Annotated in this window: 38 protein-coding genes and 3 tRNA genes (1 of these 41 running past the window's edge); 29 read left to right on the top strand and 12 right to left on the bottom strand. The window is 55.2% G+C overall.

The window, feature by feature from the left end:
- Window positions 1-211 precede the first annotated feature (211 nt).
- From DBY68_RS10885 to recD, 8 genes are all read left to right on the top strand, one after another.
- A complete protein-coding gene (locus tag DBY68_RS10885) occupies window positions 212-682 on the top strand; it encodes a prepilin peptidase-dependent protein (RefSeq protein ID WP_108477179.1) in 471 nt (156 codons plus the stop codon).
- Entirely contained in the window at window positions 673-1,233 is a 561-nt protein-coding gene (locus DBY68_RS10880; RefSeq protein WP_108477178.1) for a prepilin peptidase-dependent protein, read from the top strand. Before DBY68_RS10885 ends, DBY68_RS10880 begins: the two co-directional genes overlap by 10 nt.
- A complete protein-coding gene (locus DBY68_RS10875) occupies window positions 1,230-1,634 on the top strand; it encodes a DUF2509 family protein (RefSeq protein WP_108477177.1) in 405 nt (134 codons plus the stop codon). Before DBY68_RS10880 ends, DBY68_RS10875 begins: the two co-directional genes overlap by 4 nt.
- The gene (locus tag DBY68_RS10870; RefSeq protein WP_108477176.1) at window positions 1,619-1,942 is read left to right on the top strand and encodes a prepilin-type N-terminal cleavage/methylation domain-containing protein; all 324 of its coding nucleotides are present in this window, start codon (window positions 1,619-1,621) and stop codon (window positions 1,940-1,942) included. Before DBY68_RS10875 ends, DBY68_RS10870 begins: the two co-directional genes overlap by 16 nt.
- Window positions 1,943-1,954: 12 nt before the next feature.
- Entirely contained in the window at window positions 1,955-5,323 is a 3,369-nt protein-coding gene (recC, locus tag DBY68_RS10865; protein WP_108477175.1) for an exodeoxyribonuclease V subunit gamma, read from the top strand.
- Window positions 5,324-5,449: 126 nt separating this feature from the next.
- The gene (gene ptrA / locus DBY68_RS10860) at window positions 5,450-8,335 is read left to right on the top strand and encodes a pitrilysin (protein WP_108477174.1); all 2,886 of its coding nucleotides are present in this window, start codon (window positions 5,450-5,452) and stop codon (window positions 8,333-8,335) included.
- Entirely contained in the window at window positions 8,332-11,895 is a 3,564-nt protein-coding gene (gene recB, locus DBY68_RS10855) for an exodeoxyribonuclease V subunit beta (protein WP_108477173.1), read from the top strand. Before ptrA ends, recB begins: the two co-directional genes overlap by 4 nt.
- Window positions 11,892-13,727 carry an exodeoxyribonuclease V subunit alpha gene (recD, locus tag DBY68_RS10850; protein WP_108477172.1) on the top strand — a complete coding sequence of 612 codons (1,836 nt, stop codon included), beginning with the start codon at window positions 11,892-11,894 and terminating at the stop codon, window positions 13,725-13,727. Before recB ends, recD begins: the two co-directional genes overlap by 4 nt.
- A gap of 90 nt (window positions 13,728-13,817) precedes the next feature.
- Here the strand turns inward: recD and argA are convergent, their stop codons facing one another.
- Window positions 13,818-15,149, bottom strand: coding sequence for an amino-acid N-acetyltransferase (gene argA, locus DBY68_RS10845; protein WP_108477171.1), 1,332 nt, complete (start codon window positions 15,147-15,149; stop codon window positions 13,818-13,820).
- A gap of 230 nt (window positions 15,150-15,379) precedes the next feature.
- On the opposite strand from argA, the gene amiC reads away from it, so the two are divergent.
- The gene (gene amiC, locus DBY68_RS10840; protein WP_108477170.1) at window positions 15,380-16,627 is read left to right on the top strand and encodes an N-acetylmuramoyl-L-alanine amidase AmiC; all 1,248 of its coding nucleotides are present in this window, start codon (window positions 15,380-15,382) and stop codon (window positions 16,625-16,627) included.
- 90 nt (window positions 16,628-16,717) lie between these two features.
- Here amiC and DBY68_RS10835 read toward each other — a convergent pair.
- The 3 genes from DBY68_RS10835 to DBY68_RS10825 all read right to left on the bottom strand — a co-directional run bounded on the left by DBY68_RS10835 (window position 16,718) and on the right by DBY68_RS10825 (window position 17,043).
- Window positions 16,718-16,794 (bottom strand) — tRNA-Met (locus tag DBY68_RS10835).
- Window positions 16,795-16,845: 51 nt separating this feature from the next.
- A tRNA-Met gene (locus DBY68_RS10830) sits at window positions 16,846-16,922 on the bottom strand.
- A gap of 44 nt (window positions 16,923-16,966) precedes the next feature.
- Window positions 16,967-17,043 (bottom strand) — tRNA-Met (locus DBY68_RS10825).
- Between the two features lie 209 nt (window positions 17,044-17,252).
- Between DBY68_RS10825 and mltA the strand changes: the two genes are divergently transcribed.
- Together mltA and tcdA are read left to right on the top strand one after the other, a co-directional pair.
- On the top strand, window positions 17,253-18,350 hold the full coding sequence (gene mltA, locus DBY68_RS10820; RefSeq protein WP_108477169.1) for a murein transglycosylase A: 1,098 nt from the start codon (window positions 17,253-17,255) through the stop codon (window positions 18,348-18,350).
- A 141-nt stretch (window positions 18,351-18,491) separates the two neighbouring features.
- Entirely contained in the window at window positions 18,492-19,304 is an 813-nt protein-coding gene (tcdA, locus tag DBY68_RS10815; protein ID WP_108477168.1) for a tRNA cyclic N6-threonylcarbamoyladenosine(37) synthase TcdA, read from the top strand.
- On the opposite strand, the gene csdE is transcribed toward tcdA, so the two are convergent.
- Window positions 19,289-19,738 (bottom strand): cysteine desulfurase sulfur acceptor subunit CsdE, encoded by a 450-nt coding sequence (gene csdE / locus DBY68_RS10810; protein WP_108477167.1) that lies wholly within the window; start codon window positions 19,736-19,738, stop codon window positions 19,289-19,291. The genes tcdA and csdE overlap by 16 nt on opposite strands.
- Window positions 19,735-20,943, bottom strand: a complete 1,209-nt coding sequence (gene csdA, locus DBY68_RS10805) for a cysteine desulfurase CsdA (RefSeq protein ID WP_108477166.1) — start codon at window positions 20,941-20,943, stop codon at window positions 19,735-19,737. The genes csdE and csdA overlap by 4 nt, the downstream gene beginning before the upstream one ends.
- 192 nt (window positions 20,944-21,135) lie before the next feature.
- Here csdA and DBY68_RS10800 point away from each other — a divergent pair, with 192 nt between their 5' ends.
- The 4 genes from DBY68_RS10800 (at window position 21,136) to rlmM (ending at window position 24,139) form a co-directional block, all read left to right on the top strand.
- On the top strand, window positions 21,136-21,363 hold the full coding sequence (locus DBY68_RS10800; protein WP_015963218.1) for a YgdI/YgdR family lipoprotein: 228 nt from the start codon (window positions 21,136-21,138) through the stop codon (window positions 21,361-21,363).
- Window positions 21,364-21,713: 350 nt separating this feature from the next.
- The gene (gene gcvA / locus DBY68_RS10795; protein WP_015963219.1) at window positions 21,714-22,631 is read left to right on the top strand and encodes a glycine cleavage system transcriptional regulator GcvA; all 918 of its coding nucleotides are present in this window, start codon (window positions 21,714-21,716) and stop codon (window positions 22,629-22,631) included.
- Window positions 22,632-22,650: 19 nt separating this feature from the next.
- Entirely contained in the window at window positions 22,651-23,046 is a 396-nt protein-coding gene (locus tag DBY68_RS10790) for a DUF423 domain-containing protein (RefSeq protein ID WP_108477165.1), read from the top strand.
- A complete protein-coding gene (gene rlmM / locus DBY68_RS10785) occupies window positions 23,039-24,139 on the top strand; it encodes a 23S rRNA (cytidine(2498)-2'-O)-methyltransferase RlmM (RefSeq protein ID WP_108477164.1) in 1,101 nt (366 codons plus the stop codon). The genes DBY68_RS10790 and rlmM overlap by 8 nt, the downstream gene beginning before the upstream one ends.
- Before the next feature lie 302 nt (window positions 24,140-24,441).
- On the opposite strand, the gene xni is transcribed toward rlmM, so the two are convergent.
- The 4 genes from xni to ppnN all read right to left on the bottom strand — a co-directional run bounded on the left by xni (window position 24,442) and on the right by ppnN (window position 29,972).
- The gene (gene xni / locus DBY68_RS10780; protein WP_108476337.1) at window positions 24,442-25,197 is read right to left on the bottom strand and encodes a flap endonuclease Xni; all 756 of its coding nucleotides are present in this window, start codon (window positions 25,195-25,197) and stop codon (window positions 24,442-24,444) included.
- A gap of 131 nt (window positions 25,198-25,328) precedes the next feature.
- Complete coding sequence (locus DBY68_RS10775) at window positions 25,329-26,696, bottom strand: L-serine ammonia-lyase (RefSeq protein WP_108476338.1); 1,368 nt, start codon at window positions 26,694-26,696, stop codon at window positions 25,329-25,331.
- A gap of 58 nt (window positions 26,697-26,754) precedes the next feature.
- Entirely contained in the window at window positions 26,755-28,044 is a 1,290-nt protein-coding gene (locus tag DBY68_RS10770; protein WP_108476339.1) for an HAAAP family serine/threonine permease, read from the bottom strand.
- 563 nt (window positions 28,045-28,607) lie between these two features.
- Window positions 28,608-29,972, bottom strand: a complete 1,365-nt coding sequence (gene ppnN / locus DBY68_RS10765) for a nucleotide 5'-monophosphate nucleosidase PpnN (protein WP_108476340.1) — start codon at window positions 29,970-29,972, stop codon at window positions 28,608-28,610.
- Window positions 29,973-30,204: 232 nt separating this feature from the next.
- On the opposite strand from ppnN, the gene DBY68_RS22765 reads away from it, so the two are divergent.
- On the top strand, window positions 30,205-30,525 hold the full coding sequence (locus DBY68_RS22765) for a hypothetical protein (RefSeq protein WP_146745455.1): 321 nt from the start codon (window positions 30,205-30,207) through the stop codon (window positions 30,523-30,525).
- Here the strand turns inward: DBY68_RS22765 and queF are convergent.
- The gene (gene queF / locus DBY68_RS10755) at window positions 30,515-31,360 is read right to left on the bottom strand and encodes an NADPH-dependent 7-cyano-7-deazaguanine reductase QueF (protein ID WP_108476342.1); all 846 of its coding nucleotides are present in this window, start codon (window positions 31,358-31,360) and stop codon (window positions 30,515-30,517) included. The genes DBY68_RS22765 and queF overlap by 11 nt on opposite strands.
- A gap of 68 nt (window positions 31,361-31,428) precedes the next feature.
- Here queF and syd point away from each other — a divergent pair, with 68 nt between their 5' ends.
- The 8 genes from syd to DBY68_RS10710 all read left to right on the top strand — a co-directional run bounded on the left by syd (window position 31,429) and on the right by DBY68_RS10710 (window position 39,981).
- A complete protein-coding gene (gene syd / locus DBY68_RS10750) occupies window positions 31,429-31,974 on the top strand; it encodes a SecY-interacting protein (protein ID WP_108476343.1) in 546 nt (181 codons plus the stop codon).
- A gap of 681 nt (window positions 31,975-32,655) precedes the next feature.
- Window positions 32,656-32,985 (top strand): YqcC family protein, encoded by a 330-nt coding sequence (locus DBY68_RS10740; protein ID WP_108476344.1) that lies wholly within the window; start codon window positions 32,656-32,658, stop codon window positions 32,983-32,985.
- Window positions 32,985-33,761 (top strand): tRNA pseudouridine(65) synthase TruC, encoded by a 777-nt coding sequence (gene truC, locus DBY68_RS10735; RefSeq protein ID WP_108476345.1) that lies wholly within the window; start codon window positions 32,985-32,987, stop codon window positions 33,759-33,761. The genes DBY68_RS10740 and truC overlap by 1 nt, the downstream gene beginning before the upstream one ends.
- A 21-nt stretch (window positions 33,762-33,782) precedes the next feature.
- Complete coding sequence (locus tag DBY68_RS10730) at window positions 33,783-34,226, top strand: flavodoxin (RefSeq protein WP_108476346.1); 444 nt, start codon at window positions 33,783-33,785, stop codon at window positions 34,224-34,226.
- A gap of 479 nt (window positions 34,227-34,705) precedes the next feature.
- Window positions 34,706-36,064, top strand: coding sequence for a galactarate/glucarate/glycerate transporter GudP (gene gudP, locus DBY68_RS10725; protein ID WP_108476347.1), 1,359 nt, complete (start codon window positions 34,706-34,708; stop codon window positions 36,062-36,064).
- Complete coding sequence (locus tag DBY68_RS10720; protein WP_108476348.1) at window positions 36,061-37,416, top strand: enolase C-terminal domain-like protein; 1,356 nt, start codon at window positions 36,061-36,063, stop codon at window positions 37,414-37,416. Before gudP ends, DBY68_RS10720 begins: the two co-directional genes overlap by 4 nt.
- Entirely contained in the window at window positions 37,417-38,757 is a 1,341-nt protein-coding gene (gudD, locus tag DBY68_RS10715; RefSeq protein ID WP_108476349.1) for a glucarate dehydratase, read from the top strand.
- Window positions 38,758-38,841: 84 nt separating this feature from the next.
- Window positions 38,842-39,981, top strand: a complete 1,140-nt coding sequence (locus DBY68_RS10710) for a glycerate kinase (protein ID WP_108476350.1) — start codon at window positions 38,842-38,844, stop codon at window positions 39,979-39,981.
- Between the two features lie 129 nt (window positions 39,982-40,110).
- Here DBY68_RS10710 and barA read toward each other — a convergent pair whose 3' ends face one another.
- Complete coding sequence (barA, locus tag DBY68_RS10705; protein ID WP_108476351.1) at window positions 40,111-42,864, bottom strand: two-component sensor histidine kinase BarA; 2,754 nt, start codon at window positions 42,862-42,864, stop codon at window positions 40,111-40,113.
- A gap of 56 nt (window positions 42,865-42,920) precedes the next feature.
- On the opposite strand from barA, the gene rlmD reads away from it, so the two are divergent.
- The 5 genes from rlmD to eno all read left to right on the top strand — a co-directional run.
- Window positions 42,921-44,219, top strand: a complete 1,299-nt coding sequence (gene rlmD / locus DBY68_RS10700) for a 23S rRNA (uracil(1939)-C(5))-methyltransferase RlmD (protein WP_108476352.1) — start codon at window positions 42,921-42,923, stop codon at window positions 44,217-44,219.
- Between the two features lie 50 nt (window positions 44,220-44,269).
- Window positions 44,270-46,504: a GTP diphosphokinase gene (gene relA / locus DBY68_RS10695; protein WP_108476353.1), complete on the top strand. Its 2,235-nt coding sequence runs from the start codon at window positions 44,270-44,272 to the stop codon at window positions 46,502-46,504.
- Window positions 46,505-46,610: 106 nt separating this feature from the next.
- Window positions 46,611-47,402, top strand: a complete 792-nt coding sequence (gene mazG / locus DBY68_RS10690; protein ID WP_108476354.1) for a nucleoside triphosphate pyrophosphohydrolase — start codon at window positions 46,611-46,613, stop codon at window positions 47,400-47,402.
- A 349-nt stretch (window positions 47,403-47,751) separates the two neighbouring features.
- Window positions 47,752-49,389 (top strand): glutamine hydrolyzing CTP synthase, encoded by a 1,638-nt coding sequence (gene pyrG, locus DBY68_RS10685; protein WP_108476355.1) that lies wholly within the window; start codon window positions 47,752-47,754, stop codon window positions 49,387-49,389.
- An 82-nt stretch (window positions 49,390-49,471) separates the two neighbouring features.
- Window positions 49,472-50,548 carry the 5' portion of a phosphopyruvate hydratase gene (gene eno / locus DBY68_RS10680; RefSeq protein ID WP_108476356.1) on the top strand. The gene runs 222 nt beyond the window's last position, so the window shows 1,077 of its 1,299 coding nt (coding positions 1-1,077); the start codon lies at window positions 49,472-49,474; its stop codon lies off the right edge, out of view.

Below are 50,548 nucleotides of genomic sequence, written 5' to 3'. Positions count from 1 at the left end.
GCATTTCCGGATTCTTACACAACCACTGGATCGTTCAACCGATCCTTAACTGATCGGCATTACACCTTCAGCGTGCCGGTTTTTTTATGTCTGGAATTCGCCTTCCCACTTTTTTGCAAGCCGCTGCAACCCTGTAAATTCACTGGAAAGCGCCTCGTAGAAACGCAATCAGCCTCTCGCAACCTCTCTTCAGTTTTCCGATACTCCCGCCATGAACAGACAAACGGGTTACACCCTGATTGAAACATTGGTTGCGGTCTCGCTGGTTATCATCCTTAGCGCGGGTGGGCTATACGGCTGGCAAAGCTGGCAGCAGCAACAGCGGCTATGGCAAACCGCGACGCAGCTGCGGGATTACCTGCTATTTCTGCGTAATGACGCTAACTGGCATAACCGTGACCGAATGATTAAAGCCCACTACGCTGATACGCGCTGGTGTCTGGTGGCAGATGACACTGTGGTGGAGGGCTGCCCACCGGCAAACCCGCGGGTTTTTCTGCCGCCATGGGGCGAGGTGCAACTGGCGAGTATCACACCTTCTCTGGGCTTTTTCGGGCTACGTAATACAGCGTGGGCCGGGAGCATCTCCATTCAGAACGCGGGCGGACACTGGGCAGTGATTCTCTCAAGCTTTGGGCGAATAAGGTTGTGTGAGAGTGAAGGGGGTGATGAGTGCCAGTGATCATGCGCGGTTTTTCGCTGCCGGAAGTGCTGATTTCGATGGCTATCAGCAGCGTATTGCTGCTGGGAGCGTCACGTTTTCTACCCGCATTGCAGCGTGGAATTTTACATCAAACTCGCCAGCAGGCGCTGGAAGACGAGGTCTGGCAGCGGCTGTACACGGTGGCGAAGCATCTTCAACGCGCCGGATACTGCAACGGTGAGTGTCAGGGCGAGCCACTGGAACTTGCGCAGCAGGGGCGGTGCGTCATTATTCGCTGGGATGGTAATAGCGACGGTATCTGGCAGGCATCACCGATGACCGATGCCGACAGTATCGGGTTCCGCCTGCAAAAGGGCGTGCTGGAAACCTTACGCGGCGCGTCGGGCTGCGAGGGAAAAGGGTGGGACAAAATGACCGATCCGGCGACGGTCACCATCACGCAATTTCAGGTTACGCGTCATAACAGCGCGGGGTTTCCACCGGAGTTAACGGTCGCGCTAAGTGCATCTGGTATCAATGGCGCGGGTAACATCAATGCGCTGTATAGCGTGACGGGGTACAGCCTGTGAATCGCGAACGGGGGGCATCGTCACTGGCGCTGGTTCTGTTACTGCTGGTGTTAGGCAGCTTGATGTTACAGGGGCTTAATCAGACCCAGCGTCGGCAAGTCGCGATGGTGAATAATGAAACGCTGGCCCTGCGCGATACGGCGCGGGCGCACTCCGCACTGCAGTGGGGGAAAACCGTGCCGTGGAATAGGACGATGGCTGTGCAGTGCCGGGCAGGTAGCGACGCCAGCCGCGTGTGTCTGCGACGGCTTAATGATGACGCCATATTGCTGATGGCGGAGAGTAACGGCATTCAGCTTTGGCAGTCCGGCACGCTGCAGGATAACAGCGTTGTGTTTTCACCTCACGGCTGGAGCGATTTTTGCCCCTTACAGGAGAAGGCCCTGTGTCAGATACCTTAACCAAAATGCGCGGCTTTAGCCTGCCGGAAGTGCTCCTGGCGATGCTGCTGATGGTCAGCGTCATTACGGCGTTGGGCGGATATTATCGTAGTCTGGCGCTGGGCAACCATCAGCTTAACCAGTATCGCCAGCTTTGGCGCTATGCATGGCTGCAAACCCAGCGGCAGGTACAACCCATGCCGGAAGGCTGGAGTAGCCAGCGCGTGCAGACAACAAGCCAACGTTGTGTCAGCATCAATGTTACTATTACCACCCCGCTGGGTAAGCAAGGTCACATGACGCGGCTGCATTGCCCCGTCAATCTGTAGTCAGGAGCGAATATGTTACGGGTCTACCACTCCAACCGTCTGGACGTGCTGGAAGCATTAATGGAGTTCATTGTTGAGCAGCAGCGGCTCGATGACCCATTCGAGTCTGAAATGGTGCTGGTGCAAAGCACCGGGATGGCGCAATGGCTACAGATGACCCTGTCGCAACGCTTTGGTATTGCGGCGAATATCGACTTCCCGCTCCCAGCCAGCTTTATCTGGGATATGTTTACCCGCGTGCTGCCGGATATTCCCGGCGAAAGCGCCTTTAACAAGCAGAGCATGAGCTGGAAGCTGATGACTCTGCTGCCACAAATGCTGGATGACGACGCATTTACCCCGCTGCGTCACTATCTGCACGATGATGCCGACAAGCGCAAACTGTTCCAGCTTGCCTCACGGGTAGCGGATCTCTACGACCAGTATCTGGTGTATCGCCCGCAGTGGCTAACCAACTGGGAAAACGACACGCTGGTGGATGGACTCGGCGAGGCGCAACTGTGGCAGGCACCGTTGTGGAAAGCGCTGGTGGCGCACACCAAAGCGCTTGGCCAGCCGCTCTGGCACCGTGCCAATCTCTATCAACGTTTTATCGATATCCTTGAACAAAGCGAAACGCGCCCGGAAGGCCTGCCTTCGCGCGTGTTTATCTGCGGTATTTCGGCGTTGCCGCCGGTATATCTCCACGCTCTTCAGGCGCTGGGCAAGCACATTGATATCTACGTGCTGTTCACTAACCCTTGCCGTTACTACTGGGGCGATATTCAGGATCCGGCGTTTCTGGCGCGTTTGCAGGCGCGCCAGCGTCGTCACTTCCGTGAAGAACGCGAGTTGCCGCTGTTTCGTGACGCGGATGCCGCGCCGGGCTTGTTTAACGACGACGGCGAGCAGAATGTTACCAACCCGATGCTGGCCTCCTGGGGCAAGCTGGGGCGCGATTATATTTACCTGCTTGCTGGCCTTGAGCGTTATCAGGAGCTGGAAGCGTTTGTTGATATCGAACCGGATAACCTGCTGCACAATCTGCAGCATGACGTTCTGGAATTAAAAAATTCCGCCATCGCCGGGCGCACGGCGCAAGAGTTTGCCCACAGCGGCGCCAAACGCGTGTTGAAGCCCGACGATCGCAGCCTGACGGTACACGTCTGCCACAGCCCGCAGCGTGAAGTGGAAATATTGCACGATCGCCTGCTGGCGATGCTGGAAGCAGATCCGACGCTAACGCCGCGCGATATCATTGTGATGGTAGCGGACATCGACAGCTACAGCCCGTTTATTCAGGCGGTGTTTGGCAGCGCCACCGGCGAGCGCTATCTGCCGTATGCGATTTCCGACCGTCGCGCGCGTCAGGCTCACCCGGCGATGCAGGCCTTTATCACGCTACTCTCGCTGCCCGATAGCCGCTTTGTGAGCGAAGACGTGCTGGCGCTGCTGGACGTACCCGTGCTGGCCGCCCGCTTCAACATTGATGAAGAGGGGCTGCGTTACCTGCGTCAGTGGGTTAATGAGTCTGGTATTCGCTGGGGGCTTGATGACGATAACGTTCGAGAACTCGACCTTCCTGCTACCGGGCAACATACCTGGCGCTTTGGCCTGACGCGCATGCTGCTCGGCTACGCGATGGAAAGCCAGCAGGGCGAGTGGCAATCGGTCTTACCCTATGATGAGTCCAGCGGTCTGATTGCTGAGCTGGTGGGGCATCTGGCATCGCTATTAATGCAGCTTAACCACTGGCGACAGGGCTTATCCCAGGATCGTCCATTGGAAGAGTGGCTACCCGTATGCCGCGATATGCTCAACGACTTCTTCCTGCCGGATCAGGATACGGAAGCCGCGCTGGCGCTGATTGAGCAGCAGTGGCAGGCGATTATTGCCCAGGGTACGCAGTCTCAATACGAGGGTATGGTCCCGCTTTCACTGCTGCGCGACGAGCTGGCGTCCCGGCTCGATCAGGAGCGTATCAGCCAGCGTTTCCTTGCGGGGCCGGTGAACATCTGTACCCTGATGCCGATGCGTTCAATACCGTTCAAAGTGGTGTGCCTGCTGGGCATGAATGATGGTGTGTATCCACGCGCGCTACCGCCGCTGGGATTCGATTTGATGAGCCAGAAACCGGTACGAGGCGACCGCAGCCGTCGTGATGACGACCGCTATCTGTTCCTCGAAGCGCTGATGTCCGCTGGGCAGACGCTCTACATCAGCTATATTGGCCGCTCCATTCAGGATAACAGCGAACGTTACCCGTCCGTGCTGGTACAGGAACTGCTGGATTACATTGGCCAAAGCCATTGTCTGGAAGGCGATGAAGCGCTGAACTGCGACGAAAGCGATAAGCGCGTGAAAGCGCATATCATGCACCAGCACACGCGAATGCCGTTTGATCCGGAGAACTTCACCGCCAATGAGCGGCAAAGCTACGCCCGCGAATGGCTGGCAGCGGCGAGTCAGCAGGGCGAGGCCCATTCGCCTTTTATTCAGCCACTTGCGCCGCTCGATATCACGCATCTGCCGCTGGAGCAGCTTCAGCGTTTCTGGCAGCACCCGGTACGCGCCTTCTTCCAGATGCGCTTACAGGTGAATTTCCGTTCCGAAGAGAGTGAGATCCCGGATACCGAACCGTTTACCCTGGAAGGGTTAACCCGTTATCAGCTCAATCAACAGCTACTGAATACGCTGATTGAAGAGCAGGACGCCGGGCTGATGTACCGCCGTTATCGGGCGGCGGGTACGCTGCCTTATGGCCCTTACGGTGAAATCGCCTGGGAGGTGCAGCGTCAGGAAATGGAGGCGCTGGCCTCGCGCGTTATCGAGCTACGCGAGCCTGCGCAAAGCATGGAAATCGACCTTGAGTGTGCAGGCGTTAACATTACCGGCTGGCTGGCGCAAGTACAGTCGAACGGATTGTTGCGCTGGCGCCCATCTTTGCTCAGCGTTTCACAGGGAATGCAACTTTGGCTGGAACACCTTGTCTATTGTGCCAGTGGCGGAACCGGCGAGAGCCGTCTGCTGCTGCGCAAAGAGGGGGAGTGGCGCTTCCCGCCGCTGTCGACCACGGAAGCGCACGGTTATCTCGCGGAGCTGGTTGAAGGTTACCGACTTGGCATGATGCAACCGTTGTTGTTCTTGCCTGAAAGCGGCGGTGCCTGGCTTAAAGCCTGCTTCGACGCTGAAAGCAATGCCCTTCTGATGGACGATGAAACGCAGCAAAAAGCGCGAAGCAAGTTCCTTCAGGCGTATGAAGGGAATATGGTAGTGAGTGGTGAAGGGAGTGATATATGGTACCAACGCCTGTGGCGTACGCTCGAAAATGAGCAATATGAAGCCATTATCGAACAGACGCAGCGCTACCTGTTGCCCGTTTTTCGTTATCACCAGTCATAATGGCTGTATAAAAATTGCGCAATTAAAACCCTTCGTTTACTATGCGCAAGAAGTCACGGACTGATGCGCATACGATACACCGGCTGACACGTTCAGCCGCCGGTTTGTTAATGATGAGGTCCGTGAATGCCCCGTAGTATCTGGTTGAGTGTTGTTGTTTTGATTACCGCCCTTTGGGCACCTATTAGTCAGGCAGACACCGGATGGCAACCCATACAGGAAACCATCCGCAAAAGTGAAAAAGATCCTCGTCATTATCAGGCTATCAAGCTCGATAACGGCATGGTGGTGCTGCTGGTTTCCGATCCTCAGGCGGTGAAATCCTTGTCGGCGCTGGTTGTACCGGTGGGCTCATTGCAGGATCCCGATGTTCATCCTGGCCTCGCGCACTTCCTCGAACATATGACGCTGATGGGCTCGAAGATGTATCCGCAGCCTGACAGCCTCGCTGAATATCTGAAAATGCACGGTGGCAGCCACAACGCCAGTACCGCGCCTTACCGTACGGCTTTTTATCTGGAAGTTGAGAATGATGCGCTGCAGGGCGCGGTTGACCGCCTTGCCGACGCGATAGCATCACCCAAACTGGATAAAAAATACGTCGAGCGCGAACGTAATGCGGTGAACGCCGAGCTGACCATGGCCCGCTCGCGCGACGGTATGCGCATGGCGCAGGTGAGCGCCGAAACCATTAACCCGGCGCACCCCGGTTCGCGCTTCTCCGGCGGTAACCTTGAAACGCTGAGCGACAAGCCCGGCAGCCCGGTGCATCAGGCGCTGCTCGCCTTCCGCGATCAATACTACTCTGCCAATCTGATGAAAGCGGTTATCTACAGCAATAAACCGTTGCCGGAGCTGGCGCAGATGGCGGCGCAAACCTATGGTCGCGTGCCCAACAAATCCATTACCGTGCCGCAAATTGATGTGCCCGTGGTGACCGACGCGCAAAAGGGCGTATTGATTCACTACGTCCCGGCGCTGCCGCGTAAAGTGCTGCGCGTGGAATTTCGTATCGACAACAACACTGCCCAGTTCCGTAGCAAAACCGACGAGCTGGTGACCTACATGATTGGCAACCGTAGCCCGGGCACACTGTCCGACTGGCTGCAAAATCAGGGGCTGGTGGAAGGCATTCGCGCCGACTCTGACCCGGTGGTGAACGGCAACAGTGGCGTACTGGCGATTTCCGCGACCTTAACCGATAAGGGCCTCGCGCATCGCGATGAGGTTGTGGCGGCTATCTTTAGCTATCTCAATCTGTTACGGGAAAAAGGCATCGATAAGCGTTACTTCGATGAGCTGGCGCACGTGCTGGATCTCGACTTCCGTTATCCGTCAATCAACCGCGATATGGGCTATGTCGAATGGCTGGCGGACACCATGATCCGCGTGCCGGTCCAGCATACGCTGGATGCGGTGAATATCGCCGACCAGTTTGATGAACAAGCGGTAAAAGCACGGCTGGCGATGATGACCCCGCAGAATGCGCGCGTCTGGTATATCAGCGAGAAAGAGCCGCATAACAAAACGGCCTACTTCGTGAATGCGCCTTATCAGGTCGACAAAATCAGCGCGCAGACGTTTACCGAGTGGCAGCAAAAAGCCGAAACGATCTCGCTGAAGCTGCCGGAGCTGAACCCCTATATTCCGGATGATTTCACTCTGATTAAGCCGGAAAAAAGCTATACGCACCCTGAACTTATCATTGATGAGCCAACGCTGCGTCTGGTGTATATGCCGAGCCACTACTTTGCCAGCGAACCGAAGGCCGATGTCACGCTGATTCTGCGGAATCCGAAAGCGATGGACAGCGCCCGTAATCAGGTGATGTTCGCGCTCAATGATTATCTGGCGGGGATCTCGCTCGACCAGCTCAGCAATCAGGCGGCGGTGGGGGGCATCAGCTTCTCGACCGGCGCAAATAATGGCCTGATGCTGAACGCTAACGGGTATACCCAGCGTTTGCCGCAGCTGTTTGATGCGCTGTTGCAGGGCTATTTCAGCTATCAGACAACGGAAGAACAGCTGGCACAGGCGAAATCCTGGTACGCACAGATGATGGATTCCGCCGATAAAGGCAAAGCCTACGAACAGGCGATTATGCCGGTGCAGATGCTTTCTCAGGTGCCGTACTTCCAGCGTGAAGAGCGCCGGGCATTGCTGTCGTCCATTACTCTGCAAGAGGTAATGGCTTATCGCGATCGCCTGAAAACCAACGCCCGCCCGGAATTTATGGTGATTGGTAATCTGAGCAAAGAGGCCTCCAGCACGCTGGCGCACAATATCCAGGCGCAGCTTGGCGCAAAGGGCACCGAATGGTGTCGCAATAAAGACGTGCTGATTGATAAAAAACAGTCAGCCATGTTTGAAAAAGCCAGCCCCAGCACTGATTCTGCACTGGCGGCGGTATTTGCACCGATCAATGCCGATGAGGCCAGCACATCCGCGACCAGCGCTGTCCTGGCACAAATTGTCCAGCCGTGGTTCTACACACAACTGCGTACGGAAGAGCAACTGGGTTACGCGGTATTTGCCTTCTCGATGAATGTAGGCCGTCAGTGGGGTATGGGCTTCCTGCTGCAAAGCAGTGATAAACAGCCAGCCTTCCTGTGGGAGCGATTTAAGGCCTTCTTCCCGATGGCGGAAGCGAAGCTGCGCGCCATGAAACCGGAAGAGTTCGCGCAAATTCAGCAGGCGGTGATTGCGCAAATGGTGCAGGCCCCGCAAACCCTGAGCGAAGAAGCGTCACAGCTCAGTAAAGATTTCGACAGGGGTAATATGGCGTTCGATTCACGTGATAAAGTAGTGGCCCAGATTAAGTTACTGACGCCGCTTAAAGTTGCCGACTTTTTCCATCAAACGGTGGTTGAGCCGCAGGGCATGACCGTACTGTCGCAGGTTTCCGGTAGTGATAACGGAAAACAGGACTATGCGCATCCTGAAGGCTGGAAAGTATGGCAAAGCATCAGTGAATTGCAGCAAACCTTACCGTTGAGACGAGAGAACGAATGACCGATACCGCCGAGTCCCTTGATCCCCTGCGCTTGCCCCTGTATGGCGAGCGCCTGATTGAAGCCTCTGCGGGCACCGGAAAAACCTTCACCATCGCCGCACTCTATCTGCGGCTCTTATTAGGCCTGGGCGAAAGCGCTGCTTTCCCCCGGCCCGTCAACGTCGAAGAACTGCTGGTAGTGACCTTCACCGAAGCGGCGACAGAAGAGCTTCGCGGGCGTATCCGCAGCAACATTCACGAGCTGCGTATCGCTTGTCTGCGCTACAACCCCAATGAACCCGAAACCACCGTTGACCCGCTGTACGCTCGGTTGCTGGATGAAATCGCTGATAAACAGCAGGCCGCGGAAGTGCTGCTGCTGGCCGAGCGGCAGATGGACGATGCGGCGGTCTTTACCATTCACGGCTTCTGTCAACGCATGCTCAGCCTCAACGCTTTTGAGTCGGGCATGCTGTTTGAACAACAGCTCATTGAAGATGAATCTCAGCTTCGCTACCAGGCCTGTGCCGATTTCTGGCGACGTCACTGCTACCCATTGAAGCGCGAAATTGCGCAGGTGATTTTTGACACCTGGAAAGGGCCGCAGGATCTCCTGAAATCCATCGACCGCTACTTACAGGGCGAAGCGCCAACCATCAAACGTCCGCCGGATGGCAGCGAGACGCTGGCGTCGCGGCACGAAAAAATCGTCGCCCACATTGATGCGGTTAAACGCCAGTGGCTGGCGGCGGTGAGCGAACTGAATGATGTGCTGGAAAACTCCGGCATTGACCGGCGCAAATTTAATCGCGGCAACCAGGGCAAATGGATTGATAAAGTCAGCGCCTGGGCGAGCGAAGAAACACGCGGTTATCAGCTTCCGGATGCGCTGGAAAAATTCTCGCAGGCCTTTTTAGCCGAACGCACCAAAGCAGGCGGTGAGGTGCCGACGCACCCGCTGTTCAGCGCCATTGAGGCACTGCTTGCCGCACCGCTCAGCCTGAACGACCTGGTGATCACTCAGGCGATGGTGGAAATTCGCGAAGCGGTGGCGCAGGAGAAACGCCGCCGCGGCGAACTGGGTTTTGATGACATGCTCAGCCGCCTGGACACCGCGCTGCAAAGCGAAAGCGGCGACGCGCTGGCAGCGGCGATTCGTCAGCGTTTCCCGGTAGCAATGATTGATGAATTCCAGGATACCGACCCACAGCAATACCGCATTTTCCGCCGTATCTGGCGACAGCAACCGGACACCGCGCTGCTGCTGATTGGCGACCCGAAGCAGGCCATTTACGCGTTTCGCGGTGCGGATATTTTTACCTATATGCGCGCGCGCAGCGACGTGGCGGCGCACTATACGCTGGACACCAACTGGCGTTCTGCGCCGGGCGTGGTGGCAAGCGTCAACAAGCTTTTTTCCACGGTTGATAACCCGTTCATGTTCCGCGATATCCCTTTTTTGCCGGTAAAATCCGCCGCCAAAAACCAGTCGCTGAAATTTGAAATTAATGGCGAAACGCAACCCGCCATGAATTTCTGCCTGATGCCGGGGCAGGGCGTTGGCGCGGGCGATTATCAGGCCTTTATGGCGCGCCAGTGCGCGGCGCAAATTCGCGACTGGCTGACCGGGGGGCAACGGGGCACGGCGCTGTTGTGGCGCGGCGAAAAAGCCCGTCCGGTACAGGCATCTGACATCACGGTGCTGGTGCGTAATCGTCAGGAAGCATCATTGATTCGCGATGCGCTTAATGCGCTGGCGATCCCTTCGGTTTATCTCTCCAACCGTGACAGCGTGTTTGAAACACCAGAAGCGCAGGAGTTGCTTTGGGTACTGCAAGCGGCGTTAAGCCCCGAACGTGAAACCACGCTGCGCAGCGCGCTGGCGACGGCGATGTTTGGCCTGAACGCGCAGGACATTGAGCGCCTGAATCAGGATGAAAATGCCTGGGATGCGCTGGTGGAAGAGTTCAGCCAGTACCGCGATATCTGGCAAAAGCGCGGCGTGATGCCGATGCTCCGCGCCCTGATGAGCGCGCGAAACATCGCTGAAAACCTGCTGGCGACCCACGGCGGCGAGCGCCGTTTGACCGACATTCTGCATTTAAGCGAACTGTTACAGGAAGCGGCGACACAGCTTGAAAGTGAGCACGCGCTGGTGCGCTGGCTGAATCAACAAATCGCCGAGCCCAACACTAACGCCTCGAATCAACAGATGCGTCTGGAGAGCGACAAGCACCTGGTGCAAATCGTCACCATTCACAAATCGAAAGGGCTGGAGTATCCGCTGGTCTGGCTGCCGTTTATCGCCCGTTTCCGCAAACAGGATCAGGCGTTTTATCACGATCGCGAATCCTTCTCGGCTGTGCTGGATCTCCAGCAGGGCGAGGAAAGCCTGGAACTGGCGGAAGCGGAGCGGCTGGCGGAAGATTTACGCCTGCTCTATGTGGCGCTAACCCGCGCTGTCTGGCACTGTAGCCTGGGTATGGCGCCGCTGACTTCGCGTCGCAGCGACAAAGCGACCGAAACCGATATCCACCACAGTGCGCCGGGACGATTGCTGCAAAAAGGTGAGCAGCTTGACGCCGCCGGGCTGGAAGCCGCACTGCGCGCGCTGTGTGATGAACATATTGCGCTGACGATTGCCTGTGAACCCGACGACACCCGCTGGCAGGCGTTACAACCAGAGGTGCCAGAACTGACGGCGCGTCAGGTGATGCGGCGTATGGTTGATGACTGGCGCGTGACCAGTTATTCCGGCCTGCAGCAGCGCGGCCATAGCGTGGCACAGGATCTGCTGCCGCGTCTGGATATCGACGCTGCAGGCGTGGGGGAGGCGATGGAAGAGGAGGCGCTCACGCCGCATCACTTCCCGCGCGGCGCATCGCCAGGTACCTTCCTGCACAGCCTGTTTGAAGAGCTCGATTTTACGCAGCCGGTTGAAGCCGAATGGATGCGTGAAAAATTGCTACTTAACGGTTTTGAAGAGCACTGGGAACCGGTGCTGACGCGCTGGATTTCCCAGGTGCTGGCAACGCCGCTCACGCCGGAAGGCGTGGCGTTAAATCAGCTTGATGCACGGCAAAAACAGGTGGAGATGGAGTTCTATCTTCCTATCGAAAAACCGCTCGACCCGGTAGCGCTGGATGCCGTGGTGCGCCGTTATGACCCGCTTTCGGAAGGCTGCCCGCCCCTTGATTTCCGTCAGGTGCGCGGGATGCTGAAGGGCTTTATTGACCTGGTGTTCCGCCACAACGGGCGCTATTACCTGCTCGACTATAAATCGAACTGGCTGGGCGCAAACAGCGACGCTTATACCCAACAAGCGATGGCGCAGGCGATGCAGTCGCACCGCTACGATTTGCAGTATCAGCTCTATACGCTGGCGTTGCACCGCTATCTTCGACACCGCCTGGCCGATTACGACTATGAGCAACACTTTGGCGGCGTGATTTACCTGTTCCTGCGCGGCGTGGATGGCGAACCGGGCCAGCAGGGGATTTTCAGCACGCGTCCCCAATTCGAACTGGTTGATGCAATGGATGCCCTGTTTGCCGGGCAGACGCAGGAGATGGCATCGTGAGCCTGGAAAATTTATTGATTGAAGCCACCGAGTTGAAACTGCTGCGCCCGCTGGATGTGCAGTTTGCGCTGACTATCGCCCGTAATGAGAATCCCGCCGTCATGCTGGCGGCGGCGATTCTGAGTCGCGACGCTGGAGAGGGGCACGTTTGCCTGCCGCTCAGCCATTTGCAGCAAGCGCCAACGCTGAATGGACGAGCAAAAGTATTGTGGACGCAACTGCTGGACGCGGTCGAAATACCCGAAGACTGGGCGGCCATGCTGCTGGCCTCTCAGGCGGTAAGCCAGGGCGAGCGCCCGACGCCGTTGATTCTTTGCGGTGATCGTCTCTATTTGAACCGCATGTGGGGCAATGAACGTAACGTCGCACGTTTCTTCCGCGATGCGCAGCTTGCGGAGAACATTGACGAATCGCTGATTGCCGAGGCGCTCTCCGATCTTTTCCCGCCATCTGACCGCGTTGACTGGCAAAAAGTCGCTGCCGCTGTGGCGCTCACCCGACGTATTTCGGTGATCTCAGGCGGGCCTGGCACCGGGAAAACCACGACAGTGGCAAAACTGCTGGCGGCGCTGGTGCGCATTGCAGGCGAGAATAAATGCCGTATTCGCCTGGCCGCACCGACCGGGAAAGCCGCGGCCCGACTGACAGAATCGCTGGGCGCTGCGCTGCGCAAATTGCCGCTGAGCGAAAGTCAGAAAGCGATGCTGCCAACCGATGCCAGCACGCTGCATCGTCTGTTAGGCGCGCAGCCGGGCAGCCAGCGTATGCGCTATCACGCCGGAAACCCGCTGCATCTGGATGTGCTGGTGGTGGACGAAGCCTCAATGATTGACCTGCCAATGATGGCGCGCCTGGTTGACGCGCTGCCACATCACGGACGGGTGATTTTCCTTGGCGACCGTGACCAGTTGGCCTCCGTGGAAGCCGGTGCGGTGCTGGGCGATATCTGCGCGTGGGTTAACAGCGGCTATACGCCAGCGCGCGCGCTACAGCTCAGCCGTCTAACGGGTACACCTGTGCCAGAAGGTGAGGGAGAGGCGGCGGGCGCATTGCGTGACAGTCTCTGTCTGCTCCGTACCAGCTACCGTTTCGGCAGTGATTCCGGAATCGGGCAACTGGCGCGCGCGGTGAATCAGGGCGATCGCGCGGGCGTACGTGATGTGTTTGCGCACGGCTTTTCTGATATTGAACTGAAATCCCTGCGCACCAGCGATGAGTATGAAGCGATGCTCGACGATGCGCGGGCGGGCTATGGACGCTATCTGCAATGTCTGCGTCAGCAGGCTGAGCCGGCTGAAATTTTGCAGGCCTTTGGTGAATATCAGCTTCTGTGCGCTTTGCGCGAAGGGCCGTGGGGTGTCAGCGGGTTGAATCAACAGCTGGAGTTATCGCTGGCCCGTCATCGTATGATTGTGCCGCAGCGGCATTCTCGCTGGTATGAAGGGCGTCCGGTAATGATTGCCCGAAACGACAGTGCGCTGGGGCTGTTTAACGGTGACATTGGCGTGGCGCTCGATCGCGGACAGGGGCTGCGCGTCTGGTTCCCGATGCCGGATGGAACCATTAAATCGGTGCAGCCGAGCCGTTTGCCCGAGCACGATACGGCATGGGCGATGACGGTGCATAAATCCCAGGGCTCTGAATTTGACCATGCCGCGCTGGTCTTGCCAACGCAGCCCGTGCCGATTGTGACGCGGGAACTGGTGTATACGGCGATTACGCGTGCGAAATCACGCTTGTCGATGTATGCCGATGCGGCGTTGTTAGGGCAGGCGATTGTCGCCAGAACCGAGCGTCGCAGCGGGCTGGCCGCGATTTTCGCCGAGGATTAACGGGGTTGTCGGATGCGGCCTCGCCTTATCCGACCTGCGTTATGATGTTTTGTAGGCCGGATGAGCAATAGCGCCATCCGGCGTAAAACGTCACCCCAAATCCGCCATCAGCACTTTTGAGCGCCGCTGATAGTTATACATCTGCTTTTTGCTTTCCGGCAGCAACTCCACGTCCACCGGCTGGAATCCGCGCTCCTGGAACCAGTGAATGCTGCGCGTGGTCAGCACAAACAGTTTGCTCAGCCCCATCTGTTTAGCCTGCGTAGAGATGCGCTGCAACAGCACTTCCCCGCGTGATGAGCTTTGATAATCCGGATGCACCGCCACGCAGGCCATCTCGCCAATTTTCTCTTCCGGGAACGGATAGAGCGCCGCACAGGCGATGGTGGTGTTATCGCGCTGAATAATGGTGAATTTGTCGATCTCCATCTCCAGTTGTTCGCGGGAGCGGCGTACCAGAATACCCTGCTGCTCCAGCGGATGAATGAGATCGAGTATGCCGCCGATGTCGTTGATGGTGGCGCGGCGGATCTGCTCGGCGCTTTCCATCACAATCTGGGTTCCGATACCGTCGCGGGAGAAAAGCTCCTGCAACAGCGCGCCATCTTCCTGATAGCTGATTAAGTGACTGCGGCGCACACCGCTACGGCACGCCTTGACCGCACCGCGCAGGAAACGCACGGTGCCAGATAAGTAATCGCCTTCCTGCTCAAGCTCCTCAACGCGGGCCTGTGCTTCGTTGGGGAAAAGCTCTGGGACGATGTTGCCCTCACGATCGTAAACGCCCTGAGAAGAGCAGAAGCCGATCATCTTTTCTGCTTTCAGTTTGATAGCCAACTGCGTGGCAATCTCCTCGGAGGTAAGATTGAAGCTTTCGCCGGTGACAGAAACGGCGACCGGGCCCATGAGTACGATTGCGCCGCTGTCGAGCTGACGATGAATCGCTTCTTCATCGATACGACGAATGCGTCCGCTATGGCAGTAATCAACGCCATCATCAACGCCCAGCGGCTGGGCAATGATAAAGTTACCGCTCACCACGTTGATATGCGCCCCCTGCAACGGCGTATTGTTGAGGCTCATAGATAAACGCGCGGTGATATCAAGTTGTAACAATCCGGCTGCCTGTTTAACCAGTTCGAGGCTTTTGGCGTCGGTCACGCGAATTTGCTTATGGTAGATTGGCTCATGATGATGCGCTTCAAGATTGGCATCGATTTGCGGACGCGCGCCATAGACCAGCACCAGGCGAATTCCCAGGCTATGCAATAAGCCAATGTCATTGACAATACTGGAGAAATTGTCATGTTCGATGGCTTCTCCGCCCAGCATGATGACAAACGTTTTTCCCCGATGGGCATTGATATAGGGAACTGAATGACGAAACCCTTCGACCAGTTCGGTTTTACGTTCCTTCACCACGGCATGACCTCTCAGTGCATTTTTATTCGCAATAAATGTATTTTTATTCTGTTTTAGCCGTGAGTGCAAGCGCGAATTTTCCGCGAATGGGCAAAATGGATTCTGAAAAAGGGCTTAGCAAAAGAATGTTTACCCTTTTATAGATGACAGTTTATGCGCCTTTGGTTAAAGTTTTTGGTCAAACTTATTATGCGTAATACCAAAGTAAACATTTTTGGCTTGGGAGAAGCATGTCGGGAAGTCAGTCATTTAGCCGCCGCCGCCTGTTAAAAGGGGCGGGCGCCATGTGGTTATTAAGCGTCAGTCAGGTAGGTATGGCTGCCACAAGCCAGGTGGTGGCCGTACGCGTCTGGCCTGCGTCCAGCTATACGCGTGTGACGGTTGAGTCGAATCGGGAACTGAAATACCGACAGTTTGCGCTGAGCAACCCGGAACGTCTGGTGGTCGACCTTGAAGGCGTGAACCTGAACTCGGTGTTGAAAGGCATGACCGCGCAAATCCGTGCTGACGATCCCTTTATTAAATCCGCGCGCGTTGGGCAGTTCGATCCGCAAACCGTGCGAATGGTGTTTGAGCTTAAGCAGAACGTCACGCCACAGCTGTTTGCGCTGGCGCCGGTTGCCGGGTTTAAAGAGCGTCTGGTGATGGATCTGTACCCGGCGAATGCGCAGGATGTGCAGGATCCGCTGCTGGCGCTGCTGGAAGATTACAACCGCGGTGACCTCGATAAACAGGTTCCACCCGCGCAGAGTGGGCCGCAGCCTGGTAAGGCCGGGCGCGATCGCCCGATTGTGATCATGCTCGATCCGGGGCATGGCGGGGAAGACTCCGGCGCGGTGGGTAAATATAAAACGCGTGAAAAGGATGTGGTGCTGCAAATTGCCCGACGCCTGCGGTCGCTTATCGAGAAAGAGGGCAACATGAAGGTCTACATGACGCGAAATGAAGATATCTTTATTCCGCTGAAGGTGCGCGTGGCGAAAGCCCAGAAGCAGCGCGCGGATCTTTTTGTCTCTATTCACGCCGATGCTTTCACCAGCCGTCAGCCGAGCGGTTCCTCCGTCTTTGCGCTCTCAACCAAAGGCGCAACCAGTACCGCCGCGAAATTCCTCGCGCAGACTCAGAACGCCGCCGACTTAATCGGTGGGGTGAGTAAAAGCGGCGACCGCTACGTCGACCACACCATGTTCGATATGGTGCAGTCGCTGACCATCGCCGATAGCCTTAAATTCGGAAAGGCAGTGCTCCAGCATATGGGCAAAGTGAATAAGCTGCATAAGAACCAGGTTGAGCAAGCGGGCTTTGCGGTTCTGAAAGCACCGGATATTCCGTCGATCCTCGTCGAAACGGCGTTTATCAGTAACGTTGAAGAGGAGCGAAAGCTCAAGACGGCAACTTTCCAGCAGGCTGTTGCCGAGTCTATTCTGGCGGGAATAAAAGCCTATTTTGCCGATGGCGCGACGCTGGCGAGGCGATAAGACACAGGCAAAGAGCGCTACGGCGCTCTTTTTTATGGCTGGGGCAAATAACAGGCAAAAAAAAACACCCAAATGGGTGCTTGATTTTGTTGGTTGCGGGGGCCGGATTTGAACCGACGACCTTCGGGTTATGAGCCCGACGAGCTACCAGGCTGCTCCACCCCGCGTCCGTCTGTTACTCTTCCATCGAGTAACCTTTTCTCTTATGTACAATGTGTTGGTTGCGGGGGCCAGATTTGAACTGACGACCTTCGGGTTATGAGCCCGACGAGCTACCAGGCTGCTCCACCCCGCGTCCGTCTGTTACTCTCTTTCAAGTAACTCTTTTCACATTGTAATTGGTTGCGGGGGCCAGATTTGAACTGACGACCTTCGGGTTATGAGCCCGACGAGCTACCAGGCTGCTCCACCCCGCGTCCGTGGATGCGCACTATACTCTGCTCGCTTTCTGATGCAACTATTTTTTGATTTAAATGGTTATTTTTTCCGAAAACGCGTTAAAAAGCGCCAGCTCGGTTTGTTTTTTGTACGAAATTTCGCTCAGGGGACGTTATCACGTTTCAATAGGCCTGGCGGTTTGTTATCTTCTTCGGGCATTCACGATTTACGTAGAAGACGAGATACCATGAAAGGACGTTGGGCAAAGTATGTGGTAACGGGCGCAATGCTGGCGATGCTGGCTGCCTGTTCTTCCAAACCGACCGATCGCGGTCAACAGTATAAAGACGGGAAATTTACCCAGCCTTTCTCACTGGTCAATCAACCTGAGGCCGTCGGCGCGCCAATCAACGCCGGTGACTTTGCAGAGCAGGTTAATCAAATTCGCAGCGCGTCGCCGCGCCTGTATGGCAACCAGAGCAATGTGTATAACGCCGTGCAACAGTGGCTGCGTGCCGGGGGCGATACGCGCAACATGCGCCAGTTCGGCCTCGACGCCTGGCAGATGGAAGGTGCCGATAATTACGGTAACGTCCAGTTTACCGGCTACTACACGCCGGTAATTCAGGCGCGCCATACCCGTCAGGGTGAGTTCCAGTATCCGATTTACCGCATGCCGCCGAAGCGCGGAAAACTGCCATCACGCGCCAGTATTTATGCTGGTGGCCTGAGCGACAGCTACATCCTGGCCTACAGCAACTCGCTGATGGATAACTTCATTATGGATGTGCAGGGTAGCGGCTATATCGACTTTGGCGACGGTTCGCCGCTTAACTTCTTTAGCTATGCCGGTAAAAATGGCTGGCCTTATCGCAGTATTGGCAAAGTGTTGATCGACCGCGGGGAAGTGAAACGTGAAGATATGTCGATGCAGGCGATTCGTGAGTGGGGCGAAAAACACAGTGAAGCGGAAGTCCGCGAACTGCTGGAGCAGAATCCGTCGTTCGTCTTCTTTAAACCTCAATCGTTTGCGCCAGTAAAAGGTGCAAGCGCGGTGCCGCTGATTGGTCGTGCGTCTGTGGCATCGGACCGTAGCATTATTCCGGCAGGCACCACGCTGCTGGCGGAAGTGCCGCTGCTGGACAATAACGGCAAGTTTAACGGTCAATATGAGCTGCGTCTGATGGTCGCGCTGGATGTGGGTGGGGCGATTAAAGGCCAACACTTTGATATCTATCAGGGGATCGGCCCGGATGCCGGACACCGCGCAGGCTGGTATAATCACTATGGTCGCGTGTGGGTGCTGAAAACTGCGCCGGGCGCGGGGAATGTGTTTAGCGGCTGATGCAGACACCCTCACCCTAACCCTCTCCCTGAGGGAGAGGGAACCGATTGTGCTCGCTTTTCTCCCTCTCCCTCAGGGAGCGGGCCGGGGTGAGGGGAAGCCTTCACTCCCACTCTTAATGTATTTCAACTCCGAGGTTCTATGTCAGTTGTCATCAGTGACGCCTGGCGCCAGCGTTTTGGCGGCACGGCGCGGTTGTACGGTGAAAACGCGTTACAGCTCTTTGCGGGCGCGCACATTTGCGTGGTAGGTATCGGCGGTGTCGGCTGCTGGGCGGCGGAAGCGTTGGCGCGTACGGGTATTGGTGCTATCACGCTTATCGACATGGACGACGTCTGTGTGACCAACACCAACCGTCAGCTGCATGCGCTGACTGGCAATGTCGGGCAGGCCAAGGCGGAAGTGATGGCCGAGCGTATCCGCCAAATCAACCCGGAATGCCGCGTCACAGTGATAGATGATTTCGTTACTACGGAAAATGTCGCACAGTACATGAGCGCAGGCTATGACTATGTGATTGATGCCATCGACAGCGTGCGCCCTAAAGCGGCGCTGATTGCTTACTGTCGCCGTTATAAAGTGCCACTGGTGACCACCGGCGGGGCGGGCGGGCAAATCGACCCGACGCAGATTCAGGTCACCGATTTGGCGAAAACGATTCAGGATCCGCTGGCGGCTAAACTGCGTGAGCGGCTGAAGAGTGAATTCAACGTGGTGAAAAACAGTAAAGGCAAGCTGGGTGTAGACTGCGTGTTTTCAACTGAAGCGCTGGTTTACCCGCAATCGGATGGTTCAGTGTGTGCGATGAAAAGCACGGCGGAAGGGCCTAAACGGATGGATTGCGCCTCCGGCTTTGGCGCGGCGACGATGGTTACCGCAACCTTCGGTTTTGTTGCGGTGTCCCATGCGTTGAAAAAAATGATGGCAAAAGCGGAGCGTCAGGCCAGCGCCTGACGTGCAGCGTCGGTTACCGCTTCACTCAGGGCCGCCAGGCCCTGCGAGCGTGAAGCACTAAGTTGACCACGTAGCCCCAACTCATCAAACAGCGCCAGTGGGTCGGCTGAAGCCAGATCGCTGGCGCTTCTTCCTTCTACCGCTGTCAGCAACACAGCCAGCAGGCCACGCACAATTCTGCCTTCACTGTCACCAAAGAAATGCATCGCGCCCGATGGCGTGACCGTATAACCCAGCCAGACGCGATTTTCACAGCCGGGAATTTCCCGCGCCTGCGCTTTAAGATCGTCGCTGAGCGCCGGAAGCTGCTTGCCCAGCAAAATTACCTGTCGGTATTTCTCTTCCCACTGCTGCAGGGGCGCAAAAAGCTGGCGCAGCGAGTCGGGTGTCACGGTTGTGCCGAACGGGTGCCCGGCGAGGAGAGAAGCTGTCATTCGTCCACCAGTAATTCGAGTGCCCGATCAACGGCGTTGACCAGCGCGTAAACGTCATCTTGCGTATTATAGGGGGCAAAGGAAGCGCGCAGCGTGCCGCCCACGCCGAGGGCCGCCAGCAGCGGTTGTGCGCAGTGCTGCCCGGCGCGCAGGGCGATACCGTACTCTGCCAAAAGCGTAACCATATCGCTATGGTGAACGCCTTTAAAATCGAACGCCAGCAGGCTGGAATCCTGACAGCGGAAGGAACGGAACCCCGGTCGTTTCGCCAGTTCATCTTCTGCAAGCGTTGCCAGCCCTCGGCTCCAGTTTTCTGCCTGCACGATATCTGTCTCCGCAAGCCACTCCAGCGCGGCGCTCAGGCCAATAACGCCCGCTACGTTTGGCGTGCCTGCTTCCAGACGATAAGGTACCGGTTGCGTGGTAAAACCGTCGAAAGTGACTTCACTGATCATCTTGCCACCGCCAAGCCACGGCGACATCTCATCGAGAAGATCGCTTTTGCCGTACAGCGCGCCGATACCCGTCGGGCCATACAGTTTATGCCCGGAAAAAGCGTAGAAATCGATATCCAGCTGTTGCACATCCGCAGGGCAATGCACCGCGCCCTGCGCGCCGTCGACCATCACCACCATATTTGTCTGATGAGCAAGGGTAATGGCGCGAGCGAGATCCGGGCAGCCGCCGGTCACGTTGGACATTTGCCCCAGCGCCAGAATTTTACTGCGCGGTGTGATAAGCGAAGGCAGAAGATCGAGATTGGGCAGACGATCGCGTCCCAGCGGAAGCTTAACGATTTTCGCCCCGGTTTGTTGCGCAACCATCAGCCACGGTACCAGATTGGCGTGGTGCTCTGCTTCGCTAACAATAATCTCGTCACCCTCCTGCAAACGAGGCCGCGCGTAGCACTGCGCCACCATGTTGATGGCTTCTGTCGTACCGCGTGTCCAGACGATATTTTTGCCGGAAGGTGCGTTCAGCCACGCGGCAACTTGATCGCGTGCGGCTTCATAATGTGCGGTGAGCTTTTGCGCCTGCGCGAACTGGCTACGGTGGACGTTGCCTGCGCTGAGCGAATAGAAGTGTTGCGTGGCATCAATGACGGTCTGCGGTTTCAGGGCCGTGGCGGCGCTATCGAGATAGACGCCTGCATCGGCTAACGCAGGGAACTGGGCGCGAAACTGCGCGGGGTTAAAAGCGTTCATGATATTCCTCGGTTCAGTAGTGCGATCGTGGCGCAAAACTGGCCTTATGACAAGGCTTGTGCTAACCATCAGAATAATCTGGATATACTGGCGAAATCTGACCAGTGACATATGCTAAATAACGTTAGGCAAATGTTTTTGCCTGTTACGGAATATGAACTATCTGGCATAAATCGCTTAAAGGAGTAGAAGATGAAAAAGACTGCCGCAATTATTTCAGCTTGTGTAATGACCTTTGCCCTGGGCGCCTGTTCTTCCCCGAACTACGTCATGCACACGAATGATGGCCGTAGTATCGTCTCTGATGGTAAGCCGAAAACGGATGACGAAACCGGGATGATTTCTTACAAAGATGCCAACGGTAACAAGCAACAGATTAACCGTACCGACGTGAAAGAGATGGTTGCTCTGGAAGACTAAATCAGGCTGACAGGCAAAAAAAAGCACCGCAATTGGGCGGTGCTACATTAATCACTATGGACAGACAGGGTAAATGTACAGGAAGTGAAAAAGGGTAGCGTTGCTACCGTGGTCTGAATCGCAGACCAATTGCAAACACAACAACACAACATCACAACCGTAAGCCAAAAGCCCATCAGAACACGCATTCCGAAAAAAGCTTTTCGTTCCGGCTCAGGAAGTGCCGCCACTATAGGTATTTGCTGGTAGAAGCTCAACGGACAATTTATAATGGCTCAGATAAAAAAAACTAATAGGTTAAACGTTGTTTCCTATTTGTTAAATCCTATTAACATTTGGGTTCTGGGACCATGTCGAAGCGATTGCCACCACTGAATGCATTACGTGTATTTGATGCAGCAGCCCGCCATTTGAGTTTTACTCGCGCCGCCGATGAGCTTTTTGTGACGCAGGCCGCAGTAAGCCACCAAATCAAGTCACTTGAGGATTTTTTAGGACTGAAGCTGTTCCGTCGCCGCAATCGTTCACTGTTGCTCACGGAAGAGGGGCAGAGCTATTTCCTCGACATCAAAGAGATCTTTTCGCAATTAACCGAGGCAACGCGTAAACTACAGGCACGAAGTGCAAAAGGGGCGTTGACGGTCAGTTTATTGCCCAGTTTTGCCATTCAGTGGCTGGTGCCTCGTCTTACAAGCTTTAACTCAGCTTATCCGGGAATTGACGTCAGAATCCAGGCTGTCGACCGTCAGGAAGACAAGCTGGCTGACGATGTGGACGTGGCGATTTTTTATGGTCGCGGAAACTGGCCGGGTCTGCGTGTCGAAAAATTGTACGCAGAATATCTGCTTCCGGTGTGCTCGCCGCTGCTGCTGACGGGCGATAAAGCGCTCAAAACGCCGGCAGATCTCGCGAAGCATACCTTATTGCATGATGCTTCACGTCGTGACTGGCAAACCTATACCCGCCAGTTGGGGCTTAACCACATCAACGTGCAGCAAGGGCCGATCTTCAGCCATAGCGCAATGGTGCTACAGGCTGCCATTCATGGACAAGGCGTCGCGCTGGCGAATAACGTCATGGCGCAGTCGGAAATAGAAGCAGGTCGCCTGGTCTGCCCGTTTAATGATGTCCTGGTCAGTAAAAACGCTTTTTATCTGGTTTGTCATGACAGTCAGGCTGAACTGGGTAAAATAGCTGCCTTCCGGCAATGGATACTGGCGAAAGCGGCCAATGAACAAGAAACATTCCGCTTCCGTTACGAACAATAAATGAATTTAGGGTAATCGCATGACCAGCCGTTTTATGCTGATTTTCGCCGCCATTAGCGGTTTTATCTTTGTTGCACTGGGCGCTTTTGGCGCGCACGTGTTAAGCAAATCTCTGGGTGTTGTTGAGATGGGCTGGATCCAAACCGGCCTCGAGTACCAGGCGTTCCATACGCTGGCGATCCTCGGCTTATCCGTTGCGATGCAGCGTCGTATCAGCATCTGGTTCTACTGGAGCAGCGTCTTCCTGGCATTGGGTACCGTGTTATTCAGCGGCAGCCTTTACTGTCTGGCGCTCTCTCATTTACGCCTGTGGGCGTTTGTTACTCCGGTGGGGGGCGTTAGCTTCCTCGCGGGTTGGGCGCTGATGCTGGTCGGCGCTATTCGTCTTAAGCGTAAGGGTGTTGTTCATGAATAAGGTTGTGCTCTATTGCCGCCCTGGGTTTGAGAAAGAGTGTGCTGCGGAAATTACGGATAAAGCCGCACGCCGTGAAGTCTTTGGTTTTGCGCGAGTAAAAGAGAACTCGGGCTATGTGATTTTTGAGTGTTATCAGGAAGGCGAGGCCGATAAGCTGGCCCGTGAGCTGCCGTTCAGATCGCTGATTTTCGCCCGTCAGATGTTTGTTGTCGGTGAATTACTCAAAGATTTGCCGCCGGAAGATCGCATTACGCCGGTGGTCGGCATGTTGCAGGGTGTGGTCGAGAAAGGCGGCGATTTGCGCGTTGAAGTGGCGGACACCAATGAAAGCAAAGAACTGATGAAGTTCTGTCGCAAATTCACCGTGCCGCTGCGTTCGGCACTACGTGAAGCGGGCGTATTAGCGAAATACGAGACGCCAAAGCGCCCGGTCGTGCATGTGTTCTTTATCGCACCGGGGTGCTGCTACACCGGTTATTCCTACAGCACCAATAATTCCCCGTTCTATATGGGCATTCCGCGCCTTAAATTCCCATCCGATGCGCCAAGCCGTTCAACCCTGAAGCTGGAAGAGGCGTTCCATGTCTTTATTCCTGCCGATGAGTGGGATGAGCGCCTGGCGAACGGAATGTATGCGGTTGACCTCGGGGCTTGCCCTGGCGGTTGGACCTATCAGTTGGTAAAACGCAACATGTGGGTTTCCTCGGTCGATAATGGCCCGATGGCGCAAAGCCTGATGGATACCGGGCAGGTGACCTGGCTGCGCGAAGATGGTTTCCGCTATCGCCCGAGTCGTAACAACATCTCGTGGATGGTGTGCGATATGGTCGAGAAACCGGCGAAAGTCGCCGCGCTGATGGCGCAGTGGCTGGTAAATGGCTGGTGTCGCGAAACGATCTTCAACCTCAAGCTGCCAATGAAAAAGCGCTATGAAGAAGTGTCGTCAAACCTGGCGCACATTGAGCAGGCGCTGCAAGAACATGGCATTAATGCTGAGATTCAGGCGCGTCAGTTGTATCACGACCGCGAAGAAGTGACGGTACACGTGCGTCGCTGGTGGGCGGCGGTCGGTGGACGTCGCGACGAGCGGTGAGGCCTGACCCCTCACCCTAACCCTCTCCCACAGGGAGAGGGGACTGATTGTGCGTACCTCACAGAACTGAGCTGTCCCTAACCCTCTCCCGCAGGGAGAGGGGACTGATTGTGCGTATCTCACAGAACTGAGCTGTCCCTAACCCTCTCCCACAGGGAGAGGGGGCTGATTGTGCGTATCTCACAGAACTGAGCTGTCCCTAACCCTCTCCCGCAGGGAGAGGGGACTGATTGTGCGTTTCTCACAGAACTGAGCTGTCTTTCTCCCTCTCCCTGAGGGAGAGGGCGGGGTGAGGGGGCGTCCTACCGCACCAGCCGCAACTGCTGCAAATTCCCATCAAGCTGTAAATTCGTCTCCAGCCGTGCGACGTCACGGCAGATAAACGCCATCTCTTTATGTTCTTCAAGCTTTTTGCGCCACTTCTCCGGTACGTTATCCAGTTGCGTGTAAATCCCTTCCAGCGATTCAAACTCATTGAGCAACTGGGTGGCGCTCTTGGGCCCGATTCCCGCGACACCCGGCACTTTTGAACTGCTGATCCCCGCCAGCCCCCAATAATCTGGCAATTGTTGCGGCGTGACGCCAAATTCGCTGGCGATAAACGGCGCATCCAGCCAGCGTTTCTGGAAGTAATCACGAATGCGAATGGTGGGCGAGAGTAACTGACAGTAGCCTTTGTCCGTGGACACAATCGTTGCCTGATGCCCGGCCTGCGCGACTTTTACCGCAAGCGTTGCCGCAAGATCGTCGGCTTCGCTGCCCGGCAGGGCCCAGCATCTGAAGCCGCGCTGTTCGAACGCCGCACGTAATGCCGGCATCTCTTCTATCAGCGTATCCGGCATTGGGGCGCGGCCCGCTTTATAGTCGGGCAGACGCTGATGTCGCCAACCCTGGCCCCGCTCTTCATCATCAAATACGGCGACGACGTGCGTGGGCTGGCTGTGAGCAATGAGTTGCTCCAGCGCCCGCAGGCACGTTTCACCGCAGGGGGAACCCTGCACGGCATGAATGCGGCGAATCAAATTAAGCGCGTCGACGATAAGCAGATGAACGGACACCGGGACCTCCTTGTAACAATTGAGGCTAGGGTAACATTTGCATCAGGGGGAGGCTACGCGGGATAAAAAATCAGGAAGGAGGCTCGCAAAAAAACTGCCCGGCGCAGCGTGCCACCGGGCAGTTGGGGGGATTAATCGCAGGCAACCACTTTCATTGCCAGGCCGCCGCGAGAGGTTTCGCGATACTTGGCGTTCATGTCTTTGCCTGTTTCATACATCGTCTCGATAACCTTATCGAGGCATACGCGCGGCTGGCTGGTTCGACGCAGCGCCATACGGGCTGCGTTGACCGCTTTCACAGAGGCGATCGCGTTACGCTCGATGCACGGCACCTGAACCTGACCCGCAACCGGGTCGCAGGTTAAACCGAGGTTGTGCTCCATGCCGATTTCCGCGGCGATGCACACCTGCGCCGGGCTGCCGCCCAATAGTTCTGCCAGACCTGCGGCGGCCATAGAACAGGCCACGCCGACTTCGCCCTGACAGCCCACTTCCGCGCCGGAAATTGAGGCATTCATTTTGTAAAGCGAGCCGATGGCGCTGGCTACCAGCAGATAGCGCGCCAGCGAGTTGGCGTTCACTTCACGGATAAATTTGTCGTAGTACGCCAGCACTGCCGGAACAATCCCGCAGGCGCCGTTCGTTGGCGCGGTGACCACGCGTCCGCCAGCGGCGTTTTCTTCATTGACCGCCAGCGCGAACATGTTGATCCAGTCAACGACCGCCATCGGGTCACTGCTGATTTTATCCTGGCTAACCAGCATGCGGCGCAGCGCGGAGGCACGGCGCGGTACGCGCAGTTTACCCGGCAGGACGCCTTCGGTGGTGGTGCCATGTTCTATGCCGCCTTTCATCACCGCCCAGACGTCAGCAAAGTGCTTTTCCAGCTCTTCTTTGCTGTGTAACGCCAGTTCGTTTTGCATCATCAGGCCTGAGAGGGAGAGCCCCGTTTCCTGGCAATGACGCTGTAAATCTGCCGCGCTGCTATACGGATAAGGTACGGCGACAGGCGCTTCAGCCTGCAGGCCGAAGTGCTCTTCATCGACGATAAAGCCACCGCCGATGGAATAATAGGTTTTGCTGTAAACCGCTTTTTCGTCCACCAGTGCGGTGATGCGCATGCCGTTTTCATGCAAAGAGAGGTTGTCGGCATGGAAATTCATGCACTTATCAACCGGGAACTCCACTTCATGCTGGCCGTTTGCCAGCAGTAAACGACCGTGGGTATTCACGTCCTGAATAAAACCAGGAATGCTGTCGATATCGACGGTGTCCGGCAGGTTACCCGCCAGGCCCATGATGATGGCGATATCGGTATGGTGGCCCTTCCCGGTGAGGGAGAGTGAGCCGTAAACATCGACGACGACGCGGGTGATGTCGGTCAGGATCCCACGCGCAATCAAGTCGTCCGTGAATTGTTTGCCTGCTTTCATTGGCCCGACAGTATGAGAGCTGGAGGGACCAATGCCGATTTTGAAAATATCGAATACGCTGATCATGATGCGTCCATTGCTGTAGGAGAAGAAGAGACGCGCCGCCCGAAGGCGGCGCGGGGGATTAGCTGAACAGAGAGTAGAAGATAGCGGAGATAGCAATCAGACCCATAACCACAACGAATACGTTGCTGATGTGGCCGCTGTATTTACGCATCGCCGGTACTTTCTGAATTGCATACATCGGCATCAGGAACAGAATCATCGCGATAACCGGGCCGCCCAGGGTTTCAATCATACCCAGGATGCTTGGGTTCAGGGTTGCCACAATCCAGGTGGTAACCAGCATGAACAGCGCAGTGATTTTGTTCAGTTTGTTGATTTCGATGGATTTGCCTTTGCCACGCAGAGACTTAATCACCATCCCGTTGAAGCCTTCACGTGCGCCCAGGTAGTGGCCCAGGAACGATTTCGTGATAGCGATAATCGCGATGATTGGCGCCATCCATTCGATGAAGGAGACGTTAAAGTGGTTCGCCAGGTAAGACAGAATCGAGATGTTCTGTGCTTTCGCCGCCGCCAGGTCTGCCGGAGTCAGGCTCAGTACGCAGCTGAAGACGAAGAACATTACGGTCAGCACCATCATGATGTGCGCGCAAGCCAGGATTTTAGAACACTTCTTCTCAGCACCCTGACCGTACTCTTCACGTTTCGCGACGGCGAAAGAGGAGATGATCGGTGAGTGGTTGAAGGAGAAGACCATAACCGGGATAGCCAGCCACAGTGTCATCCACAGACCGTTACCGGTAGAGGTCGCAGAGCTCAGGGACAGGGTTTCCAGCGCCGCGCCGTTCCACTGTGGGATGAGGTACAGAGCAAGTAGCATCAGGGCTGCTACGAACGGGAACACCAGAATACTCATCGCTTTAACAATCATCTGCTCGCCGAAGCGCACGATGGTCATCATACCGACGATCAGAATCAGCGACAGAATCGCACGCGGCGGAGCAGTCATCTGCAGCTGGTGCGTCATGAAGCTTTCTACGGTGTTGGTGATGGCTACGCTGTATACCAACAGAATCGGATAGATAGCGAAGAAGTAGAGCAGGGTAATCAGTTTACCTGCGCCCACGCCGAAGTGTTCTTCAACCACTTCCGTGATGTCTTCACCCGGATTTTTACCGGACAGCACGAAGCGGGTCAGACCGCGGTGTGCGAAGAAGGTCATTGGGAAGGCAAGAATGGCCATGATAATCAGCGGGATCATACCGCCGACGCCTGCGTTGATCGGCAGGAACAGAACGCCCGCGCCGATTGCTGTACCGTACAGACCCAGCATCCACATGGTATCTGTTTTGCGCCATCCGCTAGCGGATTGTGTTGACGCGATGGTGCTGGTTTGAGTGCTTTCCATCTGTATCTCCTGGAGGACTAAAATTGCCGGTTTTTAGTTAAATCCAATGGAATTAAGACCGACAGTAATATGAAATCTTTTCAGTGACGGTTTTTTTATGATTTTCCACCCATCACTACGACGGGGCGGAAAGATACATTTAACTGATGAATCTATCAGTGATCATGATCCCAAATGTAATAATTCACTCCTCTTCGCTGTGTTTGCAGTTCATCTGCCTGTGATTGTTATTTAGGCGGAAATTTATGGGCGCGAAAGCTAGCATTAGCAGTATGGTTGGTAAATAGGCAGGAGTGTAAATACGCGGATTGCACTAATAAAAGTATTAAAAATAGCGTTTTAGACGGTTTATTTCTCTTTGTTGTTAATAATTCACGCTTTGGTCTTCAGGCAAACGCCCGGGATTGAGTGATTAACAATAAGGAATTGTTGTCATTTTTAGTTCAACGCCATTAGATGAAGTGAGGGGATAAACGTAACGGGGTGGGGTTTTATGCTAATAGATTCAACGGCCAGGAAGGGATAAGTCGCCCGGCAGGCGGGCGACATGGTGGCAGGCTTTATCAGGCCATGATTTCGTAGCAAGGGATATAAGCGGAGCCTGGCAGCTTCATACGGTGCTGGGCGACAAAGCCCTGCAACAGATCATCCATGCGGCGCATCATCGCTTTGTCGCCGTGGATTTTGTAAGGCCCAAACTCTTCGATAGCCCGAATACCTACTTCCTTCACATTACCGGCGACGATACCCGAGAAGGCGCGGCGCAGGTCAGCGGCGAGGACTTCAACCGGCTGGTCCGGATAAAGTTTCAGGTTCGCCATGTTTTCGTGGGTCGGTTCGAACGGCATCTGCAGATCTGGCGCGATTTTAATCGACCAGTTAAAGCTATAAGCATCACCCGTATCACGGCGGTTTTCTTTCACCAGCGGCATCGCTTTCTTCATCTGACGGGCCACTTCCGCGGCGTCGTCGATGATGATTTTGTAGTGACGACGCGCGCTTTCACCCAGCGTATGGACGATAAACTCATCCAGCACGCGGAAGTAATCGGCGCTCTCTTTCGGCCCGGTAAGGATGAGCGGTAGCACCTGATTTTTGTTCGCCGGGTTCATCAGAATACCAAGGAGATACAGCAGCTCTTCCGCTGTACCGACGCCGCCGGGGAAGATTATGATGCCGTGCGCGATCCGAACAAACGCTTCGAGACGTTTTTCGATATCCGGCATGATAATCAGTTCGTTAACCAGCGGGTTAGGTGGCTCAGCGGCGATGATTGACGGTTCAGTCATGCCAATAAAACGGCCTTCTTTGTAACGCTGCTGCGCGTGACCAACCGCCGCACCTTTCATGGGCGCTTCCATTGCACCAGGGCCGCAGCCGGTGCAGATATTCAGTTCGCGCAGGCCAAGCTGATTCCCCACGCGGCGCGCGTAGAGGTACTCGTTTTCGTTAATCGAGTGACCGCCCCAGCAAACGACCATACTTGGCGCTTCGCCGACGTGTAGCGCACGGGCGTTGCGCAGAATGCTGAAGACCAGGTTAGTAATATGCGTAGAGCTTTCCAGATCAAGATTCGGGAAGCGTACGGTGTTGTGGATTTGGCCATAAACGAACAGGATATCGCGCAGAACGGCAAACAGGTTGGCCTGCAGCGAGCGAATAATATGGCCATCAACAAACGCCTCTTCTGGCGGGTTGATGAGTTCCAGCTTCACGCCGCGCTCGCGGCGCAGCACGTTAATATCGAAATTCTCAAAACGTGACAGCAATTCTTTACTGTTATCGGTCAGGCTGCCTGAATTCAGTACCGCCAGCGAGCAGTTACGAAACAGATGGTACAGGTCGCTGCTGGCCGTGCGTTTAAGCATGTCGACTTCCAGCTGCGACAACATATCCATTGAGCCAAGCGGGCTAATATGTGTAATCAAGTGAGCTCCTTACGGGACGAGAATCGTCTTCCCTGCTGATTACAATAGCCTTGCCTGTAGGAATACTACAACCATCCTGTGTGGGAGAATGATTGCAAATTGAGAAATTATTTAGGTTTGTGAGGGGCTTCCCCTCACCCCGGCCCTCTCCCACAGGGAGAGGGAGAAAACTGCGCTGAACGTAACAATGTGCACAATCACTCCTCCTTCCCACAGGAAGAGGGAGAAAACTATGCTGAACGTAACAATGTGCACAATCACTCCTCCTTCCCACAGTGAGAGGGAGAAAACCGCGCTGAACGTAACAATGTGCACAATCACTCCTCCTTCCCACAGGGAGAGGGAGAAAACTACGCTGAACGTAACAATGTGCACAATCAGTCCTCCTTCCCACAGGGAGAGGGAGAAAACCGCGCTGAACGTAACAATGTGCACAATCACTCCTCCTTCCCACAGGGAGAGGGAGAAAACCGCGCTGAATGTAACAAGGTGCACAATCGGTCCCCTCTCCCCGTGGGAGAGGGTTAGGGTGAGGGGGGAACTTACTGCCTGACCAGTCGCCCAATAGCTGGCACAAAGTCCGTATTCGAACGCCATGGGTTGATATCCAACCCGCCGCGACGGGTATAGCGTGCATAAACGCTCAGGCTTTCCGGCTGACAGAAGCGCAGAATATCGCTGAAAATACGCTCGACGCACTGTTCGTGGAACTCGTTATGGTGACGGAACGACACCAGATAACGCAGCAGTTTTTCGCGGTCAATCTGCGGCCCGCGATACTGGATCTGCACGGAGCCCCAGTCTGGCTGGTGGGTAATCAGGCAGTTGGATTTCAGCAGATGACTAACCAGCGTCTCTTCCACTTTTTTGCTGCCGGTTGAGTTCAGCAGGTAATCGGCATTGAACTGATAGTTATCAATCTCGATATCCTGATTATCAATGCAGGTGCCGTGGAAGTGGGCGATAGGCTGCCCTTCAATTTCATCCAGACGATAAAGCGAAACGGTGACGTCACCCTGTGCGCAGGCGCTGAGATCGCGCTCCAGTGTTTGCCGAACATCGTCCCATGATCCAAAACGCGTCTGGTTAAAACTGTTCAGGTACAGCTTAAAGCTTTTGGACTCAACCAGATTGACGGTGGTGTGGCGCAACTCGACGTGACCGACGGCCACCTGCGGTAACCCTTTGGCGTTAAGCCAGGAGAGCTCATACAACGTCCAGCTATCGGCGCCGTGGAATGGCAACGCATCGGCACGCAGGCCCAGCGGATCACGATTCAGGCTACGCGGAACGCCCTGTAATAATCCGGCATCGTAAGTGTCGCGGTAATCCGTTGATTTACCGAGCGTCAGGCCCGTCAGCGCCTGATGATTATCATAAGAAGACATGTTTCACCGTTATAAAGCAGGTAGACTATGCGCCAAGTGTAACCTGACTAACCAGAAGAGAGAAATCGGTGGACCTTCAGACCGCAGAAGCGCTTAAAGCCTTTACCCAACGTTATTGCGACGCCTGGCAGCAGCAGAATCACTGCTGGCCGCGCAGCGAAGAGCTGTTTGGCGTAGCGTCTCCCTGCATCGTCAGTACCACCGACGACGCGGTTTTTTGGCAACCATTGCCCTTTAGCGGTGAGCAGAATGTAAATGCCGTTGAACGTGCATTGGACATTGTGGTACAACCACCGCTTCATACTTATTATACCACTCAGTATGCTGGCGACATGGAAGCCCGTTTTGCCGGACAACGACTGACGCTGCTACAGGTATGGAGCCCGGACGATTTTCGCCGCGTGCAGGAGAATCTGATTGGTCACTTAGTCACTCAGAAACGCCTGAAGCTATCACCAACGCTTTTCATTGCCACGCTCGACAGTGAACTGGACGTGATTTCCGTCTGTAATCTGACCGGCGAAGTGGTTAAAGAGACGCTAGGCACCCGTAAGCGCCAGACTCTCGCCCCCTCTCTTGAGAGCTTCCTCACTCAACTAGACCCCGATTTGTAATCCACTTTGCCCGAGAGCTTGTGAGAGATCTCTTACAAGCCTTGTAGGAGATCGCCAGGCTGTAAGTAGGACAGCGACTGAAGCATTATTATGTTTTCCTTATAAATCAGCTTATTAAGATTTTTCTTAGGCTCTTTCATATGAAAATCTCCTTACAGGATTGCCTGAAGAGCCCTTGTAAGACGGGGCGGAATAAGCGATTCTATGTCCGTCGACAAGGAGTCGCACAGTGAAGTGAACATCAGGATGATGACACTTCAAACAGGACACACCAGGACGGTGCTTCAGGGATAGGCCTCAGGATGAGGTAAGTGGATACGCCAGGATGGTGTAACAAGGATAGGCTTCAGGACGAGGCAAAAGGATAACGCAGGACGCGTTAAAGGACACCTCCAGGATGGAGAATGAGAGCCAGACAGGATGCCTGGTGGAGCAAGAAGTTCAGGACATACTCAGGGATTGGGTAGATTCGCATCGGGGTGGTGTGAGCAGGACGCAACAGTTTACGGATGAACAGGCCGCAAGGCCGCAGGAAAAGTTGTCACGGACGAGCAGGGAGCACGAAAAGTAGCTGGAATGCTGCGAAACGAACCGGGAGCACTGTTTATACAGTGCTCCCTTTTTTTGTTTTGCGTCCGGCTGGTGTATCCTGCACGCGATTTCGTTTCCATCGAGGTACCCATGACACTTCACGATAACCTGCGCGAACAACTGCAAGCCATTGAAGCGATGCTGCGCCTGCATCAACACTGGCAGGACGAAGCGCCGCATGAAAGCAAATTTACCAGCGACCAACCCTTTTGCATGGACACGCTGGAGCCGCTGGAGTGGTTGCAGTGGGTATTGATTCCGCGCATGCATCAACTGCTGGATAACGGCCAACCGCTGCCGCAAAGTTTTGCCATCGCGCCGTATTATGAAATGGCGCTGGATGCTCAGCATCCGCAGCGCGATATCATCCTGATCGAGCTGCAAAAGCTGGACGCCTTCTTTGCCGATGATGCTCACTGATGCTGGAAATTATTTATCAGGATGAGTGGCTGGTGGCCGTCAATAAACCTTCTGGCTGGCTGGTTCACCGCAGCTGGCTCGATCGCGACGAAAAAGTGGTGGTGATGCAAACGGTGCGCGACCAGATTGGTCAGCACGTGTTTACTGTCCACCGCCTCGATCGCCCGACCTCCGGCGTTCTGCTGATGGGGCTATCCAGCGAGGCGGGGCGTTTGTTGTCTCAGCAGTTTGAGCAGCATCAAATGCAGAAACGCTATCACGCTATCGTACGTGGCTGGCTAATGGACGACACGGTGCTTGATTACCCGCTGGTGGAAGAACTCGACAAAATCGCCGATAAATTCGCGAAAGAGAACAAAGATCCGCAGCCTGCGGTCACACATTATCGCGGACTGGCGACAGTCGAAATGCCGGTCGCTACCGGGCGCTACCCAACGACCCGTTACGGGCTGGTTGAGCTGGAACCGAAAACCGGACGTAAACACCAGTTGCGCCGCCATCTGGCGCATTTGCGTCATCCCATTATCGGTGACAGTAAACACGGTGATTTGCGTCAGAACCGCAGCGCGGCGGAACATTTTGGCTGCCAGCGCCTGATGCTGCACGCCAGTTCCCTTTCGCTGACGCATCCGTTTACCGGCGAACCGCTTACGCTGCGCGCCGGGCTTGACGATACCTGGATGCAGGCCTTGTCACACTTTGGCTGGCGCGGGCTTCTCCCCGATAACGAAAGGGTTGAGTTTGTTGCCAACAGCGGTCAGGATGAGATCATCTGAAAGTAAACAGGGAGTTAAATCATGGCTGAAGTAGGGATTTTTGTTGGCACCATGTATGGCAATTCGCTGTTAGTCGCTGAAGAAGCGCAGGCGATCCTGGGCAATCAGGGCCATACCGCCAAAGTGTTTGAAGACCCGCAGGTCAGCGAATGGGAAGAGTACGTCGGCAAATATGTGCTGGTGGTGACCTCCACAACCGGACAGGGCGATTTGCCAGACAGCATCATGCCGCTGTTTAACGATCTCAAAGATATGTATCAGCCACATCTGCGCTACGGCATTATTGCGCTGGGTGACAGCACCTACGCTAATTTCTGCGGCGGCGGGAAAACGTTTGATGCACTGCTACAGGAACAGGGCGCGCAACGCATTGGCGAAATGCTGATGATCGATGCCAGCGAAGACCCAGAACCAGAAGGCGTGTCGAACCCGTGGGTTGAGCAGTGGGCAACATTGCTTAAGTAAGGTGTCGCCCTCTCCCTACGCAGAGGGCGCTCCCTTAAATCGCCAGTTCGCTGCACCAGCAGCTTTCACTATTTTATTCCTCATTTTCCCCATCTGCTTCAGGCGAATGCCAATATTTGCCTAATTAATAAAGTCTTAGCGCAGGGCGTTTTCACTGCGTCAAGAGAGCCGTTTCACATTCTGTATTTCCCGATGCTTATTACACACGCTTCCCGCAAACAGTTTTCATTTCCGTGAGGTATCTTCCAGCGCGTTGTGCAGAAGCCATAAATCTCTTTTATTTACCGCGTGAATGCTGTGAAGATGCACGGTGAGCCACAGGTGACCTCTTTTTATACTTCCTGAGCCAGTTATAAACCGCAGTCAGCAAGACATAACGATACGCTGCGATAAAAACACAAATACGTCATTCTGATTACCCTACAGGTTGTGCTGTTCAGAGTGAATGTAGCCGAAAGCTATAATTCAGGAGTACAACAATGAGTTCATTAAGTCAGGCTGCGAGCGGGGCGGAAAAGCGCACCAATGCTCGTTACTGGATAGTGGTGATGTTGTTCATCGTCACGTCCTTCAACTACGGCGACCGCGCCACCTTGTCTATCGCCGGCTCGGAGATGGCGAAAGATATTGGCCTCGATGCGGTGGGGATGGGTTACGTTTTCTCCGCATTCTCATGGGCCTATGTTATCGGTCAAATACCGGGCGGCTGGCTGCTTGACCGCTTCGGTTCGAAACGCGTCTACTTCTGGTCAATCTTCATCTGGTCGATGTTTACCCTTTTGCAGGGCTTCGTCGATATCTTCAGCGGGTTTGGTATCATCGTCGCGCTGTTTACCCTGCGTTTCCTGGTCGGTCTTGCGGAAGCGCCTTCCTTCCCCGGTAACAGTCGAATCGTCGCGGCATGGTTCCCGGCACAGGAGAGGGGGACGGCAGTAGCGATTTTTAACTCCGCACAGTACTTCGCCACGGTTATTTTCGCGCCGATCATGGGCTGGTTGACTCATGAGGTGGGTTGGTCGCACGTCTTCTTTTTCATGGGCGGATTGGGGATCGTCATCAGCTTTATCTGGCTGAAAGTGATCCACGAACCCAATCAACATCCGGGTGTGAACAAAAAAGAGCTTGAATACATCGCGGAAGGCGGCGCGCTGATCAATATGGATCAAAAGGGCGCAAAGGCGAAAGTACCGTTAAGCGTTAAGTGGGGGCAAATCAAGCAGTTGCTGGGCTCACGTATGATGATTGGCGTTTATATCGGCCAGTACTGCATCAACGCCCTGACGTATTTCTTTATTACCTGGTTCCCGGTTTATCTGGTGCAGGCGCGCGGCATGTCGATTCTGAAAGCGGGATTCGTGGCCTCTGTCCCGGCGATTTGCGGCTTCGCGGGCGGCGTGCTGGGTGGCATTATCTCCGACTGGCTGATGCGTCGCACAGGCTCGCTGAATATCGCCCGCAAAACCCCGATCGTGCTCGGTATGCTGATGTCGATGGTGATGGTGTTCTGTAACTACGTGAACGTTGAGTGGATGATCATCGGCTTTATGGCGCTGGCCTTCTTCGGTAAAGGGATTGGCGCGCTGGGGTGGGCGGTGATGGCCGATACCGCACCGAAAGAGATAAGCGGTCTCTCCGGCGGTTTGTTCAATATGTTCGGCAACATTTCCGGTATCGTCACGCCAATCGCAATTGGCTATATCGTGGGTACCACGGGCTCGTTTAACGGTGCGCTGATTTATGTTGGAGTGCATGCGCTGGTGGCCGTGTTGAGTTATCTCGTGCTGGTCGGCGACATTAAACGTATCGAACTGAAACCTGTTGCGGGGCAAGCATCATGACAACGCAATCCAGCCCGATCATCACCGATATGAAAGTCATTCCCGTCGCCGGGCATGACAGTATGCTGCTCAATATTGGCGGCGCGCATAATGCCTATTTCACCCGTAATATCGTGGTGCTGACCGATAACGCCGGGAATACTGGCGTAGGGGAAGCGCCGGGCGGTGAGGTGATTTATCAGACGCTGGTGGATGCCATTCCGATGGTATTGGGACAGGAGATTGCGCGGCTGAACAAAGTGGTTCAGCAGGTGCATAAAGGCAACCAGGCGGCAGATTTTGACACCTTCGGCAAAGGCGCGTGGACGTTTGAGCTGCGGGTTAACGCGGTGGCGGCGCTGGAAGCGGCACTGCTCGACCTGCTTGGCAAGGCGCTCAATGTCCCGGTTTGTGAACTGCTGGGCCCAGGTAAGCAGCGTGATGCGGTGACGGTACTGGGCTATCTCTTCTACGTCGGTGACCGTCGCAAAACGGATTTGCCGTATCTGGAAAGCACGCCCGGCAATCATGACTGGTATCATCTGCGTCACCAGGAAGCGCTCTCCAGCGATGCGGTGGTGCGTTTGGCGGAAGCCTCGCAGGATCGCTATGGCTTTAAAGATTTCAAACTGAAGGGCGGCGTGCTGCCGGGGGAACAGGAAATTGAATCGGTGAAGGCGCTGAAAAAACGCTTTCCGGATGCGCGTATCACCGTCGACCCCAACGGTGCCTGGTTGCTTGATGAAGCCATCTCACTGTGCAAAGGTCTCAATGATGTCCTGACCTACGCGGAAGATCCGTGTGGCGCCGAGCAGGGCTTTTCCGGGCGCGAAGTGATGGCGGAATTCCGCCGCGCAACTGGCCTACCGGTTGCGACCAATATGATTGCCACCAACTGGCGCGAAATGGGCCATGCGGTGATGCTCAACGCAGTAGACATTCCGCTGGCAGACCCGCACTTCTGGACGCTCTCCGGCGCAGTGCGTGTCGCGCAACTGTGCGACGACTGGGGGCTGACCTGGGGTTGTCACTCCAACAACCATTTCGACATCACGCTGGCGATGTTTACCCATGTGGGCGCGGCAGCACCCGGTAACCCGACGGCGATTGATACCCACTGGATCTGGCAGGAGGGCGATGCGCGCCTGACCAAAAATCCGCTCCAGATTATCGACGGCAAAATTGCCGTTCCCGATGCGCCCGGGCTGGGCGTAGAGCTGGACTGGGATCAGGTACAAAAGGCGCATGACGCCTGCAAAAGACTGCCGGGCGGCGCGCGCAATGACGCTGGCCCGATGCAGTATCTGATCCCCGGCTGGACATTCGACCGCAAACGTCCCGTTTTCGGCCGCAACTCATTAAAAAAGGACTGAATCATGTCTCAACATTCAACGCCAGTTGTTACTTCCATGCAGGTCATCCCGGTTGCGGGCCACGACAGTATGCTGATGAACCTGAGCGGGGCGCACGCGCCGTTCTTTACCCGCAATATTGTGGTGATTAAAGACAATTCCGGGCATACGGGCGTGGGGGAAATCCCTGGAGGCGAGAAGATCCGCACCACGCTTGAAGATGCGATCCCGCTGGTAGTCGGTAAAACGCTGGGCGAATACAAGAACGTCCTGACGCAGGTGCGTAATACCTTTGCCGGTCGTGATTCCGGCGGCCGTGGGCTGCAAACCTTCGACCTGCGTACCACCATTCATGTGGTCACCGGTATTGAGTCCGCGATGCTCGACCTGCTCGGTCAGCATCTGGGCGTAAACGTGGCTTCCCTGCTGGGCGATGGTCAGCAACGTAGCGAAGTGGAAATGCTCGGCTACCTGTTCTTCGTCGGCAACCGCAAAGCAACACCACTACCGTATCAGAGCCAGCCGGATGAAAAGTGCGACTGGTATCGCCTGCGCCACGACGAAGCGATGACCCCGGATGCGGTCGTGCGCCTGGCAGAAGCGGCGTATGAAAAATATGGTTTTAATGACTTTAAACTGAAGGGCGGCGTGCTGGCCGGGGAAGAAGAGGCCGAGTCGATAGTGGCGCTGGCGAAACGCTTCCCACAGGCGCGCGTCACGCTCGATCCGAACGGCGCCTGGTCGCTCAACGAAGCGATTAAAATCGGCAAATATTTGAAGGGCGTGCTGGCGTATGCGGAAGATCCGTGTGGTGCGGAGCAGGGCTTCTCCGGACGTGAGGTGATGGCGGAATTCCGTCGTGCCACCGGCCTGCCGACTGCGACCAATATGATCGCCACCGACTGGCGTCAGATGGGCCACACGCTTTCGCTGCAATCTGTCGATATTCCGCTGGCGGACCCGCACTTCTGGACGATGCAGGGCTCGGTGCGCGTGGCGCAGATGTGTCATGAATTCGGCCTGACCTGGGGCTCGCACTCCAACAATCACTTTGACGTTTCGCTGGCGATGTTCACCCACGTGGCCGCTGCCGCGCCGGGGAATGTGACTGCGATTGACACTCACTGGATCTGGCAGGAAGGGAATCAGCGCCTCACCAAACAACCGTTTGAAATCAAGGGCGGGATGGTGCAGGTGCCGACTACGCCAGGCCTGGGCGTGGAACTCGATATGGATCGCGTAATGCAGGCCAACGAGCTGTATAAGAAACACGGGCTGGGCGCACGCGATGACGCGATGGGCATGCAGTATCTCATCCCGAACTGGACGTTCGATAATAAGCGCCCTTGCATGGTGCGTTAATCAAAATGCCGATCCCTGCCGGGGTCGGCATTTTTTCTGATTCAGATGTAAGATCATGGCACTCCCGACGCATAAGGACAGCCAATGAAGATTGTAATTGCCCCGGATTCATACAAGGAAAGCCTGAGCGCGCTGGAGGTGGCGGGAGCCATCGAGCGGGGTTTTCGCGAAGTTTACCCCGACGCGGATTATCATCAACTTCCCGTTGCGGATGGCGGTGAAGGCACCGTCGAAGCGATGGTTGCCGCTACTCAGGGGCGCGTCGTCGAAGTAGAGGTTACCGGCCCGCTGGGCGACACGGTGCAGGGTTTTTACGGCTTGTCTGGCGATGAGCAGAGCGCTTTTATTGAAATGGCGGCGGCAAGCGGGCTGGAGCTTGTTCCGACGGACAAACGCTGCCCGCTTACCACAACGTCCTGGGGAACCGGGGAACTGATTCGCCACGCCTTAGATGCGGGCGTAAAGCATATTATTATTGGCCTCGGCGGCAGCGCGACCAATGACGGCGGCGCAGGCATGGCCCAGGCGCTGGGCGTCAAGTTGCTGACCGCGGATAACCAGGCCATTGCCCCGGGCGGCGCAGGGCTGGAGACGCTGGAACGTATTGATATCAGCGAACTGGATGCACGGCTGGCTGAGTGCCGTATTGAAGTCGCCTGTGACGTCACCAACCCATTGACGGGCGAAGAAGGCGCTTCCGCTGTGTTTGGCCCGCAAAAAGGCGCTACGCCCGAGATGATTACCCGCCTTGATACGGCGCTTGAACATTACGCGCAGTGCGTGAAACGTTGTCTGGATATTGACGTGCTGACCCTGGAAGGCGGCGGTGCGGCGGGCGGTATGGGGGCGGCGCTGTACGCCTTCTGCGGCGCAGAGCTTCGCCCTGGCATCGAAATTGTCACCGACGCGCTGCATCTCGACAAGCTGGTGGCTGACGCTGACCTCGTGATTACCGGGGAAGGGCGTATCGATAGCCAGACCATTCACGGCAAAGTACCGGTAGGTGTGGCACGCGTGGCAAAGCGCTATAACGTACCGGTCATCGCGATTGGCGGTAGTCTGACGCCGGATGTCGGCGTCGTGCATGAGCATGGGTTAGATGCGGTGTTTAGCGTGCTGTATCGTATCTGTACGCTGGAAGAAGCCTTGCGGGATGCCGAAGATAATCTGTTTATGGCGGCGCGGAATATCGCGGCGGTGTTGAGGATGGGAGAAAGGTTGTAGTTTTTTCCCCTCACTCCGGCCCTCTCCCACAGGGAGAGGGAGAAAACCCGCACAATTCTACGATATTAGCACGGTCTGTCCCCTCTCCCTTAAGGGAGAGGGCGAGTGTGAGGGGGCGATAGCAAGCACTCACCCCAACATCTTCTTCGTTTCGCGCGTCACGTTATCCATCTCATCCAGCAATTCCAGGAACTCCGGCTCCAGATCTTCCGCCGGCGTACCGTTGCGCAGTTGCCCTTCAATCAGATGACATAAGTGCTTCAGGCGCGGCACGCCGCTGTAGCCACAACTACCGTGAAGTTTATGAATGGCATCCACCAGATTTTCCGGTTCTTCACCCACCAGTTGCTCCTCTACCTTGTTACGCACCTCTGGCAGGAACGCGACCAGCATTTGCAGCATCTCGCGTGCAAGATCTGGTTTATACGCGGCCTGACGCAGTGCCAACTGCCAGTCGAGCGTGGTATTGAGATCGATAGCAGGTTCTATGGGTTCAGACACCGTCGGCAGTGCCGCCGCAGATAGCCCCGGTTTATACCGCAGCAGAAGATTATGCAGCTTATCCTCTTCAATCGGTTTTGCCAGATAATCGTTCATGCCCGCGCTCAGCAGCTTTTCTTTCTGTCCGGCCATCGCGTGCGCAGTTACCGCAATCACTGGCGTTTGCTGTTGATGCGGCAACTGGCGAATCAATTCACAGGCGCGAATGCCGTCGATATCCGGCATCTGAATATCCATCAGGATCAGGTCAAACTGCATTTCCCGCGCGCGTTCAATGGCCTGCTTGCCGCTTTCACACAGCTCAACGTGCTGTACCTGATCGCTGAGCAGGGCACCGATAAGCTTAAGATTCGCCGGGTTATCGTCCACCGCCATCACCGTCATGGCGAGACGCGAATCGTTGTCCTGCGGGATGAGCGCCGGCTCGGTAAGGTGACAGAAATCCGTAAGCGCGGGCAGCAGACGCGTGGAGGTGAGCGGTTTGAGCAGACAGGCCGCCGCCCCCTCTTTTTTCAATGCTTCGGCATCCACCTGCGCGTGGCACGGCAACGCCAGCAGAAGATAATCGGTCATGGCGCGCGCCTGGGCGAGTTTCTCTCGATGGTGCGCAAGATCGCGAACCGACACCGGAATCGCCGCCAGCATCATATCGTAATGCTCAACGGGAAGCGCAGAGAAGGTCTGGCTGTAAATGACTTCCAGCGGCGTTGAAGCCAGCATATCCAGCGTGGCCTGGGCCGCCGCGGCATTGGCTTCCACATACGCCAGGCGTTTGCCTTTCAGGCACTGTGTGGAGGGCCCGTCGGAGATCACATTCGGATTCAGATCCAGATTAATATTGAACCAGAAGGTTGAACCACGATTGGGTTGGCTGTGGAAGGAGATATCTCCGCCCATCTCTTTCACCAGTTTCTGGGTGATCACTAATCCCAGCCCGGTGCCGCCGTGGCGGCGAGAAATACTGGCGTCGGCCTGACGGAATGCCTGGAACAGCCGCGACTGATCGCGCTCTGGAATGCCAATTCCCGTGTCGCGAATTTGCACTTCGATTTGCACTTTGTTGTTGCTAAGCGCGCGTTTCTCAACCAGCACGTCAATGTTGCCGTGCTCGGTAAATTTAATCGCGTTGCCGACCAGGTTGGTGATCACCTGCTGTAAGCGTAGCGGGTCGCCAATCACGTTATCCGGCACATCGTTTTTGATATTGAGGGTCAGCTCCAGCCCTTTATCATGAGCGGAGTGGGCAAGCAGTGTCACCACTTCATCCAGCGAGTTACGCAGCGGGAACGGAATGCTTTCCAGAATCAGTTTACCGGCTTCCAGTTTCGAGAAGTCGAGCACATCGTTGATGATCGCCAGCAGGTTATTCGCCGAACGCTCAATGGTATTCAGGTGGTCACGCTGAGTGGGATTCAGCTCGCTTTTCAGCGTCAGACGGGTAAAGCCGATGACGCCGTTGAGCGGGGTACGCAATTCGTGCGACATGTTGGCAAGAAACTCAGACTTAATGCGCGCCGCTTCCTGGGCGCGCTTTTTGGCGAGATCCAGCTCAACGTTTTGAATCTCCATCTGCTCCAGCGTCTCACGCAGGTCTGAGGTGGCCTGGTCGACGTTGTGCTGCATCTCCTCATGATAGGCCGCAAGCGACATCGCCATCGAGTTAATGCCATTTTTCAGCATATCCAGCTCGCCCAGCATAAAGCCTTCCACGCGGCTATCGAGTTGCCCCCGGCGGATGCGGTCAACCGTGTTCACCATGTTGCGAATCGGCCCGGTTACGTCGCGCATCAAACGCCAGCCGAAGATCAGCGCTATACCGATACAGAACAGCATCATCACGCTGGAGATGAAAATCTCTTTGTACTGCTGAAGCCGCACGGAGCGGAGATCCAGCTCCAGCGCGACGTAGCCCAACATATTGACTGGGGTTTTTGCCTCGGATTGCGGGGATTCGTCCGGTGAATAATGTTCTGAGATAATCGGCGTGCGTAAAATCATGATGTCGCCGTGGCGCACGACGCTCAACCGCCGGGGGAACGGCTGCCCGTTGGGCAAGCGTAGTTCAGTCGGGTCGAGCTGATAGTTCGAGGTCACGAACAGTTTGTTATGTTCGTCATACACCGAAATTGCCCGCACGATATCCGAATGACGGCGATGCAATACGCTGATGAGCTGGCCAATGGATTCGCGGTTTTGCAAATTCATTCCATATTCGCTGGAAACGGCAAGCGGTTCGATAATGCTGGCGCCAGCGTCTTCGAGTTGACGCTGCAGGTCGTTATAGCGGTGAACGACAAAGAAGATGCTGAGCAGCAAACCGATGAGTACGGTCGGGGCCAGGATCAAAATCATCATGCGCGCACGCAGGCTGTAGTTGGTCATGAAGGTCCGTTGTGGGAGAATCAGGGTAATATGTTTGATTGAGAAAAATCTCTACGATGGCGCAATTCTACTCTGCAAAACGGCGCGTGACGACGCGCCAGATCATAACTGTGACAGTCAGCGACCTCGATCCCTTTGGTCAGGGTGTTGCGCGTCACAATGGTAAGACGCTATTTATCAATGGATTACTTCCTGACGAAAGCGCGGAAATTACCCTGACGGAAGATAAAAAACAGTATGCCCGCGGGCAGGTAAAACGGCGCTTAAGCGACAGTCCGGCGCGTGAAAAGCCGCGTTGCCCGCATTTTGGCGTTTGCGGTGGGTGCCAGCAGCAACATGCCTCAATTGCACTACAGCAGCGCAGCAAACAGGCCGCACTGGCTCGCCTGATGAAGCGTGAAGTCGAAGAAGTGATTGCGGCCCAGCCCTGGGGCTACCGCCGTCGCGCGCGCCTGAGCCTGAACTATCAGCCTAAAACGCAGCAGTTGCAGATGGGTTTTCGTAAGGCCAACGCCAGCGATATCGTCGATGTGGTGCAGTGCCCTGTTTTGGTGCCCACTCTTGAAGCATTGCTGGTGCCGTTGCGCGAATGCCTGAATACGCTGCAAGGCAAACGCAGCCTCGGGCATGTTGAGTTAGTGATCGCTGACAACGGCCCTTTGCTGGTGCTTCGCCATACCGCGCCGCTGAGTGCGCAGGACAGAGAAAAACTGGAACGCTTTTCGCATTCTTCAGGTCTTTCCCTGTATCTCGCTCCTGAAAGCGAGATACTTGAACGTGTAAGTGGTGAAACGCCCTGGTATTCCTCAGACGGACTACGCTTAACGTTCAGCCCGCGCGACTTCATTCAGGTGAACGATGGCGTAAACCAAAAAATGGTTGCCACCGCGCTTGCATGGCTTGATGTACAGAAACAGGACCGGGTACTCGATCTGTTCTGCGGTATGGGGAATTTCACGCTGCCGCTGGCGAAACGCGCCGCCAGCGTCATTGGCGTAGAAGGCGTACCGGCGCTGGTGGCGAAAGGCCAGGAAAATGCAGCGCTGAATAATTTACAGAATGTCACATTTTTCCATGAGAATCTGGAAGAGGACGTGACGCGTCAGAGCTGGGCGAAACATGGTTTTGACAAAATTTTACTCGATCCTGCCCGCGCCGGCGCGCCGGGTGTGATGCAACATATTATAAAATTAGCGCCAACGCGGATGGTCTATGTGTCCTGTAACCCCGCTACGCTTGCGCGCGACAGTGAAGCGCTATTACGTGCGGGTTACCAAATTCAGCGTATGGCAATGCTTGACATGTTCCCGCACACTGGGCATCTGGAATCAATGGTGTTGTTTGAGCGTAAGTAATAATTGTGGCTTGTCGACTTCGACAGGCCCGGTCCCTTAAGGAGAGGACAATGGTTGCGGTAAGAAGTGCACATCTAAATAAAGCTGGTGAGTTTGACTCACAAAAATGGATCTCAAGTCTGGGAATTTCCAGCCAGCAGTCGTGTGAGCGCTTAGCCGAGACCTGGGATTATTGTCGACAGCACACCCAAAATCACCCCGACGCCGAGCTGCTGCTCTGGCGCGGTGTTGAAATGGTTGAGATTCTGTCGATGCTCAGTATGGATAACGACACCCTGCGCGCCGCCTTGCTGTTCCCGTTGGTGGATGCTAACGTTGTCTCTGAAGAGGTGCTGACCGAAAGCGCCGGAAAATCGGTCGTCACGCTAATTCACGGCGTGCGCGATATGGCGGCTATTCGTCAGTTAAAAGCCACTCACACGGATTCCGTCTCCTCCGAACAGGTTGATAACGTACGCCGTATGCTGCTCGCGATGGTCGACGACTTCCGCTGCGTGGTTATCAAGCTGGCAGAGCGCATCGCGCATCTGCGTGAAGTGAAAGACGCGCCGGAAGATGAACGCGTCCTGGCGGCGAAAGAGTGTACCAACATCTATGCGCCGCTGGCGAACCGACTCGGTATTGGCCAGTTGAAGTGGGAGCTGGAAGACTACTGCTTCCGCTATCTGCACCCGGCGGAGTACAAGCGCATTGCCAAACTCCTGCACGAACGACGTATCGACCGCGAACATTACATTTCTGAATTCGTTGAGCACCTGCGTGCGGAGATGAAAACCGAAGGTGTGAAGGCGGAAGTGTATGGGCGACCGAAACACATCTACAGCATCTGGCGCAAAATGCAGAAAAAACAGCTCGCGTTCGATGAGCTGTTTGATGTGCGCGCCGTGCGAATCGTCGCTGAGCGTTTGCAGGATTGCTATGCTGCATTGGGGATAGTGCACACTCACTATCGCCACCTGCCGGATGAATTTGACGATTATGTCGCCAACCCGAAACCGAATGGCTATCAATCCATCCACACCGTCGTGTTGGGGCCGGGCGGCAAAACGATTGAGATCCAGATCCGTACTAAACAGATGCATGAAGACGCTGAGCTGGGCGTCGCCGCGCACTGGAAATACAAAGAGGGCACGGCTGCGGCGGGCCCGCGTAGCGGCCATGAAGACCGTATCGCCTGGCTGCGTAAGCTGATTGCGTGGCAGGAAGAGATGGCTGATTCCGGCGAAATGCTCGACGAAGTACGCAGCCAGGTCTTTGACGATCGTGTCTACGTGTTTACGCCGAAGGGCGACGTAGTCGATTTACCGGCGGGCTCGACGCCGCTTGATTTCGCCTACCACATCCATAGTGATGTGGGCCACCGCTGCATTGGCGCGAAAATTGGCGGGCGCATCGTCCCGTTCACCTATCAGTTGCAGATGGGCGATCAGATTGAAATCATCACCCAGAAGCAGCCGAACCCGAGCCGTGACTGGCTGAACCCGAACCTGGGCTACGTTACAACCAGCCGCGGGCGCTCAAAAATTCACGCCTGGTTCCGTAAACAGGATCGCGATAAAAATGTGCTGGCCGGGCGTCAAATTCTCGACGACGAGCTGGAGCATTTGGGTATCAGCCTGAAAGAAGCGGAAAAACATCTGCTGCCGCGTTACAACTTCAACGATGTGGAAGAGCTGTTAGCGGCGATTGGCGGCGGCGACATCCGTCTCAACCAAATGGTTAACTTCCTGCAGGCGCAGTTCAATAAGCCGAGCGCGGCAGAAGAAGATGCGGCGGCGCTTAAGCAGCTGCAGCAGAAAACCTACGCTCCGCAAAACCGTAGCAAGGACAATGGTCGTGTGGTGGTAGAAGGTGTGGGTAACCTCATGCATCACATTGCCCGCTGCTGCCAGCCCATTCCGGGCGATGAGATTGTCGGCTTTATTACCCAGGGGCGTGGTATTTCCGTTCACCGTGCGGATTGCGAGCAACTGGTCGAACTGCGCGCGCATGCGCCAGAACGTCTGGTGGATGCCGTGTGGGGCGAAAGCTACTCGGCAGGTTACTCGTTGGTCGTGCGCGTCACCGCTAACGATCGTAGCGGCCTATTGCGCGATATCACCACCATTCTTGCCAACGAAAAGGTTAATGTCCTCGGCGTTGCCAGCCGCAGCGATACCCGGCAGCAAATGGCGACCATCGACATGACCATTGAAATTTACAACCTTCAGGTGCTGGGCCGCGTGCTCGGTAAACTGAATCAGGTACCGGATGTGATAGACGCGCGTCGTCTGCACGGCGGTTAATTTCCCGTAGGCCGGATAAGGCGAAGCCGTATCCGGCGTTACAATAGTGCCGGATGCAGCTTCGCCTTATCCGGCCTACCTGTTTTCGATTTTACCAGGATGTTTCATGAACCAAATCACCCGTCTTCTCACCATCATGCAGCGCCTGCGCGACCCGGAAACTGGCTGCCCGTGGGACAAAGAACAAACCTTCAATACCATCGCGCCTTACACCCTGGAAGAAACTTACGAAGTGCTCGATGCCATCGCCCGTGAAGATTTTGACGATCTGCGCGGCGAACTCGGCGACTTGTTGTTCCAGGTGGTGTTTTACGCCCAGATGGCGCAGGAAGAGGGGCGTTTTAATTTCGAGGATATCTGTGCGGCCATTAGCGACAAGTTAGAGCGCCGGCACCCGCATATTTTTGGTGAGGCGACCGCAGACAACAGCAGCGAAGTGCTGGCGCGCTGGGAGCAAATCAAAACCGCAGAGCGTGCTGAAAAAGCGCAGACCTCCGCGCTGGATGATATTCCGCACAGTTTCCCGGCGTTAATGCGCGCGCACAAAATTCAAAAACGCTGCTCGGCGGTTGGCTTTGACTGGGACACGCTTGGCCCGGTGCTCGATAAAGTGCATGAAGAAATCGACGAGGTGATGCACGAAGCGAAGCAGGCGGTTATTGATGAAGCCAAACTGGAAGAGGAGGTGGGGGATTTATTGTTCGCCACGGTCAATCTTTCACGTCATTTAGGCGTAAAAGCCGAAACCGCGCTACAAAAGGCCAATCTTAAATTTGAACGCCGTTTTCGTGAAGTTGAACGAATCGTCGCCGCCAGAGGCCTGGAAATGACGGGAGTAGACCTGAACACCATGGAAGAGGTATGGCAGGAAGTAAAACGACAGGAACATGATCTCTAAGGAAATTTCGCGATCAAGCGCAATTTGTGTGATTTTTTAAATGACAAGCGCTTGATTTGCGTCAAAAACATTTAGCCAAAAGCGGCTATTTTCTCACTCCTTATCTCTGTTGAGACTCCGTGCTGAGATGCTTTCAGCACTTATTCGTGAGACATCAAGGTGATAACGGAGTAATTCCTCGGGTGAATAGCAGTGTAATACCCTGTTAAACCCGGAGAAAACCAACATTAACGCGGCCTGAAGAACACAGGGGAGGGAGAATGAAAGTTTGTGGCGCTCGTCATGTTCGGGTATACTGTTTTCCCGTCCTGGTTATTCCATCGTTTCACCCTAACTTCTCAGGTTCAGCATGACAACGAACTATATTTTTGTGACCGGCGGGGTCGTATCCTCTCTGGGTAAAGGCATTGCCGCAGCCTCCCTGGCAGCCATTCTTGAAGCCCGTGGCCTCAACGTAACCATGATGAAATTGGATCCGTACATCAACGTCGATCCAGGCACCATGAGCCCGATCCAACACGGGGAAGTGTTCGTTACTGAAGACGGCGCTGAAACCGACCTGGACCTGGGTCACTACGAGCGTTTCATCCGCACTAAAATGACTCGCCGCAATAACTTCACGACCGGCCGCATTTACTCCGATGTCCTGCGCAAAGAGCGCCGTGGCGACTATCTGGGCGCGACCGTACAGGTTATCCCGCACATCACTAACGCTATCAAAGAACGCGTACTGGCTGGCGGCGAAGGCCACGACGTGGTGCTGGTCGAAATCGGCGGCACGGTTGGTGATATCGAATCCCTGCCGTTCCTTGAAGCGATTCGTCAGTTGGCGGTTGATATTGGTCGTGAACATGCGCTGTTCATGCACCTGACCCTGGTGCCATACATGGCCGCCGCGGGTGAAGTGAAAACCAAACCGACGCAGCACTCTGTAAAAGAACTGCTTTCCATTGGTATTCAGCCTGACATCCTGGTTTGCCGCTCCGATCGCGCGATTCCGGCTAACGAACGCGCAAAAATTGCATTGTTCTGTAACGTGCCAGAAAAAGCCGTTATTTCGATGAAAGATGTCGATTCCATTTATAAAATTCCGGGCCTGTTGAAATCTCAGGGATTGGATGATTATATTTGTAAACGATTCAGCTTGAACTGTCCGGAAGCTAACTTGTCTGAATGGGAACAGGTTATCTATGAAGAAGCCAATCCGGCAGGTGAAGTAACGATTGGTATGGTCGGCAAGTACATTGAACTGCCGGATGCCTACAAATCCGTTATCGAAGCGCTGAAACACGGTGGCCTGAAAAATCGCGTGAGCGTTAACATCAAGCTGATTGATTCGCAGGATGTTGAAACACGCGGCGTCGAAATCCTGAAAGATTTAGATGCTATCCTGATTCCTGGTGGTTTCGGCTACCGTGGCGTCGAAGGTAAAATTGCTACCGCACGCTATGCGCGTGAAAACAATATTCCGTATCTGGGTATTTGCCTGGGTATGCAGGTTGCGTTGATTGAGTTTGCACGTAACGTGGCGGGTATGGATAACGCCAACTCTACGGAATTTGTGCCAGACTGTAAGTACCCGGTTGTGGCGCTCATTACCGAGTGGCGTGATGAAGAAGGCAATGTTGAAGTGCGTAGCGAGAAGAGCGATCTCGGCGGCACCATGCGCCTGGGCGCACAGCAGTGCCAGCTCTCCGACGATAGCCTGGTTCGTCAGCTGTACAATGCGCCAACCATCGTTGAGCGTCATCGTCACCGCTACGAAGTCAACAATATGCTGTTGAAACAGATTGAAGCTGCAGGTCTGCGCGTTGCGGGCCGTTCCGGGGATGATCAGTTGGTCGAGATCATCGAAGTTCCGAATCACCCGTGGTTCGTTGCTTGTCAGTTCCATCCGGAGTTTACTTCTACACCGCGTGATGGGCATCCGCTGTTTGCAGGCTTTGTAAAAGCCGCCAGCGAGTACCAGAAACGTCAGGCGAAGTAAGTAAAAAAGTTAGAACGGCAACGCCCCATGAGGGGCGTTGTTTGTCTGGAGTTTTAGTTTAACTTGTACTGAGGAAAACCTAATGTCCAAAATCGTTAAAATCATCGGTCGTGAAATCATCGACTCCCGTGGTAACCCGACTGTTGAAGCAGAAGTTCACCTGGAAGGTGGTTTCGTCGGTCTGGCAGCTGCTCCGTCAGGTGCTTCTACTGGTTCCCGCGAAGCTCTGGAACTGCGCGATGGTGACAAATCCCGTTTCATGGGTAAAGGCGTACTGAAAGCGGTTGCAGCTGTTAACGGCCCAATCGCTCAGGCTCTGCTGGGTAAAGATGCTAAAGATCAGGCTGGCATCGACAAAATCATGATCGACCTGGACGGTACTGAAAACAAATCTAACTTCGGTGCGAACGCAATCCTGGCCGTTTCTCTGGCTGCTGCTAAAGCTGCCGCTGCCGCTAAAGGCCTGCCGCTGTATGCTCACATCGCTGAACTGAACGGCACCCCGGGTAAATACTCCATGCCGGTTCCGATGATGAACATCATCAACGGTGGTGAGCACGCTGACAACAACGTCGACATCCAGGAATTCATGATTCAGCCGGTTGGCGCGAAAACCCTGAAAGAAGCTGTACGTATGGGTTCTGAAGTGTTCCACAACCTGGCTAAAGTTCTGAAAGCGAAAGGTATGAACACTGCAGTTGGTGACGAAGGCGGCTATGCGCCGAACCTGGGTTCCAACGCAGAAGCGCTGGCTGTTATCGCTGAAGCGGTTAAAGCAGCAGGCTACGAACTGGGTAAAGACATCACCCTGGCGATGGACTGCGCAGCATCTGAATTCTACAAAGACGGTAAATACGTTCTGGCTGGCGAAGGCAACAAAGCGTTCACCTCTGAAGAATTCACTCACTTCCTGGAAGAACTGACCAAACAGTACCCGATCGTCTCCATCGAAGATGGCCTGGACGAATCTGATTGGGATGGTTTCGCATACCAGACCAAAGTACTGGGCGACAAAATCCAGCTGGTTGGTGACGATCTGTTCGTAACCAACACCAAGATCCTGAAAGAAGGCATCGAAAAAGGCATCGTTAACTCCATCCTGATCAAATTCAACCAGATCGGTTCTCTGACCGAAACTCTGGCTGCGATCAAAATGGCG

The sequence above is a fragment of the Pseudocitrobacter sp. RIT415 genome, from assembly GCF_003057695.2.
GTDB classification, from domain to species: domain Bacteria; phylum Pseudomonadota; class Gammaproteobacteria; order Enterobacterales; family Enterobacteriaceae; genus Pseudocitrobacter; species Pseudocitrobacter faecalis.
This window is presented reverse-complemented; position numbering and strand designations above follow the sequence as displayed.

What these genes read in the sequence shown, in the direction of transcription:
- mazG (WP_108476354.1), top strand. Translation starts at nt 46,611, where the DNA reads ATGAACCAAATCACCCGTCTTCTCACCATCATGCAGCGCCTGCGCGAC.
- queF (WP_108476342.1), bottom strand. Translation starts at nt 31,360, where the DNA reads ATGTCTTCTTATGATAATCATCAGGCGCTGACGGGCCTGACGCTCGGT.
- gudP (WP_108476347.1), top strand. Translation starts at nt 34,706, where the DNA reads ATGAGTTCATTAAGTCAGGCTGCGAGCGGGGCGGAAAAGCGCACCAAT.
- DBY68_RS10770 (WP_108476339.1), bottom strand. Translation starts at nt 28,044, where the DNA reads ATGGAAAGCACTCAAACCAGCACCATCGCGTCAACACAATCCGCTAGC.
- csdE (WP_108477167.1), bottom strand. Translation starts at nt 19,738, where the DNA reads ATGACAGCTTCTCTCCTCGCCGGGCACCCGTTCGGCACAACCGTGACA.
- DBY68_RS22765 (WP_146745455.1), top strand. Translation starts at nt 30,205, where the DNA reads ATGCTGAACGTAACAATGTGCACAATCACTCCTCCTTCCCACAGTGAG.
- DBY68_RS10775 (WP_108476338.1), bottom strand. Translation starts at nt 26,696, where the DNA reads ATGATCAGCGTATTCGATATTTTCAAAATCGGCATTGGTCCCTCCAGC.
- DBY68_RS10710 (WP_108476350.1), top strand. Translation starts at nt 38,842, where the DNA reads ATGAAGATTGTAATTGCCCCGGATTCATACAAGGAAAGCCTGAGCGCG.
- DBY68_RS10730 (WP_108476346.1), top strand. Translation starts at nt 33,783, where the DNA reads ATGGCTGAAGTAGGGATTTTTGTTGGCACCATGTATGGCAATTCGCTG.
- DBY68_RS10720 (WP_108476348.1), top strand. Translation starts at nt 36,061, where the DNA reads ATGACAACGCAATCCAGCCCGATCATCACCGATATGAAAGTCATTCCC.
- DBY68_RS10885 (WP_108477179.1), top strand. Translation starts at nt 212, where the DNA reads ATGAACAGACAAACGGGTTACACCCTGATTGAAACATTGGTTGCGGTC.
- DBY68_RS10790 (WP_108477165.1), top strand. Translation starts at nt 22,651, where the DNA reads ATGACCAGCCGTTTTATGCTGATTTTCGCCGCCATTAGCGGTTTTATC.
- amiC (WP_108477170.1), top strand. Translation starts at nt 15,380, where the DNA reads ATGTCGGGAAGTCAGTCATTTAGCCGCCGCCGCCTGTTAAAAGGGGCG.
- DBY68_RS10740 (WP_108476344.1), top strand. Translation starts at nt 32,656, where the DNA reads ATGACACTTCACGATAACCTGCGCGAACAACTGCAAGCCATTGAAGCG.
- tcdA (WP_108477168.1), top strand. Translation starts at nt 18,492, where the DNA reads ATGTCAGTTGTCATCAGTGACGCCTGGCGCCAGCGTTTTGGCGGCACG.
- DBY68_RS10800 (WP_015963218.1), top strand. Translation starts at nt 21,136, where the DNA reads ATGAAAAAGACTGCCGCAATTATTTCAGCTTGTGTAATGACCTTTGCC.
- recC (WP_108477175.1), top strand. Translation starts at nt 1,955, where the DNA reads ATGTTACGGGTCTACCACTCCAACCGTCTGGACGTGCTGGAAGCATTA.
- mltA (WP_108477169.1), top strand. Translation starts at nt 17,253, where the DNA reads ATGAAAGGACGTTGGGCAAAGTATGTGGTAACGGGCGCAATGCTGGCG.
- relA (WP_108476353.1), top strand. Translation starts at nt 44,270, where the DNA reads ATGGTTGCGGTAAGAAGTGCACATCTAAATAAAGCTGGTGAGTTTGAC.
- gcvA (WP_015963219.1), top strand. Translation starts at nt 21,714, where the DNA reads ATGTCGAAGCGATTGCCACCACTGAATGCATTACGTGTATTTGATGCA.
- rlmM (WP_108477164.1), top strand. Translation starts at nt 23,039, where the DNA reads ATGAATAAGGTTGTGCTCTATTGCCGCCCTGGGTTTGAGAAAGAGTGT.
- rlmD (WP_108476352.1), top strand. Translation starts at nt 42,921, where the DNA reads ATGGCGCAATTCTACTCTGCAAAACGGCGCGTGACGACGCGCCAGATC.
- barA (WP_108476351.1), bottom strand. Translation starts at nt 42,864, where the DNA reads ATGACCAACTACAGCCTGCGTGCGCGCATGATGATTTTGATCCTGGCC.
- recB (WP_108477173.1), top strand. Translation starts at nt 8,332, where the DNA reads ATGACCGATACCGCCGAGTCCCTTGATCCCCTGCGCTTGCCCCTGTAT.
- csdA (WP_108477166.1), bottom strand. Translation starts at nt 20,943, where the DNA reads ATGAACGCTTTTAACCCCGCGCAGTTTCGCGCCCAGTTCCCTGCGTTA.
- ptrA (WP_108477174.1), top strand. Translation starts at nt 5,450, where the DNA reads ATGCCCCGTAGTATCTGGTTGAGTGTTGTTGTTTTGATTACCGCCCTT.
- pyrG (WP_108476355.1), top strand. Translation starts at nt 47,752, where the DNA reads ATGACAACGAACTATATTTTTGTGACCGGCGGGGTCGTATCCTCTCTG.
- truC (WP_108476345.1), top strand. Translation starts at nt 32,985, where the DNA reads ATGCTGGAAATTATTTATCAGGATGAGTGGCTGGTGGCCGTCAATAAA.